50 protein-coding genes and 3 pseudogenes (2 of these 53 cut by a window edge) are annotated in these 55874 nt (G+C 72.4%); 24 read left to right on the forward strand and 29 right to left on the reverse strand.

What is annotated here, in order from left to right; all coding sequences use genetic code 11:
- Both ABZZ74_RS01285 and ABZZ74_RS01290 read right to left on the reverse strand, forming a co-directional pair.
- On the reverse strand, window positions 1-238 hold the 5' portion of the coding sequence (locus tag ABZZ74_RS01285) for an SDR family oxidoreductase (RefSeq protein WP_356761095.1). 788 nt of this gene lie to the left of the window's left edge; 238 of the gene's 1026 nt are visible here — the first part of the coding sequence; the start codon lies at window positions 236-238; the stop codon falls past the left edge of the window.
- A 24-nt stretch (window positions 239-262) separates the two neighbouring features.
- Window positions 263-802: a phage holin family protein gene (locus ABZZ74_RS01290; RefSeq protein ID WP_356760861.1), complete on the reverse strand. Its 540-nt coding sequence runs from the start codon at window positions 800-802 to the stop codon at window positions 263-265.
- A gap of 122 nt (window positions 803-924) precedes the next feature.
- Between ABZZ74_RS01290 and ABZZ74_RS01295 the strand changes: the two genes are divergently transcribed.
- The gene (locus ABZZ74_RS01295; RefSeq protein ID WP_356760863.1) at window positions 925-1272 is read left to right on the forward strand and encodes a VOC family protein; all 348 of its coding nucleotides are present in this window, start codon (window positions 925-927) and stop codon (window positions 1270-1272) included.
- Between the two features lie 21 nt (window positions 1273-1293).
- Here ABZZ74_RS01295 and ABZZ74_RS01300 read toward each other — a convergent pair whose 3' ends face one another.
- The 8 genes and pseudogenes from ABZZ74_RS01300 to ABZZ74_RS01335 all read right to left on the reverse strand — a co-directional run.
- Window positions 1294-3258, reverse strand: a complete 1965-nt coding sequence (locus ABZZ74_RS01300) for a DUF5107 domain-containing protein (protein ID WP_356760865.1) — start codon at window positions 3256-3258, stop codon at window positions 1294-1296.
- 40 nt (window positions 3259-3298) lie between these two features.
- Window positions 3299-4198 carry an arginase family protein gene (locus ABZZ74_RS01305; RefSeq protein ID WP_356760866.1) on the reverse strand — a complete coding sequence of 300 codons (900 nt, stop codon included), beginning with the start codon at window positions 4196-4198 and terminating at the stop codon, window positions 3299-3301.
- 39 nt (window positions 4199-4237) lie between these two features.
- Window positions 4238-4792, reverse strand: a complete 555-nt coding sequence (locus ABZZ74_RS01310; protein ID WP_356760868.1) for a GNAT family protein — start codon at window positions 4790-4792, stop codon at window positions 4238-4240.
- Between the two features lie 25 nt (window positions 4793-4817).
- The gene (locus tag ABZZ74_RS01315) at window positions 4818-5753 is read right to left on the reverse strand and encodes an LD-carboxypeptidase (RefSeq protein WP_356760869.1); all 936 of its coding nucleotides are present in this window, start codon (window positions 5751-5753) and stop codon (window positions 4818-4820) included.
- On the reverse strand, window positions 5750-7702 hold the full coding sequence (locus tag ABZZ74_RS01320) for a prolyl oligopeptidase family serine peptidase (RefSeq protein WP_356760871.1): 1953 nt from the start codon (window positions 7700-7702) through the stop codon (window positions 5750-5752). Before ABZZ74_RS01320 ends, ABZZ74_RS01315 begins: the two co-directional genes overlap by 4 nt.
- An 18-nt stretch (window positions 7703-7720) precedes the next feature.
- The gene (locus tag ABZZ74_RS01325) at window positions 7721-9025 is read right to left on the reverse strand and encodes a M20/M25/M40 family metallo-hydrolase (RefSeq protein WP_356760873.1); all 1305 of its coding nucleotides are present in this window, start codon (window positions 9023-9025) and stop codon (window positions 7721-7723) included.
- Complete coding sequence (locus ABZZ74_RS01330) at window positions 9018-9851, reverse strand: M55 family metallopeptidase (protein ID WP_356760875.1); 834 nt, start codon at window positions 9849-9851, stop codon at window positions 9018-9020. The genes ABZZ74_RS01325 and ABZZ74_RS01330 overlap by 8 nt, the downstream gene beginning before the upstream one ends.
- Window positions 9852-9885: 34 nt before the next feature.
- Window positions 9886-10375: pseudogene (locus tag ABZZ74_RS01335) on the reverse strand (dienelactone hydrolase family protein); the annotation flags it as partial.
- Between the two features lie 75 nt (window positions 10376-10450).
- Here ABZZ74_RS01335 and ABZZ74_RS01340 point away from each other — a divergent pair.
- On the forward strand, window positions 10451-10573 hold the full coding sequence (locus ABZZ74_RS01340) for a hypothetical protein (RefSeq protein WP_356761107.1): 123 nt from the start codon (window positions 10451-10453) through the stop codon (window positions 10571-10573).
- 43 nt (window positions 10574-10616) lie between these two features.
- On the opposite strand, the gene ABZZ74_RS01345 is transcribed toward ABZZ74_RS01340, so the two are convergent.
- The 4 genes from ABZZ74_RS01345 to ABZZ74_RS01360 all read right to left on the reverse strand — a co-directional run bounded on the left by ABZZ74_RS01345 (window position 10617) and on the right by ABZZ74_RS01360 (window position 17116).
- Complete coding sequence (locus tag ABZZ74_RS01345) at window positions 10617-11342, reverse strand: class I SAM-dependent methyltransferase (protein ID WP_356760877.1); 726 nt, start codon at window positions 11340-11342, stop codon at window positions 10617-10619.
- Window positions 11343-11505: 163 nt separating this feature from the next.
- Window positions 11506-13998 carry a SpoIIE family protein phosphatase gene (locus tag ABZZ74_RS01350; protein WP_356760879.1) on the reverse strand — a complete coding sequence of 831 codons (2493 nt, stop codon included), beginning with the start codon at window positions 13996-13998 and terminating at the stop codon, window positions 11506-11508.
- A 141-nt stretch (window positions 13999-14139) separates the two neighbouring features.
- Window positions 14140-16524: an MFS transporter gene (locus tag ABZZ74_RS01355; protein WP_356760880.1), complete on the reverse strand. Its 2385-nt coding sequence runs from the start codon at window positions 16522-16524 to the stop codon at window positions 14140-14142.
- A 148-nt stretch (window positions 16525-16672) separates the two neighbouring features.
- Window positions 16673-17116, reverse strand: a complete 444-nt coding sequence (locus ABZZ74_RS01360) for an SRPBCC family protein (RefSeq protein WP_133041829.1) — start codon at window positions 17114-17116, stop codon at window positions 16673-16675.
- A gap of 192 nt (window positions 17117-17308) precedes the next feature.
- Between ABZZ74_RS01360 and ABZZ74_RS01365 the strand changes: the two genes are divergently transcribed.
- The 3 genes from ABZZ74_RS01365 to ABZZ74_RS01375 all read left to right on the forward strand — a co-directional run bounded on the left by ABZZ74_RS01365 (window position 17309) and on the right by ABZZ74_RS01375 (window position 20531).
- Window positions 17309-18367: an Rv2578c family radical SAM protein gene (locus tag ABZZ74_RS01365; protein WP_356760882.1), complete on the forward strand. Its 1059-nt coding sequence runs from the start codon at window positions 17309-17311 to the stop codon at window positions 18365-18367.
- A 135-nt stretch (window positions 18368-18502) separates the two neighbouring features.
- The gene (locus ABZZ74_RS01370) at window positions 18503-20080 is read left to right on the forward strand and encodes an alpha/beta hydrolase (protein ID WP_356760883.1); all 1578 of its coding nucleotides are present in this window, start codon (window positions 18503-18505) and stop codon (window positions 20078-20080) included.
- Window positions 20081-20138: 58 nt separating this feature from the next.
- Complete coding sequence (locus ABZZ74_RS01375; RefSeq protein ID WP_356760885.1) at window positions 20139-20531, forward strand: RidA family protein; 393 nt, start codon at window positions 20139-20141, stop codon at window positions 20529-20531.
- A 7-nt stretch (window positions 20532-20538) separates the two neighbouring features.
- Here the strand turns inward: ABZZ74_RS01375 and ABZZ74_RS01380 are convergent, their stop codons facing one another.
- A complete protein-coding gene (locus ABZZ74_RS01380) occupies window positions 20539-21114 on the reverse strand; it encodes an adenylosuccinate lyase (protein ID WP_356760886.1) in 576 nt (191 codons plus the stop codon).
- A 393-nt stretch (window positions 21115-21507) separates the two neighbouring features.
- On the opposite strand from ABZZ74_RS01380, the gene ABZZ74_RS01385 reads away from it, so the two are divergent.
- The 9 genes from ABZZ74_RS01385 (at window position 21508) to pssA (ending at window position 32435) form a co-directional block, all read left to right on the forward strand.
- On the forward strand, window positions 21508-23313 hold the full coding sequence (locus tag ABZZ74_RS01385) for a 3-hydroxybutyryl-CoA dehydrogenase (protein ID WP_356760888.1): 1806 nt from the start codon (window positions 21508-21510) through the stop codon (window positions 23311-23313).
- A 160-nt stretch (window positions 23314-23473) separates the two neighbouring features.
- Complete coding sequence (locus ABZZ74_RS01390; RefSeq protein ID WP_356760890.1) at window positions 23474-24289, forward strand: TetR family transcriptional regulator; 816 nt, start codon at window positions 23474-23476, stop codon at window positions 24287-24289.
- A 379-nt stretch (window positions 24290-24668) separates the two neighbouring features.
- Window positions 24669-26012 (forward strand): crotonyl-CoA carboxylase/reductase, encoded by a 1344-nt coding sequence (ccrA, locus tag ABZZ74_RS01395; protein WP_133041822.1) that lies wholly within the window; start codon window positions 24669-24671, stop codon window positions 26010-26012.
- A 17-nt stretch (window positions 26013-26029) separates the two neighbouring features.
- Window positions 26030-28078, forward strand: coding sequence for a protein meaA (locus tag ABZZ74_RS01400; protein WP_356760892.1), 2049 nt, complete (start codon window positions 26030-26032; stop codon window positions 28076-28078).
- Window positions 28075-29034, forward strand: coding sequence for a CoA ester lyase (locus ABZZ74_RS01405; RefSeq protein ID WP_133041820.1), 960 nt, complete (start codon window positions 28075-28077; stop codon window positions 29032-29034). The genes ABZZ74_RS01400 and ABZZ74_RS01405 overlap by 4 nt, the downstream gene beginning before the upstream one ends.
- 15 nt (window positions 29035-29049) lie before the next feature.
- Window positions 29050-29562 carry a MaoC family dehydratase gene (locus ABZZ74_RS01410; protein WP_351803702.1) on the forward strand — a complete coding sequence of 171 codons (513 nt, stop codon included), beginning with the start codon at window positions 29050-29052 and terminating at the stop codon, window positions 29560-29562.
- Entirely contained in the window at window positions 29562-30767 is a 1206-nt protein-coding gene (locus ABZZ74_RS01415) for an acyl-CoA dehydrogenase family protein (RefSeq protein ID WP_356760894.1), read from the forward strand. The genes ABZZ74_RS01410 and ABZZ74_RS01415 overlap by 1 nt, the downstream gene beginning before the upstream one ends.
- Before the next feature lie 170 nt (window positions 30768-30937).
- On the forward strand, window positions 30938-31594 hold the full coding sequence (locus ABZZ74_RS01420) for a phosphatidylserine decarboxylase (protein WP_058922170.1): 657 nt from the start codon (window positions 30938-30940) through the stop codon (window positions 31592-31594).
- A 22-nt stretch (window positions 31595-31616) separates the two neighbouring features.
- Entirely contained in the window at window positions 31617-32435 is an 819-nt protein-coding gene (pssA, locus tag ABZZ74_RS01425) for a CDP-diacylglycerol--serine O-phosphatidyltransferase (protein WP_356761096.1), read from the forward strand.
- Between the two features lie 140 nt (window positions 32436-32575).
- Here pssA and ABZZ74_RS01430 read toward each other — a convergent pair whose 3' ends face one another.
- Complete coding sequence (locus ABZZ74_RS01430; protein ID WP_356761097.1) at window positions 32576-33694, reverse strand: glycerate kinase; 1119 nt, start codon at window positions 33692-33694, stop codon at window positions 32576-32578.
- Between the two features lie 223 nt (window positions 33695-33917).
- Between ABZZ74_RS01430 and ABZZ74_RS01435 the strand changes: the two genes are divergently transcribed.
- From ABZZ74_RS01435 to ABZZ74_RS01445, 3 genes are read left to right on the forward strand one after another with little or no spacing between them, the layout of a single operon-like run.
- Window positions 33918-34991 (forward strand): ADP-ribosylglycohydrolase family protein, encoded by a 1074-nt coding sequence (locus ABZZ74_RS01435; protein ID WP_356760896.1) that lies wholly within the window; start codon window positions 33918-33920, stop codon window positions 34989-34991.
- Between the two features lie 26 nt (window positions 34992-35017).
- A complete protein-coding gene (locus ABZZ74_RS01440; RefSeq protein ID WP_356760898.1) occupies window positions 35018-35515 on the forward strand; it encodes an NUDIX hydrolase in 498 nt (165 codons plus the stop codon).
- A 41-nt stretch (window positions 35516-35556) separates the two neighbouring features.
- The gene (locus ABZZ74_RS01445) at window positions 35557-36294 is read left to right on the forward strand and encodes a Sir2 family NAD-dependent protein deacetylase (protein WP_356760899.1); all 738 of its coding nucleotides are present in this window, start codon (window positions 35557-35559) and stop codon (window positions 36292-36294) included.
- On the opposite strand, the gene ABZZ74_RS01450 is transcribed toward ABZZ74_RS01445, so the two are convergent.
- From ABZZ74_RS01450 to ABZZ74_RS01460, 3 genes are read right to left on the reverse strand one after another with little or no spacing between them, the layout of a single operon-like run.
- Entirely contained in the window at window positions 36291-37058 is a 768-nt protein-coding gene (locus ABZZ74_RS01450) for a DeoR/GlpR family DNA-binding transcription regulator (RefSeq protein WP_356760900.1), read from the reverse strand. The genes ABZZ74_RS01445 and ABZZ74_RS01450 overlap by 4 nt on opposite strands.
- A gap of 17 nt (window positions 37059-37075) precedes the next feature.
- Window positions 37076-37558, reverse strand: coding sequence for a methylated-DNA--[protein]-cysteine S-methyltransferase (locus ABZZ74_RS01455; protein WP_356760901.1), 483 nt, complete (start codon window positions 37556-37558; stop codon window positions 37076-37078).
- A gap of 8 nt (window positions 37559-37566) precedes the next feature.
- Window positions 37567-39051 (reverse strand): AlkA N-terminal domain-containing protein, encoded by a 1485-nt coding sequence (locus tag ABZZ74_RS01460; RefSeq protein ID WP_356760902.1) that lies wholly within the window; start codon window positions 39049-39051, stop codon window positions 37567-37569.
- A 149-nt stretch (window positions 39052-39200) separates the two neighbouring features.
- On the opposite strand from ABZZ74_RS01460, the pseudogene ABZZ74_RS01465 reads away from it, so the two are divergent.
- Both ABZZ74_RS01465 and ABZZ74_RS01470 read left to right on the forward strand, forming a co-directional pair.
- Window positions 39201-39561: pseudogene (locus ABZZ74_RS01465) on the forward strand (metalloregulator ArsR/SmtB family transcription factor).
- 16 nt (window positions 39562-39577) lie between these two features.
- Entirely contained in the window at window positions 39578-40735 is a 1158-nt protein-coding gene (locus ABZZ74_RS01470) for an MFS transporter (RefSeq protein ID WP_356761098.1), read from the forward strand.
- A gap of 93 nt (window positions 40736-40828) precedes the next feature.
- Here the strand turns inward: ABZZ74_RS01470 and ABZZ74_RS01475 are convergent, their stop codons facing one another.
- Window positions 40829-41716 carry a M48 family metalloprotease gene (locus ABZZ74_RS01475; protein WP_356760904.1) on the reverse strand — a complete coding sequence of 296 codons (888 nt, stop codon included), beginning with the start codon at window positions 41714-41716 and terminating at the stop codon, window positions 40829-40831.
- A 39-nt stretch (window positions 41717-41755) separates the two neighbouring features.
- Entirely contained in the window at window positions 41756-42139 is a 384-nt protein-coding gene (locus ABZZ74_RS01480) for a BlaI/MecI/CopY family transcriptional regulator (RefSeq protein ID WP_356760906.1), read from the reverse strand.
- Window positions 42140-42276: 137 nt separating this feature from the next.
- On the opposite strand from ABZZ74_RS01480, the gene ABZZ74_RS01485 reads away from it, so the two are divergent.
- Entirely contained in the window at window positions 42277-43785 is a 1509-nt protein-coding gene (locus tag ABZZ74_RS01485) for a hypothetical protein (protein WP_356760907.1), read from the forward strand.
- Window positions 43782-44729, forward strand: a complete 948-nt coding sequence (locus ABZZ74_RS01490; RefSeq protein WP_356760908.1) for a lysylphosphatidylglycerol synthase domain-containing protein — start codon at window positions 43782-43784, stop codon at window positions 44727-44729. The genes ABZZ74_RS01485 and ABZZ74_RS01490 overlap by 4 nt, the downstream gene beginning before the upstream one ends.
- A gap of 22 nt (window positions 44730-44751) precedes the next feature.
- Here the strand turns inward: ABZZ74_RS01490 and ABZZ74_RS01495 are convergent, their stop codons facing one another.
- The 4 genes from ABZZ74_RS01495 to ABZZ74_RS01510 all read right to left on the reverse strand — a co-directional run bounded on the left by ABZZ74_RS01495 (window position 44752) and on the right by ABZZ74_RS01510 (window position 47666).
- Window positions 44752-45414, reverse strand: a complete 663-nt coding sequence (locus ABZZ74_RS01495; protein ID WP_356760909.1) for a response regulator transcription factor — start codon at window positions 45412-45414, stop codon at window positions 44752-44754.
- Window positions 45415-45491: 77 nt separating this feature from the next.
- Complete coding sequence (locus tag ABZZ74_RS01500) at window positions 45492-46265, reverse strand: phosphatase PAP2 family protein (protein ID WP_356760911.1); 774 nt, start codon at window positions 46263-46265, stop codon at window positions 45492-45494.
- A 178-nt stretch (window positions 46266-46443) separates the two neighbouring features.
- Window positions 46444-47004, reverse strand: coding sequence for a phosphatase PAP2 family protein (locus tag ABZZ74_RS01505; RefSeq protein ID WP_356760912.1), 561 nt, complete (start codon window positions 47002-47004; stop codon window positions 46444-46446).
- Window positions 47001-47666, reverse strand: coding sequence for a DedA family protein (locus ABZZ74_RS01510; RefSeq protein ID WP_356760914.1), 666 nt, complete (start codon window positions 47664-47666; stop codon window positions 47001-47003). The genes ABZZ74_RS01505 and ABZZ74_RS01510 overlap by 4 nt, the downstream gene beginning before the upstream one ends.
- A 119-nt stretch (window positions 47667-47785) precedes the next feature.
- Here ABZZ74_RS01510 and ABZZ74_RS01515 point away from each other — a divergent pair, with 119 nt between their 5' ends.
- The 3 genes from ABZZ74_RS01515 to ABZZ74_RS01525 all read left to right on the forward strand — a co-directional run bounded on the left by ABZZ74_RS01515 (window position 47786) and on the right by ABZZ74_RS01525 (window position 51271).
- Window positions 47786-48202, forward strand: coding sequence for a BlaI/MecI/CopY family transcriptional regulator (locus tag ABZZ74_RS01515; RefSeq protein ID WP_356760915.1), 417 nt, complete (start codon window positions 47786-47788; stop codon window positions 48200-48202).
- Window positions 48203-48295: 93 nt separating this feature from the next.
- On the forward strand, window positions 48296-49240 hold the full coding sequence (locus ABZZ74_RS01520) for a M56 family metallopeptidase (RefSeq protein ID WP_356760917.1): 945 nt from the start codon (window positions 48296-48298) through the stop codon (window positions 49238-49240).
- A gap of 180 nt (window positions 49241-49420) precedes the next feature.
- On the forward strand, window positions 49421-51271 hold the full coding sequence (locus ABZZ74_RS01525; protein ID WP_356760918.1) for a M1 family aminopeptidase: 1851 nt from the start codon (window positions 49421-49423) through the stop codon (window positions 51269-51271).
- A 12-nt stretch (window positions 51272-51283) separates the two neighbouring features.
- Here the strand turns inward: ABZZ74_RS01525 and ABZZ74_RS01530 are convergent, their stop codons facing one another.
- From ABZZ74_RS01530 to ABZZ74_RS01545, 4 genes and pseudogenes are all read right to left on the reverse strand, one after another.
- Window positions 51284-51793 carry an O-acetyl-ADP-ribose deacetylase gene (locus ABZZ74_RS01530; protein ID WP_356760920.1) on the reverse strand — a complete coding sequence of 170 codons (510 nt, stop codon included), beginning with the start codon at window positions 51791-51793 and terminating at the stop codon, window positions 51284-51286.
- A gap of 349 nt (window positions 51794-52142) precedes the next feature.
- Window positions 52143-53555 carry an NAD(P)/FAD-dependent oxidoreductase gene (locus tag ABZZ74_RS01535; protein WP_356760922.1) on the reverse strand — a complete coding sequence of 471 codons (1413 nt, stop codon included), beginning with the start codon at window positions 53553-53555 and terminating at the stop codon, window positions 52143-52145.
- Between the two features lie 117 nt (window positions 53556-53672).
- On the reverse strand, window positions 53673-54521 hold the full coding sequence (locus ABZZ74_RS01540) for an inositol monophosphatase family protein (protein WP_356760923.1): 849 nt from the start codon (window positions 54519-54521) through the stop codon (window positions 53673-53675).
- Window positions 54522-54614: 93 nt separating this feature from the next.
- A pseudogene (locus ABZZ74_RS01545) lies at window positions 54615-55874 on the reverse strand (gamma-glutamyltransferase) (it continues 569 nt past the right edge of the window).

Consider the following 55874-nt stretch of genomic DNA (forward strand, 5'->3'; position numbering starts at 1 on the left):
CGGCGACCTGCTGGGCCGCGTCGTCGACGGCCTTCGCGTCGGACACGTCCACGGGCAGGACGAGGGCCTCGCCCCCGGCGCGCCGCACCTCGTCGGCGGCCGCAGCCAGGCCCTCGCGTCCCCGGGCCAGCAGGGCGACCCGGTCGCCCCGCGCGCCGAAGGCCACCGCCGTGGCCCGGCCCACACCGCCGCTGGCCCCGGTCACGACGACGGCCCTGCGGCCGCCCGGCACCGGCATCCCCCAGCGCTTACGCACCACGCATCACGCCCGGTGGTGCGGCAGCTCGGGGTCGATGTCGTCCTGGCGCGGCGCCGGGGAGCCCGTTCCGGTACCCGGTTCGCCCACGACAGGGGCGCCAGCCGCTCCGGCAGCGCCGCCCGGTGCGACGGGCGGCATCGGCGGAACGGGCGCTCCGCCCCCGGTCGGCGGGGTGACCGGCGCGCCGAACGCCCGGTCGCCCTGGGCGGCGGCCGTCAGTTCGGCCTCGCGCTCCGGCGTCGGCCGGGACCCGGAGGGGTGGGCCATGCCGCGCAGGACGTAGGCGACGATGCCGAGGATGGCCGCGGTGATCAGCGCGGCGGCCCAGTCGGGCAGACCGATGGCCAGGGCCAGGCCCACCGCGAGGGCGACGGCCGCGCCCGCGTACAGGGCGACGGCTCCGGACGCGGCGTACAGCATGGCCGTACGGCGCTGCTTGCGAGTCTGTTCGCGCAGTTCGTCACGCACCGTCTCGCGTGCCACCTGCGCCAGCTCGTCGACCAGGTGCTTGTCCAGATGCTCCAGATGATCCAAGCCTTCCATGGCCACCGAGTACCCGTACGGACGTACGCATAACGCCTCGCGCGCGGGAAGCCGCCGGGGACCACGCCGGTGATCAGGGGAACGGATCACCTCCTCCCGCCGCCCCAACTAGGCTCTTGCGCATGGACATTCTGGGAGCCACGCTGCGGATCTGCGTCGACGACCTGGAGAGGGCGGTGCCGTTCTACGAGCGGCTCGCGGGCAGCAGAGCCCTCCGTTTCGAACGCGGTGGCGTGCAGGCGGCCGCGGTCGGCTGCTTCCTGCTGATGAGCGGGCCCGAGTCCGAGCTGGAGGCGCTGCGCAAGGTCGCCGCGACGATCGCCGTCAAGGACGTCGAGGAGGCCCACCGGGTGCTGACGGAGCTCGGCGCCTACATCGTCGCGGGTCCGGTGACGACCCCGGGGGGCCGCAACCTGATCGCGATGCACCCGGACGGCACGGTGTACGAGTACGTGGACCGCAACGCGTAGCCCCGGCCCGGGTCCCGGGTCTCAGCTCTCCGCCGGCCGCATCCGGAAGTCGTAGTGCGCGGGCAGCGGCTCGTCGGTCAGCCGCGCCCACAGACGGCCGATCGACTCCGCGCCCTCGCGCAGGTCGGCGACCTCGAAGCCGGCCCGGAAGAGGTCCAGCGCCTCCTCGGGGCGCCCCTCCGCGAGCAGCAACTGTGCCTCGGTCAGCCGGAACCGGCCACGCGCCCGCGTCGCCGGGTGCAGCCGTTCCCACACCGAGCGCGCCTGGGCGGTACGGCGTACGGCGAGCAGCGCGTCGATGGCCTCGCGGCCCAGCGCCGCGGTGGCCGCCGTCCACGACTCGCCGTTGTCGCGCCGTTCGTGGCACAGGTCGTCGAAGGCCTCGGCGTACCGGTCGGCGGCCCGCTCGTGGTACCCGTCCTCCTGGTCGGCGACGGCGAGGCAGCGCAGCAACGGCCAGAGCGACGGGGCGAGTTCGAGGGCCCGCTCCCAGCTGCGCACGGCCTGCGCCCGGTCCCCGGCGTGCCACTGCGCGACGCCCAGGTGGTACTCGGTGAGCGGGGTCGCGGGCGCGGTCTCCAGCATGTCCCGCCAATGCGGGGCGACCAGCGTCTCGCCGGGCGGCCGCACCCGGCGCGGCTCGGGGAAGGACCCGGCGCGCAGCAGGTGCAGCCAGGGCGCCTGGGCCTCGCCCAGGGTGTCCTCGTCGAAGGGTGTGCCGGGCACCTTCCAGTCGGCGCGCAGCACTTCGAGCGCGCCCCAGCCGGAGCCGGTGGCGAGGACCTCGCCGGGCTCGGCGTCGGCGTACGGCTTCCAAGCGGCGTAAGCGGCGTCGACGTCGGCGCGCGGCAGAGCGGCCTCCAGTCGCGCCTCCGCCGCGTCGGCCGCCTCCGGGGAGCTCAGCGGGCCGTACGCCTCCAGCCACGACACCTCGCTCTCCGGATCCAGCCGTACGTGCTCCAGCTGGGTCCGGGCGAGTCCGGCCTGGATCTCGAGGTAGCCGCCCGTGCCGGGTTCGGTGAGCCACTGCTGCCAGCGACGTCCGCCGGGGCCCTGTCCCCAGAGGAACAGCTTGCGTCCGCGCAGCCCGTCGGTGGAGGTCTGCACGAGCCCGTGCCCGTCCTTGTCGAGGGCGGCGATCCAGCGGCGTCGTGTGTCGGGCAGGTCGTAGAAGTAGTCGGCCGCGTGGGGGTGTTGCCGGATCTCGGCGTTCGAGGGCGCGGGCACCCTGCGCAGGCGCCGCTCGTACCCGAACCGCCAGGCCTCCTCCGCCGGGACCAGGATCCGGCGCTCCTCCGGCACCGCGATGTTGGACCACCAGTACGTGGGCACGGGCCGCTCGTGCGGGTTGCGGACGCGGACGCCGACGTACAGGAAGTCGGAGCCGTCCGGGAGCCAGAGGTCGACCTGGAAGGGCAGGTCGCGCAGGCGTTCCCACTCCCACAGGCGGAGCATCTCCGTGCCGTCCGGGGCCGGGACACGGGCCGCGTGCAGGGGGGAGCAGGCGAGGGTGGTGTGGCCGGTGGCGCCGATGTTCCATTCGACGCCGCCGGAGAACCAGGCGCCGTTGAGGGCGAAGTTCGCGGGCTGGAACACCGGGTTGCGGTAGAGGAGTTCACGCTCGGTGGGCTTGTGGATCAGGGAGGCGAGCCGGCCGCCGAGGCCGGGCAGGACAGTGGCGCGCAGACGGTCGTTCTCGATCACGAGGGCGTCGATCTCGCGGGGTTCGCGCGATCGGCCGTACCCGTCTCGGACCCGGACGGGCAGGATGCCGCGCAGCGACCCGTACCCGGCCTGTCGCGCCTCCCCCACTCTCGGCTTCGCTCGAGCGGGGGCACCCCCACCTCGGGGCAGCTCGTCCCGGTCCCGGTCGTCGATGCGATGAACCTCGTGGAGCTGCCGCAGTGGGGGCAGCGGGTTGTCCGGGCCCAGTTCCGCTGCGGGCAGGGTCAGTACCTCACGTCGGATCGTCGTCACGATCACCATGGAAGCCGCTCACCGGGGAGCTGGCCAGGGGAGGTACCGGTCAGGATTCCGCAAAGGCGGACACGACGACATCGGTGAGCAGCGCGCCCGCCGTCGCCTCCGGATCCAGGTCGGGGTCGTAGATGGTGATGTTGAGGCCGACGCAGTGCGGGGAGGCGAGCAACGGCCGCAGCAGGGCGACGAGTTCGCCGGGCAGGAGGCCGTCCGGGTCGGGGCTGTCGACGGCGGGCATCACGGACGGGTCGAGGACGTCGGCGTCCAAGTGCACCCAGAAGCCGTCCAGTTGCGGAACCGCGAAGGCCTCAGCGGTGGCCCGGGCGAGGGCGTCGGCGCCCCACTCCCGGATGTCCCCGACGGTGACCACCGGGATCTTCAGCGCGGCCAGTTCGGCCCGGTCCGTCTCGAAGCAGTCCCGGATCCCGAAGAACCGCACGTCCTCGTCCCGCAGATAGGGCTTCCGTCCCTCCAGGTCGGTCAGGTCGTCCTGTCCGCGCCCGGTGGCGAGGGCGACCTCCTCGCCGCCCGCCGCGCCGATCCGGTCGGAGTTGCCAGGATGCCGGAAGTCCGGGGAGGCGTCCACGGCCACCAGGCCGTACCGTCCGATCCGGCGCAGCGCGAGGGAGGCGCCGAGCTGGATGGAGCAGTCACCCCCGAGGACTACGGGGAAGTCCCCGGCACGGACGTGCCGCTCGATGCGGTCGGCCAGTCGGACGGTGTACGAGGCGATGGCGGCCGCGTTGAAGACGCCGTCCCCCTCCCGCCACTCCCCCCGGTCGTACCGCGGTGGCACGACCACCCCGCCCTCCAGCGCGCCCAGCCGCTGCACGATCCGCTGCTCCCGCAGCGCCCCGGCGAGCTTGTAGCACCCGGGCACGGTCCCGGGCGCCGGCGGCCGCAGCCCCAGGTTGGAGGGGGCGTCCAGCACGACGACATTCCGCATGCGCGTCATCCTCGCCGACGTGGAGTCGGCAGATCAACGTCAAGCCCGCATCTCGGCGGTGACCGCCCAGCGCTCGTGGTCCCGCCAGGCGCCGTCGATGTAGATCATCTTCGGGGAGAAGCCCTCCAGCCGGAAGCCGCAGCTGCGGGCCAGTGCGATCGACCCGGCGTTCTGCGGCTGGGCGTTGATCTCCAGCCGGTGCAGCCGCATCGGGCCGAAGGCGTACCCGACGACGAGGTTCAGCCCCTCCCGCATCAGGCCCCGTCCGACGGCGTGCGCGAAGGCGCCGTAGCCGAGCGCCCCGCACTGGAAGCCGCCCTGGACGATGTTGTTGATGTTGATGAACCCGGCGATCGCGCCGTCGCCGTGCTCGCCGTCCTTCTCGCAGACCAGGAACCCGGCCTTGGTCGGGTCCTCGATCAGCCGGCCCGCGTAGGCGGCGTACGCGTCCGGGCCGTCCGGCGGGAACAGCCAGGGGTGGTGCAGGTCCTTGCTCTCGCGCGCGCGGGCCGTGAACTCGGCGCCGTCCTCGTAGGTGAAGTGACGTATCCCCACGCGGGGGCCTTCGGCGAGGTAGCGGGAAGCGTGTGGCATTCCGCCAGCCTACGGCGTGGACGGCTCAGCCCAGGGCCGGTTCGGCCAGGGTCAGCGTGCCCGCGTCGGCGTCGAGCTCGGCGGTCACGCCGAAGGGAAGGGTCAGCGCCCCTTCGCAGTGGCCGAACCCGAACTCCTCCGCCACCGGGACGCCGAGACCGCCGAGCCGGTCGACGAGCACCGCGCGCACCTCGTCGTAGGGACCGCACCGCGTCCAGGACCCGAGCGCGACGCCCCGGACGCCGTCGAGCCAGCCGCCGCGCAGCAGCTGGGTGAGCATCCGGTCGATCCGGTACGGCGCCTCCCCCACGTCCTCGATCATCAGCAGCCCGCCCCGGGCGCCCGCACGGGCGTGGGGCGTCCCGAGGTCGGAGGTGAGCAGGCTCAGACAGCCGCCGAGGATCACGCCCCGTGCCCGGCCCGGGACCAGGGCTGTGCCACGGGAGGCGATCGTGGTGACCGTCTCCGGGGCGAGAAGCGTTGCCCTGAGGTGCTCCTGCGCCCGCGTGTTCTTCACGAAGTCGACGCCCGCGGCGGCCGGCCCGTGCAGGGTGACCAGGCCGAGTCTGGTGGCGAACGCCTGGTGCAGCGCCGTGATGTCGCTGAAGCCCACGAACACCTTCGGCCCGGCGGCCCGCATCGCCTCCCAGTCCAGCAGGTCGGCCGTGCGCTGCGCCCCGTACCCGCCCCGCGCGCACAGCACCGCGTCCACCGACGGGTCGCACCAGGCGTTCTGCAGATCGGCGGCCCGGTCCGCGTCCGTTCCCGCGAGATACCCCAACTGCCCGTGCCGGTAGAGGACATGGGGTGCCACGACCGGGTCGAGGTCCCAGCCGCGCAGCACGTCGAGCCCGGCCTGCACCCGCTCCTCCGGCACGGGCCCGGCGGGCGCCACGACGGCGACGCGGGCGCCGGGGGCGAGCCGGGGCGGGCGCCGGAGCTCTCGTAGGGTTTCGCTCACTCCGACAGCTCCAGGGTCGGGACGCCGCTCGGGTCGAGCCCGAAGACCTGGGCGTAGAGGGAGAGTTCGGACTCCAGGACCCGGATCATGGTCTCGGCCCGGCGGAATCCGTGCCCCTCCCCCGCGAAGGCGATGTAGGCGTGCGGCACCCGCCGCCCCCGCATCCGCTCCAGGAACCGTTCGCACTGCGCCGGCGGGCAGATCACGTCGTCCAGGCCCTGCAGCAGCAGGAACGGCACGGCGATCCGGTCGGCGTGCTCCAGCGGCGACCGCTCCGTGTACCGCCCGGGCACCTCCGCCCGCGGCCCGACCAGGGACTCCAGGTACTGCGACTCGAAGTCGTGGGTCTCCCCGTCGCCCCAGGAGGCGAGGTCGAGGACCGGGTAGAGGATCGTGCCGCAGGCGTAGACGTCGGTCTGGGCGAGCGAGGAGGCGGCGGTCCAGCCACCGGCGCTCCCGCCGCGGACGGCGAGCCGGTCGCGGTCGGCGGTGCCCTCGTCGGCGAGCGCGAGGGCGACGGCCGCGCAGTCCTCGACGTCGACCACGCCCCACTGCTCGCGCAGCCGGTCCCGGTACTCCCGGCCGTGCCCGGTCGAGCCGCCGTAGTCGACCTCGGCCACACCGATGCCCCGGGAGGTGAAGTAGGCGATCTCCAGGTCGAGCACGAGCGGCGCCCGGCTGGTGGGACCGCCGTGCGCCCACACGACGTAGGGCGGCAGCTCGTCGGCGGGCGGGACGCACCCCGGGTTGTGCGGCGGATAGATATGGGCGTGGATGTCGCGTCCGTCGGGTCCGGTGAAGGTGCGGATCTGCGGTTCCGGGTAGTGGGCGGGGTCCACGGCGTCCTGGTGTTCGGCGCCGACGACCCGCGCCCGGCCGGTGACCGCGTCCAGCTCGACCACCTCGTGCCCGCTGCGCGGACTGGCACCGACGCCGACGACCCGCTCGCCGTGCACCGCGAGCGTGGGTGCGAACTCCGTCCAGGGGCCCGCCGCGTCGACCACCTCGCCGGTCTCCGGATCCAGGATCCCGAGCGCGCCGGCGCCCCGGCCGTGCACGACGGCGATCAGCCCGGTCTCCAGCGGCGCGAACCACCGGTTGCCGAGCTTCCACAGCGGCCCGCCGAACTCCTCCTCGCGCGGGCACAGGGGTACGTCGTCGCGGTACAGGTTCCACCAGCCGGTGCGGTCGCTCGCGTACAGCAGGGAGCCGTCGGCCGCCCAGTCGACCTGCGCGATCGACTCCTCGGGCCCGCCGGCGACCGTCCGCGGTCCGTGCAGGGTGCCGTCCTCGCCGACCCCGGCGACGATCAGCTCGGTGCCGTCCCAGGGCATGCGCGGGTGGTCCCAGGCGAGCCAGGCGGCGCTGCGGCCGTCGGGCGAGAGGCGCGGCCCGGTGACGAACCGGTGCCGCTCGTCGGTGAGTTCGCGCACGGCGCCCCGGTCCTGCGCGGCCGACCCGTCGAGCGGCACGGCGGCCAGGACGCGGCGTACGTCGGTGGATCCGTCGCCGGTGAACTCCTCCAGCACGGCCCACACTTCACCGCGCCCCGGCAGCAACTGCGGCTCCGCCCAGCGCAGTCCGCCGCCGACGAGGGAGACGGGGGTCAACGGGCTCGGTTCGCCGCCGGGTTCGCAGCGGTACAGCCGCTGGTCGGCGAAGTTCACGAACACCACGACGGGCCGGCCGTCCACCATCGCGCCGGCCCAGGGGTGGCCGCCGTACTCGATGACGCGGCTGCGGACGTTCCACGGCGCGGGCAGGACGGACTCCTCCCGGCCGCCGACGCGCCGCCGCACGAGGGTGCGCCGGCCGCCCTCGCCGGGTCTCGGCTCGGTCCACCACGCCTCGTCGCCGACGAAGCCGACGTGCTCGGGGTGCCCGTCGTGCGCGGCGGCGAGGGCCGCGTCGATGGGTGAGGGCCAGGAGCCGTAGGGCAGGGTGTGCACGTTCTCCCCCAAGTCCGATCACGCCGTCCGCAGGAACCGGTCGAGTACCCGGACTCCGAAGTGCAGTGCCTCGACGGGGACGCGCTCGTCGACGCCGTGGAACATCGCCTGGTAGTCGTAGCCCTCGGGGAGCTTCAGCGGGGTGAAGCCGTAGCCGGTGATGCCGAGGCGCGAGAACTCCTTGGCGTCGGTGCCGCCGGACATGCAGTACGGCACGACGTGCCCCTCGGGCGCGAACTCCTCGACGGCCGCCCGCATTCTCGCAAACGTGGGCGTGTCCAGGGGCGCCTGGAGGGCGACCGACCGGTGGTGGAACTCCCAGTCGACGTCCGGACCGGTGAGCCGGTCGAGGGTGGCGCGGAACTCGTCCTCGGCACCGAAGAGATACCGTCCGTCGACGTAGGCGACGGCCTCGCCCGGGATGACGTTGACCTTGTAACCGGCGTCCAGCATGGTCGGGTTGGCGCTGTTGCGGACGGTCGACTCAACCAGCCTGGCGGCGGGCCCGAGCTTCTCCAGCAGCCGGTCGACGTCCTCGTGGCCGTCCTCGATGCCGTGGAGCGCGGCCAGTTCGTCGAGGGCCGCGCGCACGGTCGGGGTCAGCCGCGCCGGCCACTCGTACGCGCCGATACGGGTGATCGCCGCGGACAGCCGGGTGACCGCGTTCTCCCGGTTCACCTTGGAGCCGTGTCCGGCCCGTCCGCGCGCGGTGAGCTTCAGCCAGGCGGTGCCCCGTTCACCGGCCGCGATCGGGTAGATCTGCCGCCCGTCGCCGTCGTGGAAGGTGAACGCCCCCGACTCGCCGACGCCTTCGGTGCATCCCTCGAAGAGGCCCGCGTGCTTGTCGGCGAGGAAGGCGGAGCCGTCCCGGGCGCTGTCCTCCTCGTCGGCGGTGAACGCGACCACGATGTCCCGCCGGGGCCGCACGCCGCCTCGCGCCCAGTCCCGCACGACGGCCAGGATCATCGCGTCCATGTTCTTCATGTCGACGGCGCCGCGCCCCCACACGACCCCGTCGCGGACCTCCCCCGAGAAGGGATGCACGCTCCAGTCCTCGGCCCGGGCGGGTACGACGTCCAGATGACCGTGCACGAGCAGCGCGTCGGCGGACGGATCGGACCCCTCGACGCGGGCGACGACGTTGGTCCGCCCCTTGGTCCGCTCCAGCAGCACCGGCTCCAGTCCGGCCCCCGCCAGCTGCTCGGCCGCGTACTCGGCGGCGGGCCGCTCCCGGCAGTCCCCGCCGCCCTTGTTGCTGGTGTCGATGCGGATGAGGTCGGAGGTGAACCGCACGACCTCGTCCAGTGCCCGTTCGTCAGCCATACTGCTCCTCCACGGCGGCCGAGACGATCGTGGTGACCGCCTTGAAGGTACGGATGCCCTCGTACATGGTGTCGTTGGTGTACGCCACCTTCCGTTCCCCGACCCGGTTCACTCCCGGCACGACGGTGGCGGCCATCGCGAGATGCTCGGCGTCGAACTCGACCGCGATCGTGAACGGCCCCGCCTGCACCGGTTCCTGACGGACCGCCAGCCGTGCGGCCTCCTTGGCGGCGGCCCGGATGTCCGCGGCCGTCCTGGCCGGGGTACGGCACACGGCCGCGTACCGCGAGACATGGTCCTTGACGGCGACCTTCAACGCCTCGGGCGCGTACCCGAGGGCGTCCTCGCAGGCCACGTCGTCACCGGTGACGAGGACGACCGGGACGCCGTACTCGGCGACGACGTGCGCGTTCAGCAGCCCCTCGCTGGCCCGGACGTCGTTCAGCCAGACGCCGGTGACCGAGTTGGCGAGATAGGTGTGCGCGAGCACCCCCTCCATCCCCGCTCCGGCGTGATAGCCCACGAAGGCGATCCCGTCCACGTCCCCGTGCTGCACACCCTCCACCATGGACAGCGACTTGTGCCGCCCGGTGAGCATCTCGGCCCGCTCGTCGAGCTTTTCGAGCAGCAGGTTGCGCATGGTCCAGTGCGCCTCGTTGATGAGCACCTCGTCCGCGCCGCCGTCGAAGAAGCCCAGCACCGCGGCGTTGACGTCCGAGGTGAACAGCGAACGGCACCGCTCCCACTGTGACGCCCCCGGCAGCACGTCGTCGGGCCACGTCACTCCCGTGGCACCCTCCATGTCGGCGCTGATCAGGATCTTCATGGGGGCCCACGTTACGCGCAGGGAGCAGACGAGGCTACGAACCCGGTCGCAGGGCGCGGCCGAACAGCTCCAGCAGCGCGGCCCAGTGCCGCTGGGTGGCCTCGGCGCCGTACATCGCGTGTCGGCCTGGGTGAAGCCGTGGCGGGCGCCCGGGTAGACCTCGGCGCGGTGGCGGACGCCGGCGGCGGTGAGGGCCTTGGAGAGGCGGTCGATCTGTTCGGCGGGGTTGGTCGCGTCCTGGTCGGCGTGGCCGAAGCAGAGCGCGATCCGGTCCGGGTGGGTGCCCGCGGTGCGCAGGGCGAGCCCGGCCCTCATGCAGTAACCGGTGATGCCCGCCTTCCCGCCCGCCGTCAGCGGGGAGGCGGCCAGGCGGTCGAGGTAGACGGCTGCGTCCCGCATGGCGCCCTCGGGGGTGAGGGTCCGGGAGGCGGACCGAGTTGCCGGATGATCTCCGGGCGCTCGGCCGGGTCGATGAAGTCCGGCAGGTCCACCACCGGTACGGGGCCGCTGCGGTAGAAGACGTTCGCCGGACGAGTGGACGGCCCTGCGGCGGGCGCTGGACACGGTGATCGCGCGCTATCGCGACTCTCAGCCAGTCGGTGGCCCTGGACTGTCTGAACGTCGCCCTGGACCACTGGCCGGCCTCGGACGGCGGCCTGAACCTGGTGGCCCTGCTGGACGAGGCGTTCGCGGCGCTGGGCCGGCGGGCCACAGCGGCGTAGGGGCCGGCGCCGGAGTTCCTGCCCGCCCCTGTCTCCCGTACCGTCAGCTCGTGCGGCCCGCCACCAGCCACTTCGACGGCAGTTCGATGCGGGTGCCGTCCGGGGCCGACTCCGTGGTGGTCAGCGGGAGTTGACCGGCCGCCAGGACCGTGAGGCCGGCCGCGCGCAGGTACTCGGGCACGGTGTCGTCGGCGACCTCGCCGGGGGCGATGCCGTGCCGGAATATGGGCGCGAGCTTGGGCGGCGGCCCGGACGGGCCCTGTGCGAGGCCCAGCAGGACGGGCTTGGCCGCCTCGGAGAGTTCGACCAGGAAGAGCCGGCCCCGCTCGCCGAGGAGCGTGGCGATGCCGTCCACCATCGGCTGCCGGTCCTCCGGGTCGGCCTGGTGGAGGACGCCCCGCATGTAGACGTTGGCGTCGCCGAGTTCGGCGTGCAGTGCCTGCGTCTCGCTCTTCTCGACGACGTCGAGCACCCGGTACGTCGCCTGTCCGGCGGGGTCGGCGTGCCGGGCGTGCTCGACGGCGGCCTCGGACAGGTCGGCGCCCACCACCCGCGGAAAGCGCCCGGCGAGGAACCGGGTCTGGGTGCCGTTGCCACAGCCGAGGTCCAGCAGCGCAAGGCCGGGATCGGCCAGATGCGGTTCGAACAGGGCCACATGGACACCGGCCGTCACGGCCGGATCCGCGTCCCAGAACACGGCCCCCTGTTCGTCGGGGGCCTCTCTCCAGAAGCCCTCCCAGGCCTCCCGGTACCGACTCGTCACGCTCATGCCGAACTCCCCAGGGTACGACGCCGAACCGCCTCAAGTGACGGGCCAGTACGGTCTATCGCGCCCGGATCGGCGCTACAAGCGCGCGGCGCATACCTTCACGCCGCATTCGATATACGTACGCCCCCGCGCGCCCCGCGCGCCCCTCGGGCGCGCTCGGGGCTCAGCGCCGCGGCAGGCCGAGTTCGAACCAGACGGTCTTGCCGTCCTTCGTCCGGCTGGTGCCCCACTCCCGGGCCAGGGTGGTGACCACCCGCAGTCCGCGCCCGAGCGTTTCGGTGGCGCCCGCGCTCAGCAGGGTCGGCAGCTCGTGGTCGTCGTCGTCCACCTCGCACAGCAGGGTGTCGCCCCGCACCAGCCGCAGCTCGACGGGCCTGCTGTGCGAGTGCCGTACGGCGTTGGTGACCAGCTCACTGACCATCAGCTCGGCGTTGTCGGCGAGTTTCGGCAGCCCCCACTCGTGCAGTCGCTCCCGGACCACGGCACGCGCGCGTGCCACCTCGGCCGGGTCGAGGGCGAAGCGCCACTCGGCCACGTCGTCCTCGTCGATGCCGTTGAGCCGTGCCATCAGCAGGGCGACGTCGTCCTTGCGGCCGCCGCGGGTGTTGAGGGCGCGGATGATCGCGTCGCAGGCGTCGTCCATGGAGGCGGCCGGGTGGGCGGCGGACTCGCTGAGCGTCGCCAGGCCGACACCGATGTCCTCGCCGCGCACCTCGACCAGTCCGTCGGTGCACATCACGATCCGGTCGCCGGGCTCCACGCGCACGCGTACCGCCTCGAAGGGCACCCCGCCGACGCCGATGGGCGCGCCGGTCGGCAGGTCGAGCAGCTCACTGCGGCCGTCCTCGGCGCGGACCAGCACGGGCGGGATGTGGCCCGCGTTGGCGATGTGCAGCTCGCTCGCGATCGGGTCGTAGACGGCGTAGAGACAGGTCGCGAGGTAGGAATCGCCGAGGCGCTGGGCGAGGTCGTCGAGGTTGCGCAGCAGTTGGGCGGGCGGCAGGTCGAGGGCGGCCATGGTCTGTACGGCCGTGCGCAACTGGCCCATCATGGCGGCCGAGTTGAGCCCGTGTCCCATGACGTCGCCGACGACCAGGGCGGTGCGGGCGCCGGGCAGCTTGACCGAGTCGAACCAGTCGCCGCCGACGCGCCCGAGGAGCGTGCCGGGCAGATAGCGGGTGGCGATGTCGCAGCCCGCCATGTGCGGCGGGATGTGCGGCAGCATGCTGTCCTGGAGGGTCTCGGCGACGCTCTCCTGGTAGGTGTACATGCGCGCGTTGTCGAGCACGAGGCCCGCGCGGGCGGCGAGTTCGGCGCCGGTGACCCGGTCCATGTCGTTGAACTCGGCGCGCTCCGGGTGGCGCAGCAGGATCATGAAGCCGAGGACGACGTTGCGCGCCTTCAGCGGCACGACCAGCATGGAGCGGTTGTTGATCAGCGGCCGGATGTCGCGCTTCTCGAACTGGGAGGCGATGGCGTGGCCCATCTCCTGGCTGATGCGGGGCACCAGGACGGGCTCGCCGGTGGTCATGCACTGGAAGAACGGCGTGTGCGCCGGGAAGGGCATGGCCTCGCCGACGGGGATGACGTCGTCCCAGCGGCCGGGTTCGTCGGTGTGCTCGACGGCCACCCGGTGCCACATGGTGGTGGTGTCGGGCACGCCCTCGGGGAACCCCTCGCCCGCGACGACCTGTTCGCGCAGATAGGTGCCGGCGACGTCCGTGAAGCGGGGGACGACGGCCTTGCTGACCTCGATGATGGTCTGCGACAGGTCGAGGGAGGTGCCGATGCGTCCGCTGACCTCGTTGAGGAACTCCAGGTGCTCGCGGACGGCCGCGTACTCCAGGTCCTCGCCCTCGTCGGTGAGTTCCCGCGGTACCGGCAGGCCCTCGGCGGCGGCCTGTGCGGCCCGCTCGCGGCGGGCCCTGCGCTCGGCGCGCCGGGGCACGCCCCAGTCGGGGGTGACGGGAACCCGGTCGTTCTGGCTGAACTCCAGGACGGGGTAGCCCAGTTCGAGCACCTGCGCGACGATGCGGGCGCTTTCGTCGACGCTCATGCTGGGCAGGATCTCGGGCAGTCTGCGGGCCAGTTCCTCGGCGCCGGGGAAGTCGGTGTGCAGGGCGAAGGCGGGGGCGATCCGCTCGAAGGCCATGTCGTCGTCGGCCCCGTCGATCCCGTCCGACTCGTCCGGGCGCAGTCCCGCGGTGTCGGCGGCCAGCACCAGCAGCCGCTCCTCCCCCGGCCCCACCAGGGGATACGCCCACCACAGCACGTCGACGCGGGAACGCTCGGGGACGGTCAGCCGCGCGCGGCCCGCCGCCGGGTAGGAGAGCCCGCCGTCGAGGGAGGACTCCAGGCCGGGACCGAGGCCGTCATAGGCCGAGTACGCCCCGTAGGACAGGACCTCGTCCTCCTCGGGCAGCACTCCGGACACGGGCAGCAGATCGACCGCCGGGCGGCCGATCGCCTCCTCCTTGGGGACGCCGAACAGCCGCCGTGCGCCCGTGCTCCAGTGGGAGACCAGTCCGGAGCGGTCCACCACGACCACGGCCAGCGGGATGCGGCCGGCCGGGGCGTGCTCCGCCACCGCGCCGTTCCCCGCTCCGTGGCTGGGAGGCGTGTCCCTCTCGGTGCCACGGTCGCTGCCCTGTTCCATGGCCCAGGCCCTCTCTCCCCACGGCTCCGCAAGATCTGCCGCCTTCTCCACCGTACGGCTCCGCCCGGTGGTGATGTGCGCCAACGCGGGAATTGGTCTTCCGCGACCGCCTCCGCGCGCCGGGCGCGCGCCGGGCTGCCGTCAGTCCTCGTGCCCCAGTTGCAGGTCACGCTCGGTCCGTCCGCCGCCGGCCACCTGGAGCACGGTGGCGACCGGCGGGTAACCCGCGGCGATGACGGTGTACTCGCCGGAGGACAGATCCACGAACCGAAAGGTTCCGTCGGGTCCCGTGGTGAGGGTGTCGACGACGTTGCCCGCCGCGTCGAGCAGCGTCACCCGGGCGTCCTCGACCGGTCTTCCGCCGCCCGCGCGCACGGTCCCCCTGAGCACGGCGCCCCCCGCGAGTTCGACGTCCTGGCGGGTCTCCCGGGCGGCCTGGACGGTGACGGGGAGCGCCGCCGGGCGGAAGGCGGGGGCGCTCGCGGCGAGCGTGTACTCCCCGGCCACCAACTCGGTGATCACATAGCCGCCCTCGCGCGAGCTGCGGGTGGTGGCGACGACCTCACCGTGCACATTGGTCAGGGTGACGGCGGCGTCCCGGACGCAGGTGCCGTCCACGGTGTGCACGGTGCCGGCGAGGCGGCCAGCCCCGCCGAGCACGATGTCGAGGTCGACGGGCCGCTCGCCCACGGTGACCGTGACGGCCTGCGGCTGGTGGCCGCCCGCGGCGGCGATCAGTACGTACGAGCCGGAGCCGGGGGTGGCGAGCGCGTACCGCCCGTCCTCGCCGCTCGCGCCCCGCCCGATCTGCGCTCCGGCCACGTCGATGAGGGTGAGCGCCGCGCGCGGCACCACGCTGCCGTCGGGGTGCTGCACCGTGCCGCACACGGGGATTCCGCCGGCGTACGGCGAACGGGCCTGCGGAATGGGGGTGTTGACGGTCGCTGGCTCCGGTTCGGCGATGTTGTGGGCCACCAGGGGTTTCTCCTTGAGGAAGAAGGCGATCAGCAGGCCGAGGGCGAGCACCGGCACGAGGTAGAGGAAGATCCGGGGCATGGCGTCGGCGTAGGCCCGGATGTAGTCGTCGCGCAGCGGCGGGGGCAGCGCGTGGACGAGCTGCGGGGTGATGGACTGCGGGTCGGGCAGTCGGGCGCCCGCGCGCGGGGGGAGCCGTTGCGCGAGGGCGTCGGCCAGCCGGTTTGAGAAGAGGGTGCCGAAGACCGCGGCGCCGACGCTGCCGCCGATCTGCCGGAAGTAGTTGTTGGCGCTGGTGGCGGTGCCGAGGTCGGCGGGGCGCACGGAGTTCTGCACGGCGAGCACCAGGACCGGCATCACCATGCCGATGCCGGTGCCGAGCACGGCCATCCACACGCTGTACTGCAGCCGGGGTGTGTCGGCCTCCAGGCGGGACAGCAGCCACATCCCGACGGCCGAGACGGCGCTGCCGAGGACGGGATAGACCTTGTAGCGCCCGGTGTGGCTGATGAGCTGCCCGGAGACGATCGAGGCGCCGACGATCCCGCCCATCATCGGCAGCATCAGCAGCCCGGACTCGGTGGCGCTGGCCCCGTCGACCATCTGCAGGAACGTCGGCAGATAGCTGGCGGCCCCGAAGAGCGCGACGCCGATCACCAGGCCCACCAGGCCGGTGACGTTGAAGACGGAGTCCCTGAACAGGCGCAGCGGGATGAGGGGTTCGGCGGCGAAGCGCTCGGTGAGAAGGAAGAGCACGGCCGCGGCGGCGGCCCCCGCGCCGAGTCCGAGGATCACCCGCGAGTCCCAGGCGTACTCGGTGCCGCCCCAACTGGTCAGCAGCACCAGGCAGACAGAGGCGGCGGCGAGCAGCAGCGCGCCGAGCACGTCCAGCCGGGGCCTGGCCCGCGGCTTCGGCAGTTTCAGTACTACGGTGACGACGGCCAGGGTGATCAGGCCGAAGGGGACGTTGAAGTAGAAGCACCACCTCCAGGAGAGGTGGTCGGTGAAGTAGCCGCCCAGCAGCGGCCCGGCGACGGAGGCGAGCCCGAAGGCCGCGCCGATCAGCCCCATGAACCGGCCGCGCCGTCGGGGCGGCACGATGTCGGCGATGATCGCCTGGACGCCGATCATGAGCCCGCCCGCGCCGACGCCCTGGACGGCGCGGAAGGCGATCAGCTGGTCCATCGTCCGCGCCCGTCCCGCGAGGGCGGCGCCGATCACGAAGACGACGATGGCGAACTGGAAGACGCCCTTGCGGCCGAGCAGGTCGCCGAGCTTGCCGTAGACCGGCAGTCCGACCGTGGCCGTCAGCAGGTACGCGGTGATCGCCCAGGACATCCGGTCCAGGCCGTGCAGCTCACCGACGATCTTCGGGAGCGCGGTGGCGACAATCATCTGCTCCAGCGCGGCGAGCAGCAGCGCGAGCATCAGCGCGAGGAAGACCAGCCGCACCCGGCGCGGGGTGAGGTGGACGCCGGCGACGGGTGTGGGGACGTGGCTCTCGGCGGGAACCACGTCGGGTCCGTCCTGCACCAGAGTCGTCCCGCCCACGTGCCGCTCCCCTCGTCGCGCCTGCCGCACCATTGCCGCCTGGGGCGACAACTACGGGCAAGCGCGACGAGTTACGGCAGACCGGCCTGGCGCACCGAGATCCACTCGAACCGGTGAGGGCGGTCAACGCCCGCGGATTCCGCGGGACTTACTTCTCGGTCTCGGTGGCCAGCCGGGCGAGCACGGCGTCGTAGATCCGGCCGAGGCCCTTGGGCGCGAAGGTCTTCTCGAAGAAGCCGCCGATGCCGCCGGCACCGTTCCAGACGGAGGTGACGACCACGCGGGACTTGCCCTCGCCGGCCGGGGTGACCGTCCAGGTGGTGACCATCGAGGAGTTGCGGTCCTTCTCGACGAGCTGTCCGTCGGTGGGCTCGCTGACGTCCAGGAGGCAGTCGCGCACCCGCTTGCTGGTCGCCTGGAGCTTCCAGTGGACGAGGGTGCCCTCGCCGTCGCCGCCCTCGCGCACCTCGTACTCGCTGAAGTGCTCGGGCAGCAGCTTCGCGCGCGTGCCGCGGTAGTCGGCGAGGGCGTCGAACACCTTCTCCGCGTCCGCCGCGACGACCCGCTCCGTAGTGGCCTCGACCTGCGCCATCGGTTTCCTCCAGGACTTGCTCTCTCGGGGTTGGGGCAAGCCAACCACCCCCGCCCGCGGCCCCCCAAATCGGGGTGCCGGAGAGGTGCACGAAGCGATCTCCCGGGCGTGCGAAGCGGTCGGAAAACAGCACTTGCACTGGAAATCGAACAGGTGTTTCACTGCTGGGGCAGGTGCTACCGAGGAGGCGTCATGCGCTGGGAGAACCTCACCGTGGAGTCCGGCGGCCACAGCCGGGCGGCCGACGCCGCGCTGTTCGGCGCGGACGCCGTGGTCAGCCGTACCTTCGACACGCCCGAGTTCCGCGGGATCACCTTCCACGAGGTGCGGGCCCGTTCGATCATCAACCGGGTGCCGGGCGCCTCGCGGATGCCCTTCGAGTGGACGATCAACCCCTATCGCGGCTGCTCGCACGCGTGCGTGTACTGCTTCGCCCGCAAGACGCACACCTACCTGGACCTCGACTCGGGCCTGGACTTCGACTCGCAGATCGTGGTCAAGGTCAACGCCCCGGAGCTGCTGCGCCGCCAACTGGCCTCACCCCGCTGGCACGGCGAGCACATCGCGATGGGCACCAACGTCGACTGCTACCAGCGCGCCGAGGGCCGCTACCGCCTGATGCCGGGCATCCTGTCCGCCCTGCGCGACCACGCCAACCCCTTCTCGATCCTGACGAAGGGCACGCTGATCCTGCGCGACCTGGACCTGCTGGTGCAGGCCTCCCAGGTGACGGACGTCGGCATCTCCGTCTCGGTCGGCTTCACCGACCCCGTGCTGTGGCGGACCGTGGAGCCCGGCACGCCGGCACCTGAGCGCCGCCTGGACGTCGTGCGCACGCTCGCCGAGCACGGCATCGGCTGCGGTGTGCTGATGGCCCCGGTGATCCCGTTCCTGAGCGACCACCCGGCCCAGCTGCGCGCCACCGTGCGTGCAATCGCGGCCTCCGGCGCCACCTCCGTCACTCCCCTCGTGCTGCATCTGCGCCCCGGCGCGCGGGAGTGGTTCATGGCCTGGCTGACCCACCATCACCCGCAGCTGGTGCGCCGCTACGAGCGCCTGTACGCGGACGGCGCCTACGCGCCGAAGTGGTACCAGCGCCGGATCACCCGTCAGGTGCACGAGCTGGCCCAGGAGTACGGGATCGGGCCCGCGCGCGCGGGGATGCCGCGGCGGATCCGTCCGCCCGAGCCCGCCGCACCGGAGATGCCCGAACCGGGGATGTCCGAACCGACCCAACTCACGCTGATTTGAGAGCGTTCGAGCGCATCCGCCGACCCGATCGGGTCAAGTATTGCCAGAACGAGTTCTTCCGGGACTGCTTTCCGGGACGATGCGGCGAGGACCGTGAGACGCGCGGCCCGAAACCCTCCGTCCTGGGAGGACCCCATGAGAAAACGCGCAGCCGTGCTGTGCGGCGCCGCGGTCGTCGTGGCCGGGACCGTCACGGCCGTCCCCGCCGACGCCAGCGCGGCCAGAACCGCCGACACCGCTCCCGCGGCGAAGCTCACCTGGAAGAACTGCGGCACCACCGACTATCCGACGCTCCAGTGCGCGTCCCTCAAGGTGCCGCTCGACCACCGCGATCCCTACGGACGGCAGATCACGCTCGCCCTCTCGCGCGTGCGGCACACCGCCAAGACGAGCCAGGGCCCGCTGCTGGTCAACCCCGGCGGCCCCGGCGGCAGCGGCCTCACGCTCGCCGGGTTCGTCGCGACCTCGCTGCCGAAGGCGGTCGCCGCCCAGTACGACGTCATCGGCTTCGACCCGCGCGGGGTGGGCAAGAGCAAGCCCGCCCTCGACTGCAAGCCCGGCTACTTCAACCCGGTGCGCCCCGACTCGGTGCCGAGCACCCCGGCCCTGGAGAAGGCCAACCTGCAGCGCGCCAAGTCCTTCGCGGCGGCCTGCGGAAAGAAGTACGCGGACCTGCTTCCGTACATCAACACCATTCAGGCCGTGCAGGACATGGACTCCATCCGCGCGGCGCTGGGCGCCCGGAAGACCAGCTACTTCGGCTACTCGTACGGCACCTACCTCGGCGCGGTCTACGCCAAGCTGTTCCCACAGCGCGTCAAGCGCCTGGTCCTGGACTCGATCGTCGACCCGACCGGCGTCTGGTACGAGGACAACATCGGGCAGGACTACGCCTTCAACGACCGGCACCGGGCGCTGATGTCCTGGATCGCCAAGTACAACTCGACGTACAAGCTCGGCACCGACCCGGAGAAGATCGAGGCCAAGTGGTACGCGATGCGCAGGGCGCTCGCGAAGAAGCCGGCCGACGGCAAGGTGGGCGCCTCCGAGCTGGAGGACACCTTCATCCCCGGCGGCTACTACAACGGCTACTGGCCCTACCTGGCTCAGGCGTTCGCGGCCTATGTGAACGACAAGAACGCCGATCCGCTGGTGGAGGCGTACGAGAACTTCGCCGCCGTGGACGCGTCCGGGGACAACGGCTACAGCATCTACACCTCGGTGCAGTGCCGTGACGCCTCCTGGCCGCGGGACTGGAACCAGTGGCGCAAGGACAACTGGCGGGTCTACGAGCGGGCGCCGTTCATGGCCTGGAACAACGCCTGGTACAACGCGCCGTGCGCGTTCTGGCCGACGGACTCGCTGCGGCCCGTCAACGTCGCCAATGGCAAGCTGCCTCCGGTGCTGCTGTTCCAGGCGACCAACGACGCGGCGACGCCGTACGTGGGCGGTCTGACGGTCCACCGGCTGCTGGCCGGCTCGAGCTTCGTGGTCGAGCAGGGCGGCGGCAACCACGGCATCACGCTGAGCGGGAACGCCTGCCTGGACAAGTACCTCGCGAACTACCTGTCGAGCGGCACGGTGCCGCGCAGCGGACGGGAGATCGACGCGGTCTGCCCGAAGCTGCCCGACCCCAAGCCGCTGACCGCGAAGGCGGCATCGACGTCCGCCCGCGGCTCGACACTGCACGGCCTGGTCGGCTTCCGCGGCTGAGAGGCCCACGGCTCCCTCGGGGGCGGTCGTTGTCAGACCCGTGGTCCACCATGGACGCATGAGTGAGCTGACCAGGATCACCGCCCCCGACGGGGTCTTCCCCGCCGCCCAGTACAGCCACGTCGTCATGGGCACGGGCCGTTTCGTCGCGATCGCCGGCCAGCTGGCCCTGGACGAGGACGGCAAGCTCGTCGGCGAGGGCGATGCCGAGGCACAGGCCCGCCAGGTCTTCGACAACCTCCGCCGCTGTCTGGCCGCGGCGGGCGCGACCTTCGACGACGTCGTCAAACTCACCTACTTCGTCACGGACATGGCGGACATGCCCGCGATCCGCGCCGCCCGCGCCGCGCACATACCGGACGACCGCCTCCCCGCCGCCTCCGCGATCCAGGTCGCCTCCCTGGTCCGCCCCGAGTTCCTGATGGAGATCGAGGCGTTCGCGGTCGTCTGACGCGCTGTCAGCGCTGCTTCGGGATGCGGGACAGGGCCCGTACCGCCGCCTCCGCCAGGGCCGGGTGGGCCAGGGCCTCGTTCAGGACCGGGCGCGCGCGGGCGTCCTCCAGGGTGCCGAGGCCCTCCACGCACGCGAGGGCCACCCGGCGGTAGGGGTCATGGGGGTGCAGGCGTCGTTGCAGGGTGGTGATCAGGGCCGGTACGGACTCGGGGGCGCGTAGCCGGGTCAGGAGGCGGACCGGGTGCAGGGCGTAGGCGACGCGGAGTTCGTTGGTGGCGAGGGCGGCGGCCGCGCGGGCGGTGCGCGGGTCGCCGAGGCGGGCGAGGGCGTACGCGGCGGAGGCACAGCGCTCAGGATCGCGGTGGTTCAGCAGCAGGACGAGGGATTCGAAGGCGCGGCGGTCGCCCGCGAGGCCGAGGCGGAACGCGGCCAGTTCCCTGGCCCACAGCGGCTGCCCCGGCTCGGTGAGGACTCCGGCCAGCTCATCGAGGTCGTCGGTCGCCATGAGCCGGTCGTGCACCGGGGACCCTCCGGACTCCCGCCGTGAACGCTCCGTGAGTGATCGCAACTCTTCGTCCATGGCTCCGAGATTAGTGGGGAGTTCCGATCCGCCGGGACGTACGTCACAAACACGGGGGCTGGCGCGCTCGTTACCCACCGGTTAAGCTCAGACGAGCGAGTCACCCACTCGCATTCGCTGACGACGGCCTGGTGACGCAGCCGCCGTCAGAGCAGTCGGTTCGGTACCTCACGTACCGCAGCACGACTCGGCCCCGGGACAGGGCCGGTCGGACACCACCGTTCGCTCCAGGCGTGTGCACGCCTACGGCGACGGCACCGGGCGTGTGCGCTCGCAGCCCGGCAACACCCGCACTTCTCCACGCACCCGGTGCGCCCGGGCCCGCTTCGGCCGGCCCGACTCGGCGCACCCGGGCGCGCTCCCAGTCGTCACCCTCATTCCTGGAGTCCCGCGATGGCCACTCCCCTGTCCGACCCTTCCCTGTCCCCGCTGAAGACCATTGCCGTCGTCGGTCTCGGCACCATGGGCACCGGTATCACCGAGGTCCTCGCCAAGGCCGGCCGCGAGGTCGTCGGCATCGACATCAGTGAGGCCGCCGTCGCCAAGGCGGTCACCGTGCTGGAGGCCGCCACCTCCCGTTCCGTGGAGCGCGGCCGGCTGACCGAGCAGGAGCGCGCCGATGTGCTGGCCCGCGTCCGCACCTCCACCGATCTGCGCGCCGCGGCCGACGCCGACCTGGTCATCGAGGTGGCCCCGGAGTCGTACGAGATCAAGCACCAGATCTTCCGTGAACTCGACGGGATCGTGCGCCCGGAGACGATCCTGGCGACCGGCACCAACGCCCTGTCGGTGACCCGGCTGGCCGCCGACTCGGCCCGTCCCGAGCGCGTGCTGGGCCTGCACTTCTTCAACCCGGCGCCGGCGATGAGGCTGGTCGAGGTCGTCTCCTCGGTCCTGACCGCGCCCACCGCCGTCGCGGCCGTCACCAACCTCGCCCTGGACCTCGGCAAGGAGCCCGTCGCGGTCGGCGACCGGCCCGGCTTCGTCGCCGACGGGCTGCTGTTCGGCTACCTCAACCAGGCCGCCGCGATGTACGAGGCCAAGTACGCCTCCCGGGAGGACATCGACGCCGCGATGCGCCTGGGCTGCGGTCTGCCGATGGGCCCCCTCGCGCTGTTGGACCTGATCGGTGTCGACACCGCCCGTACGGTGCTGGAGGCCATGTACGCCGAGTCCCACGACCGGCTGCACGCCCCGGCCCCGATCCTCAAGCAGCTCAGCGAGGCGGGCCTGACCGGCCGTAAGTCGGGGCGCGGCTTCTACACCTACGAGGCCCCCGGCAGCGCGACCGTCGTGCCCGACGCGCTGACGCCCCTGGCCGGCGACCTGGGTGTCCCCGGCCGCCCGGTCCGCGCGGTCGGTGTCGCGGGCTCCGGCACCATGGCGTCCGGCATCGCCGAGGTCTTCGCCAAGGCGGGCTACGACGTCGTCCTGGCCGCCCGCAGCGAGGAGAAGGCGCAGGCCGCCAAGGCCCGGATCGGCAAGTCGCTCGCGCGCTCGGTCGACAAGGGCCGGCTGTCCGCGGAGGCCGCCGCGCAGACGCTGGAGCGGATCACCCCGGCGGGCTCGTACGAGTCCTTCGCGGACGTCGACCTGGCCGTGGAGGCGGTCGCCGAGGACCTGGAGATCAAGCGGCAGCTGTTCCAGACGCTGGACAAGATCTGCAAGCCGGGCGCGGTGCTGGCCACCACGACCTCCTCGCTGCCGGTCGTCGCCTGCGCCCGTGCCACCTCGCGTCCGCAGGACGTGATCGGCATGCACTTCTTCAACCCGGCGCCCGCGATGAAGCTGGTCGAGGTCGTCCGCACGGTGCTGACGGCCGAGGACGTCCACTCCACGGTCCGCGAGGTCTGCGTCCGGATCAGGAAGCACGCGGTCGACTGCGGTGACCGCGCGGGCTTCATCGTCAACGCCCTGCTGTTCCCGTACCTCAACAACGCGATCAAGATGGTCCAGGAGCACTACGCGTCCCTGGACGACATCGACGCGGCGATGAAGCTGGGCGGCGGCTACCCGATGGGCCCCTTCGAGCTGCTGGACGTCGTCGGGCTCGATGTGTCCCTGGCGATCGAGAAGGTCCTGCACCGCGAGTTCCGCGACCCGGGCCTGGCCCCGGCCCCGCTGCTGGAGCACCTGGTGGCCGCGGGCTGCCTCGGCCGCAAGACCGGCCGCGGCTTCCGCGAATATGCCCGCCGCTGACGGCGTCGGCGACTGGTTCACCGCGGAAGCGGACTGGGGCGGACTGCTCGACCCCGGCGGTCGGCCCCCGCCCGCCCGACCCGGCGTCCCCCCGTCCACCCGGGGCGGGGGAACCCCGGTACCTGGGCGGCACGCTGCGGACATGCAGTACGTTCGGGTCATGTCCCAGCCCGCCAGGTCCTCACGTACACCAGCCACGCCCGACGCGCCGGAAAGTGCCGCAGGCAGCCGCGCCGCCGCCCAGCGGCTCAAGATGCGCCGAGAACTGGCGGCCGCGGCCATGGAGTTGTTCGCGACCAAGGGGTACGAGGCGACCACGGTCGACGAGATCGCCGCCGCGGCCGGGGTCGCCCGCCGCACCTTCTTCCGCCACTTCCGCTCCAAGGAAGAGGCGATCTTCCCCGACCACGACGACACGCTGATCCGCGCCGAGGCGGTGCTCAACGCGGCCCCGCCGCACGAGCACCCGCTCGACACGGTGTGCCGCGGGATCAAGGAAGTCATGCGGATGTACGCGGCCCGGCCGGAGATCTCGGTCGCCCGCTACAAGCTCACGCGTGAGGTGCCCACCCTGCGCGAGGCGGAGATCGCGTCGGTGGCCCGCTACGAGCGCCTCTTCACCCGCTATCTCCTCGGCCACTTCGACGAGCACGCGCACGACGACGACGCCAACGACGACCCGCTGCTCGCGGAGGTCGCCGCGTCCGCCGTGGTCACCGCCCACAACCACGTGCTGCGGCGCTGGCTGCGGGCCGGCGGCCAGGGCGACGTGGAGGCGCAGCTGGACCACGCCTTCGCGATCGTGCGCAAGACGTTCGGGACGGGCATCGGAGCGGGCCGCTCGACGGCACCCAAGCCGACCCCCTCCCCCGCGTCGGTCTCCGCCCAGGGCGAGGTCCTGGTCACCGTGGCGCGCACCGACGCCCCGCTGGACGAGGTCATGCGGACCATCGAGCAGGCGCTGAAGGAGCGCTGAGCGCCCCGGACGACTGTGACGACGGCCACCCTTCGGGGTGGCCGTTTTGGCATGTCAGGGCCCGTTTTCAGGCACATTTCAAGGGGAGTTCGATCGATCATCGCTCATTTGTTACGTAAAGATTTCATCTGAGAGCACATTCATGGCACTCAGTGCCTTGTCACCTGACACGCGGTGTCATACGTTGATGGTGTCCGGGCTGTCCCCGGCAGGCCCACCGCCTGCGTGCCCGGCGCCTGCGTCACAGGCAACCTCCCGCGCCACCAAGCGCTGCCGAAGCACCACCGCCGAACCGACGGCACTTCCGAAACCCTCAGCAGCACACCGACGTAACCCTCAGCGTCCCTCCCTCAGGACGCCCATCGCCGGAGGCAACACCGTGACCGTGAAGGACATCCTGGACGCGATCCAGTCGCCGGACTCGACGCCCGCCGACTTCGCCGCCCTGCCGCTCCCCGAGTCGTACCGCGCGATCACCGTGCACAAGGACGAGACGGAGATGTTCGCGGGCATGCAGACCCGCGACAAGGACCCGCGCAAGTCGCTCCACCTGGACGAGGTTCCCCTGCCGGAACTCGGCCCGGGCGAGGCCCTGGTGGCCGTGATGGCCTCCTCGGTCAACTACAACTCCGTGTGGACCTCGATCTTCGAGCCCCTGTCGACCTTCGGGTTCCTGGAGCGCTACGGCAAGGTCAGCGAGCTCACCAAGCGCCACGACCTGCCGTACCACATCATCGGTTCCGACCTCGCGGGCGTCGTCCTGCGCACCGGCCCCGGCGTCAACGCCTGGCGGCCCGGTGACGAGGTCGTCGCGCACTGTCTGTCGGTCGAGCTGGAGTCCAGCGACGGCCACAACGACACCATGCTCGACCCCGAGCAGCGCATCTGGGGCTTCGAGACCAACTTCGGCGGCCTCGCCGAGATCGCCCTGGTCAAGTCCAACCAGCTGATGCCCAAGCCGGGCCACCTGTCCTGGGAGGAGGCCGCCGCTCCGGGCCTGGTCAACTCCACCGCGTACCGCCAGCTGGTCTCCCGCAACGGCGCCGGCATGAAGCAGGGCGACAACGTCCTGATCTGGGGCGCGAGCGGCGGCCTGGGCTCGTACGCCACCCAGTTCGCGCTGGCCGGCGGCGCCACCCCGATCTGTGTCGTCTCCAGCCCCGAGAAGGCGGACATCTGCCGCTCGATGGGCGCCGAGAACGTCATCGACCGCAACGCCGAGGGCTACCGGTTCTGGAAGGACGAGCAGACCCAGGACCCGAAGGAGTGGAAGCGCTTCGGCAAGCGCATCCGCGAACTGACCGGCGGCGAGGACATCGACATCGTCTTCGAGCACCCCGGCCGCGAGACCTTCGGCGCGAGCGTCTTCGTCACCCGCAAGGGCGGCACCATCACCACCTGCGCCTCCACCTCGGGCTACATGCACGAGTACGACAACCGTTATCTGTGGATGTCGCTGAAGCGGATCATCGGCTCGCACTTCGCCAACTACCGCGAGGCCTGGGAGGCCAACCGGCTCATCGCGAAGGGCAAGATCCACCCGACGCTCTCCAAGGTCTACTCCCTGGAGGACACCGGGCAGGCCGCCTACGACGTGCACCGCAACCTCCACCAGGGCAAGGTCGGCGTGCTCTGCCTGGCCCCCGAGGAGGGCCTCGGCGTGCGCGACGAGGAGATGCGCGCCAAGCACGTCGACGCCATCAACCGCTTCCGCAACGTCTGAGACACCCGGGGTCATAGATGACTGAGCGTCAGAACGCCGAAGGCAGGCGGGAGAAGGACCGGCCGTGGCTCATGCGCACGTACGCCGGGCATTCCACCGCCGAGGCGTCCAACGAGCTGTACCGGCGCAACCTCGCCAAGGGGCAGACGGGCCTTTCCGTGGCCTTCGACCTGCCGACGCAGACCGGTTACGACTCCGACCACATCCTCGCCCGCGGCGAGGTGGGCCGGGTCGGCGTGCCGATCGCGCACCTCGGTGACATGCGCCGGCTGTTCCAGGACATCCCCCTGGAGCAGATGAACACCTCGATGACGATCAACGCCACCGCCATGTGGCTGCTGGCGCTCTACCAGGTCGTCGCCGAGGAGCAGGGTGCGGACATCACCAAGCTCCAGGGCACGACCCAGAACGACATCGTCAAGGAATACCTGTCGCGGGGGACCCATGTCTTCCCGCCGGGGCCCTCACTCCGGCTGACGACGGACATGATCGCTTACACGGTCTCCCACATACCGAAGTGGAACCCGATCAACATCTGCAGCTACCACCTGCAGGAGGCGGGCGCCACACCGGTCCAGGAGATCGCGTACGCGATGTCCACCGCGATCGCGGTTCTCGATGCCGTACGCGACTCAGGGCAGGTCCCCGAGGAGAAGTTCGGGGACGTCGTGGCCCGTATCTCCTTCTTCGTGAACGCGGGTGTCCGCTTCATCGAGGAGATGTGCAAGATGCGGGCGTTCGGGCGGATCTGGGAGAAGATCACGCTCGAGCGGTACGGCATCGAGAACCCCAAACAGCGCCGCTTCCGGTACGGCGTCCAGGTCAACTCCCTCGGCCTGACCGAGGCGCAGCCGGAGAACAACGTCCAGCGGATCGTCCTTGAGATGCTGGCGGTGACCCTCTCGAAGGACGCACGCGCGCGTGCCGTGCAGCTGCCGGCCTGGAACGAGGCGCTGGGCCTCCCCCGCCCCTGGGACCAGCAGTGGTCGCTGCGCATCCAGCAGGTGCTCGCCCACGAGAGCGACCTGCTGGAGTACGAGGACATCTTCGAGGGCTCGAAGGTGATCGAGGAGAAGGTCGGCCGGCTGGTCGAGGACTCCCTCGCCGAGATCGAGCGGATCCAGGAGATGGGCGGCGCGATGGCCGCCGTCGAGTCCGGCTACCTCAAGTCGCAGCTCGTCTCCTCGCACGCCGAGCGGCGGGCGCGAATCGAGTCCGGTCAGGAGAAGATCGTCGGTGTCAACATCTTCGAGACGACCGAGCCCAATCCGCTCACCGCGGATCTCGACACGGCCATCCAGACGGTCGACCCGGCCGTCGAGGCCCGCGTCATCGCGTCGCTGCAGCGCTGGCGCGACACCCGTTACCAGCCGCCCTTCAATCACCCGCGTCCCTGCAAGGCGCTGGAGAAGCTGAAGGAGGCCGCGAAGGGCACCGACAACCTCATGGAGGCCACCCTGGAGTGCGCCCGCGCCGGGGTCACGACCGGCGAGTGGGCCGGGGCCCTGCGCGAGGTGTTCGGCGAGTTCCGGGCGCCCACCGGTGTGTCCTCCGCGCCGGTGGCGGTCACCGCCGCGGAGGGCTCGGCCATGAGTGAGGTGCGTCGCAGGGTGGACGCCACCGCCCGCGACCTCGGCGTCGGCAAGCTGCGCTTCCTGGTCGGCAAGCCGGGCCTGGACGGGCACTCCAACGGCGCCGAGCAGATCGCCGTGCGCGCCCGCGACGCCGGGTTCGAGGTGGTCTACCAGGGGATCCGTCTGACGCCCGAGCAGATCGTGGACGCGGCCCTCGCCGAGGACGTGCACGCGGTCGGCCTGTCGATCCTGTCCGGCTCGCACGCCCAGCTGGTGCCGGACGTCCTGGAGCGGCTCCGTGTGGCCGGTGCCACAGATATACCCGTCATCGCCGGTGGGATCATCCCCAATGGAGATGCCGAGCAGCTCAGGGCCGCCGGCGTGGCCGCCGTCTTCACCCCTAAGGACTTCGACATCACCGGCATCATCGGCCGCATCGTCGACGAGATCCGGAAAGCGAACAAGCTCGACCCCCTGGAGGTCCCCGTATGACCGTCAACCGTCTCCGCCCGCGGCGCTCCTGCCTGGCCGTGCCGGGCAGCAACCCCCGCTTCCTGGAGAAGGCCCAGGGTCTCCCCGCCGACCAGGTCTTCCTCGACCTGGAGGACGCGTGCGCGCCGCTCGCCAAGCCCGAGGCGCGGCACACCATCGTGAAGTTCCTCAACGAGGGTGACTGGACGGGCAAGACGAGGGTCGTGCGCGTCAACGACTGGACGACCGAGTGGACGTACCGCGATGTCGTCACGGTCGTCGAGGGCGCCGGCCAGAACCTCGACTGCATCATGCTGCCGAAGGTGCAGGACGCCCAGCAGATCGTCGCCCTCGACCTGCTGCTGACGCAGATCGAGAAGACGATGGGCTTCGAGGTCGGCAAGATCGGCATCGAGGCGCAGATCGAGAACGCCCAGGGCCTGAACAACGTCAACGAGATCGCGACGGCCTCCCAGCGCGTCGAGACGATCATCTTCGGCCCGGCCGACTTCATGGCGTCCATCAACATGAAGTCGCTGGTCGTGGGCGAGCAGCCGCCCGGCTACCCGGCGGACGCCTACCACTACATCCTGATGAAGATCCTGATGGCGGCCCGCGCGAACAACCTCCAGGCGATCGACGGCCCCTACCTGCAGATCCGCAACATCGACGGCTACCGCGAGGTCGCGCAGCGCGCCGCCGCGCTCGGCTTCGACGGCAAGTGGGTGCTTCACCCGGGCCAGGTCGAGGCGTCCAACGAGATCTTCTCGCCCTCCCAGGAGGACTACGACCACGCCGAGCTGATCCTGGACGCGTACGACTACTACACCTCCGAGGCGGGCGGCAAGAAGGGCTCGGCGATGCTCGGCGACGAGATGATCGACGAGGCCAGCCGGAAGATGGCGCTGGTCATCTCGGGCAAGGGCCGTGCGGCGGGCATGCAGCGCACGTCGAAGTTCGAGATCCCCGACAACTGAGGAGCCCTGAGCACGATGCAGTTCGGACGCACCTACGAGGAGTTCGAGGTCGGGGCGACGTACAAGCACTGGCCGGGCAAGACCGTCACGGAGTACGACGACCATCTGTTCTGTCTCCTCACCATGAACCACCACCCGCTCCACATGGACACCAACTATGCGGAGAAGACGACGGACTTCGGCAAGAACGTCGTCGTCGGGAACTACATCTACTCCCTGCTGCTCGGCATGTCCGTGCCGGACATCTCCGGCAAGGCGATCGCCAACCTGGAGATCGAGTCGCTCAGGCACGTGGCGCCGACCTTCCACGGCGACACGATCTACGGCCAGACGACCGTGCTCGACAAGTGGCCGTCGAAGTCGAAGAACGACCGCGGGATCGTCTACGTCGAGACCAAGGGCTACAAGCAGGACGGCACGCTGGTCTGCGTGTTCCGCCGCAAGGTGATGGTGCCGACCGAGACGTACATCAAGGAGCGCGGCGGCGAGCAGCCCGGCCGCCCGGAGCTGAAGCAGCAGGAGAAGTAATGGCCCGCCTCGCCCAGACCGCAGGTCTGACGGACATCCAGCAGGAGATCCTCTCCACCGTCCGCGACTTCGTGGACAAGGAGATCATCCCGGTCGCCACCGAGCTGGAGCACCGCGACGAGTACCCGCAAGCGATCGTCGACGGTCTCAAGGAGTTGGGTCTGTTCGGCCTGATGATCCCCGAGGAGTACGGGGGTCTGGGCGAGTCGCTCCTGACGTACGCGCTCTGCGTCGAGGAGATCGCCCGCGGCTGGATGTCGGTGTCCGGCATCATCAACACGCACTTCATCGTGGCGTACATGCTCAAGCAGCACGGCACGCAGGAGCAGAAGGACCACTTCCTGCCGCGCATGGCGGCCGGCGACATCCGCGGCGCCTTCTCGATGTCGGAGCCGGGTCTCGGTTCGGACGTGTCCGCCATCACCTCCAAGGCGGTCAAGGACGGCGACGAATACGTCCTCAACGGCCAGAAGATGTGGCTCACGAACGGCGGAACGTCAAGTCTGGTCGCCGTACTCGTCCGAAGTGATGAAGGACACCCCGAGGGCACCCCGCCCCACAAGTCGATGACGACCTTCCTGGTAGAGAAGGAGCCCGGCTTCGGGGAGGTCCGTCCGGGCCTCACCATCCCCGGGAAGATCGACAAGATGGGCTACAAGGGCGTCGACACCACCGAGCTCATCATGGACGGCCTGCGGATTCCCGCCGACCGGGTGCTCGGCGGCGAGACCGGCCGAGGTTTTTACCAAATGATGGACGGCGTCGAGGTTGGCCGGGTGAACGTGGCGGCGCGTGGCTGCGGCGTCGCTCAGCGCGCCTTCGAGCTCGGCGTCCAGTACGCCCAGCAGCGGCACACGTTCGGCAAGCCGATCGCCCAGCACCAGGCCATCCAGTTCAAGCTGGCCGAGATGGCTACCAAGGTCGAGGCCGCCCATGCGATGATGGTGAACGCCGCACGCAAAAAGGACTCCGGCGAACGAAACGACCTCGAGGCCGGAATGGCGAAGTACCTGGCCTCGGAGTACTGCAAGGAGGTCGTGGAGGACGCCTTCCGGATCCACGGCGGTTACGGCTTCTCCAAGGAGTACGAGATCGAGCGCCTCTACCGCGAGGCGCCGATGCTGCTGATCGGTGAAGGTACCGCTGAAATCCAGAAAATGATCATCGGTCGCAGGCTGCTCGAAGAGTATCGGTTCCAGGGTTAGATGTCCGGATACGGGGTGTTTTCTTGGAGAAGAAGATCACACCCCGTAGGCACTCTTCGGTCGCCGACTCGTCTTCCTGGCTTGCCCAGTTGCGGTCCGCGACCGGTACGATCCCGGGAAAGCCGCCGTCCCCCGTTACAGCGCGGCATCATCCGCTACGAAGGTCATCCATGCCCCACAGCCAAACCTCTGCACCACGCGACAGCCTGGCAGGCGTACGTCTTGCGCGCGGAGCATCGCCGTGGCTTCTGCCGACCGTCGCCACCGCAGCCCTCAGCCTGGCCCGTGCGCGCCGCTCCGGCGTCGCCAAGGCCGTGGCCGTGCCCGCCACCGCTCTCGCGGCGGGCATGCTGTGGTTCTTCCGCGACCCCGAGCGCGAGATCGCCCCGGGCCGGGTCATCTCGCCCGCCGACGGTGTGGTGCAGAGCATCATGCCGTGGAAGGACGGCCGGACCCGCGTCGCGATCTTCATGAGCCCGCTCAACGTCCACGTCAACCGCGCTCCGCTCTCCGGCACGGTGACGTCGGTCGAGCACATCCCCGGCGGGTTCGTTCCGGCGTTCAACAAGGAGAGCGAGAACAACGAGCGCGTAGTCTGGCATTTCGACACCGAACTCGGCGACATCGAGATGATCCAGATCGCCGGCGCGGTGGCCCGCCGCATCGTGCCGTACATCCCGCAGGGCACGAAGGTCGAGCAGGGCGACCGCATCGGGCTGATCCGCTTCGGCTCGCGCGTCGACATCTACCTGCCCGAGGGCGTGGAGGTCGCGGTCGAGGTCGGTCAGAAGACCGTGGCTGGGGTGACTCGCATTGACCGTGATTGATCCTGATACCCAGGCGGGCTGGGTGCCCGAGGCCGACGAGGTGGACGAAGAGGAGGAGATGCCCCTCTCTCTCCGCCTCTCAATAGCGGACACCCTCACCCTCGGCAACGCCACGTGCGGGTTCATGGCGGTGTACTTCACCACCACCGGGATCCTCATCCCGCACCTCACCGGCGACCAGGAGACCGGCATGGCCCGCCACAGCGCGGCCACGGCGGTGATCCTGATGCTGTGCGCGGCGGTCTTCGACCTGTTCGACGGCCTGGTCGCGCGCAAGCTGCGCTCCTCCCCCATGGGCGCGGAGCTGGACAACCTCTCCGACCTGATCAGCTTCGGTCTGGCGCCGGCGTACTTCGTCCTCGTCTACGGCATGGTCGCGGACGACGCACACCAGCGAGTGGCCGCGGTCGGGGCAATCGTGGTGCTCCTGGCCGTCGTCCTGCGGCTGGCGCGCTTCTCGTGCGTGACGGTGCCCAACGGGATGTTCCAGGGCATGCCCTCGCCGTTCGGCGCACTGACGGTCGTGTCGATCGTGCTGCTGGAGCTGCCCTTCGTGGCGACGCTGCTGGCGATCCTGGGCACGGCCTGGCTGATGGTGAGCCGGGTGGAGTACCCGAAGCCGCGGGGCCGTCTCGCGGTGGCGATGCTGTCCTGGATCGTCGTGTCGATGGGACTGCTCGCGGCCTGGGCGTTCGACGCGCCGAGCGGACAGCTGCTGCTCCAGACGGGCTGCGCGCTGCAGCTGGTCACGGGAGCGGTCATTCCCCTGTTTGCCACGGCCCGCCGGGTGAACAACTTCCGCGACAACCGACGCGAGGCCAGGACGGCACAGCTGCCGTAGCACTGCGTTGGCTTGGGCCCCGGACCGGGATGGTTCGGGGCCCTCGCTGTTCCGTGCGCGGCGTCGATGTGCTGGTCCGGGGGCTGCCGCCCCCAGCCCCCGTTACCTTCTTCGTGGCCCCGGGCTCGGGGCTCCCGGCGTCAGCTCAGGAAGTCCCGCCCGATCTGTTCCGCCACCCGCTCCAGGATCGGTCCGGCGTCCGCGATGCACTTGGCGACGTCGGGCTCGGCGTCCGTCAGGGGGTACACGCGTCGGATCCCCGCGCGTCCCAGCGCCTCCGGCGGCAGGGCGAGGCGGCCGCACACCGCGACGACCTCCTTGTCCGCCGCCCGGGCCGCCGCGGCGACACCGGCGGGGGCCTTGCCGTGCAGGGTCTGTTCGTCGAGGGAGCCCTCGCCGGTGATCACCAGCGTGGCCCATTCCAGCGCCGGGGCGAAGCCCAGCACCTCCAGCATGACCTCGATGCCGGGGCGGAAGCGTGCGCCGAGCAGCAGGGCGCCGTAGCCGATGCCGCCGGCGGCGCCCGCGCCCGGGGACGAGGCGTACTCGGCCGCGTGCACGCCGTCCGTCTCCTCCAGCACCTTCGCGTAGTGCGCGAGGGACGAGTCGAGGATCTCCACGTCGTCCGGGGAGGCGCCCTTCTGCGGGCCGTAGACGGCCGGGGCGCCCGTGGGACCGGTCAGCGGGTTGTCGACGTCGCTGGCCAGGATCAGCTCCACGTCCGCCAGCCGCGGGTCCAGACCCGACAGGTCGGCGGACGCCAGCTCGGCGAGTCCGCCGCCGCCCGGCGGCACCGGCTCCCCGTCCGCGTCCAGGAACCGCGCGCCGAGGGCGGACAGCATGCCCGCGCCGCCGTCGGTCGTCGCGCTGCCGCCGACGCCGAACACGATCGTGCGCGCGCCCGCGTCCAGCGCGGCCCGCAGCAGCTCGCCGGAGCCGTAGGTGGAGGCCGTGAGCGGCGCGAAGACGCCTCTGGGCAGCCGCTGGAGTCCGCTCGCCTCCGCCATCTCCACGACCGCCGTGCCGGCCCGGAGCGCGAACGCGGCCGTGACCTCCTGTCCGAGCGGCCCGGCGACCCGCACCTCACGGCGCTCGAAACCGGCCGCGACCGCCGCGTCCACGGTCCCGTCGCCGCCGTCGGCCACGGGCAGCGCCTCCACCTCCAGGCCCGGCACGGCCCGGCGCAGCCCGGCCGTCACCCGTTCGGCGACCTGCACGGCCGTCAGCGAGCCCTTGAACTTGTCCGCGGCGATGAGCACGCGCTGTGTCACCTGTTTCCCCTTGCTCTCCGGGCCCCGAGGCATGTCAAGGCCAGTCGCGCCGCTGTGACCTTAACCGGAGCACACCCCCGCCGTCATGCACCGACCGGCCCCTGAGAGCGGCGTGGGAACGGCGTGGGAGCAACGTACGAGCGCCGTGTCAGGCGCCTGTGCGGACGGCCGAAACCGCACACGCGCCCCCGGAATTGGGTAAACCGGAGCTATGACCCCTGTGGGCACTGAGCCAGAGCTCGCCGACCGCGTCCTCGGGGGCTGGCTGGGCCGGATCGCGGGCAACATGCTCGGCAAGCCGGTCGAGCAGGGCGACCTGTGGACGCGGGACCGCATCGACCGCTATCTGCGGCAGGCCGCCGCCCTGCCCCTGACCGACTACCTTCCCGAGCCGGCCGTCGAGAGCGACGGCTTCGAGCTGCGCCCCGAGTGGCGCCAGTGCGTGCGCGGCCGGATCCACGGCAGCTGCCGGGACGACGACGTCGACTACGCCATCCTCGGCCTCGATCTGCTGGAGACCCACGGCTTCGGGTTCAGCACCGAGCAGGTCGGCGACCTGTGGCTGCTGAGACTGCCGTACCTGCAGACGTTCACGGCGGAACGAGCGGCGTACCGCAACCTCGCGAACGGGCTGAAACCGCCGCTGACGGCCACCTTCGACAACCCGTACCAGGAGTGGATCGGCGCCCTGATCCGGGCCGACATCTACGGCTGGACCTGCCCGGGCGTCCCGCGCCGCGCCGCCTCGCTGGCCCGCCGGGACGCGGTGCTCTCGCACACCGGCAACGGTGTGTACGGGGCGATGTGGGCGGCGGCGCTGATCGCGGCGGCGTTCACGGCGCCGACGGTCCGGCACGCGGTGGACCAGGCGCTGGCCGTCATCCCGGCCTCCAGCCGGCTGGCGCGCACCGTACGCCGGGTCGTCTCGCTCCACGACACGCGGATGACCTGGGAGGACACGCTCGCCACGATCGGCGAGGAGACCACCGGCCTCGGCTGGATCCACACCATCCCCAACGCGGCCGTGCTCACCGCGGGCCTGCTGTACGGCGACGGCGACTTCACCCGCACCATCACCCTCACCGTCCGCGGCGGCCTGGACACCGACTCCAACGGCGCGACGGCGGGCTCGGTGGCGGGCGTCCTCACCGGGGCGGAGGAGATCCCGTCCCAGTGGAAGGACCCGCTGGAGGACACGGTCCGCAGCGCGGTGTTCGGCTTCGACGGCGTGCGGATCAGCGAGCTGGCCGAGCGGACGCTGCACCTGGCGGAGGCGGAGAACTGACCCCTGCGGCTGGTTACCCTTCCTGTGTGACCAGCTCCGAAGAATTCGCCGCGTACATCGCGGGCCTGCCCCGCATCCTCTCCGGCGCCGCCGCGCTCTTCCGTGACACGGAGGGCCGGGTGCTGCTGGTGGAGCCCAACTACCGTGAGGGCTGGGCCCTGCCGGGCGGCACCATCGAGTCCGACGGCGGCGAGACCCCGCGCCAGGGCGCCCACCGCGAGACGCTGGAGGAGATCGGCCTGGACCGCGAGCTCGGCCGGCTGCTCGCGGTGGACTGGGTCTACCGGCCCGGCTTCCCGCCGCTGGTCGCCTACCTGTACGACGGCGGAGTCCTGACCGAGGACGACCTCAAGGCGATCCGTCTGCAGGAGGAGGAACTCCTGTCCTGGCGTCTGGTCGCCCGGGAGGACCTCGGCGACTATCTCCTGGGCACCCTCGGCGACCGCGTCCTGGTCGCCCTGGACGTGCTGGACGAGGGGTCCGGAACTGCCGAGCTGGAGAACGGCCGCCGAGCGCACGGATAAAGGTTCGCCCCGCCCCGGCGCGCCCCCCTACCCTCGGCCCCATGACCAAGCCCCTCGTCGCCATCCTGAGCGGCGCCGGTATATCGACCGACTCCGGCATCCCGGACTACCGCGGGCCGAACGGGCTGTGGCGGAAGGATCCCGGGGCCGAGAAGCTCGTGACGTACGAGTACTACATGGGGGACCCCGAGATCCGGCGGCGGTCGTGGCAGATGCGGCGCGCGAACCGGACGCTGCTCGCCGAGCCGAACGCCGCGCACCGGGCCGTGGCCGAGCTGGAGAAGTCGGGCGTGCCGGTGCGGGTGATCACGCAGAACGTGGACGGGCTGCACCAGCTCGCCGGGATGACGGCCCGCAAGGTGCTGGAACTGCACGGCACCGCACGGCAGGTGGTGTGCACCCGCTGCCACGCGCGTGGCTCCATGGAGGACGCGCTCGCCCGGGTCGAGGCCGGTGAGGACGACCCGCCGTGCCTGGAGTGCGGCGGCGTCCTGAAGTCCGCGACCGTCATGTTCGGTGAGCGGCTCGATCCGGTGGTGCTCGGTGAGGCCGTCGCCATCAGCAAGGCGTGCCAGGTGTTCATCGCCGTCGGTACCAGCCTGCAGGTGCAGCCCGCCGCCGGGCTCGCGGGCGTCGCCGCGGACCACGGGGCGCGGCTCGTCATCGTCAACGCCGAGCCGACGCCCTACGACGAGATCGCCGACGAGGTCGTACGGGAGCCGATCGGCACCGCACTGCCGGAGCTGCTGCGCCGGCTGAGCACGGACCACGAAGGCTAGGCGTCTTCGGACTCCGAGGCCCGCACCACCCGTACGCCCGCATCCTCCAGCGCCGCGCGGGTGGTGGCGTCGGTCGGGGTGTCGGTGACGACGACGTCCAGTTCCTCGGGGTCGCAGATCTTCACCATGCCGGTGCCGGGGAACTTGGAGCCGTCGGCGAGGAGCGCCACCTTGTCGGCGGCGGCGATCATGGCGCGCCGCGCGGGCACCTCGGCGACCGTGGTGTCCATGACCTGCCCGCCGGCCCGGACCCCGCAGGCGCCCATGAAGAGCCAGTCGGCGTGCACCTGGCGGAGGTTGTCCTCGGCCATGAAGCCGTCCAGCATGCGGGAGGCACGGATGACCATGCCGCCGAGCAGCATCAGGTCGACGCTGTCGTCCGGGAGGAGTTCCTCGTACACGGCGAGGTTGTTGGTGACGACCGTGATCCGGCGTCCGTGGAGTCGGCGGGCGAGCCGGTGGACGGTGGTGCCGGAGTCGAGGATCACCGACTGACCGTCCTCGATCATCGCGGCGGCCCGGGCGGCGATCGCGTCCTTCCCCGGCACCCGTGCCTCGGCGGCCTCGGCGAAGGGCGCCGGTTCGTCCTCGACGACCGCTCCCCCGTGCACCCGGGTGAGCAGTCCGTCCCCTTCCAGCTTGAGGAGGTCGCGGCGGACGGTCGCGGCGCTGGCTCCGAGCCGATCGGAGAGGTCCGTCACGGTGACGGTGCCGCCGGATCGCAGCGCCCGCAGGATCAGTTGGTGTCGTTGTTCGGCCAGCACCGACGGAACACTACCCGCTAGAACAGGGCCGTTCCCCGTTCGAAGTCCAGGAGGCGTTGTTTGCGGGGCAGGCCACCGCCGTAGCCTGTGAGGCTGCCGTCGGCGCCGACCACGCGGTGGCAGGGGACGATGATGCCGACCGGGTTCTTTCCGTTGGCCAGGCCGACCGCTCGGGAGGCGGCCGGATTGCCGAGGGCGGCGGCCAGTTCGCCGTAGGAGCGGGTCTCGCCGTACGGGATCCGGCGGAGCTGGTCCCACACCATGCGCTGGAACGGGGTCCCGTTCAGGCGGAGTTCGAGGGTGAACTCCTTCAACTCGCCGTCGAAGTAGGCCGTCAGCTGTGCCTCCACCTCGCCGAAGGGGCTGTCGTCGCGGTCTCCGAACGTCTCCTCGGCCGGCCGGTGGCGCTGGTCGGTCATGTAGAGGCCGCACAGGACGCCGTCCTCGGCGACGAGGGTGAGGGGGCCGTAGGGGCTGGTGATGACGGTGTGCTGCTTCATGAATGTCCTTACACCGGGAGGAAGTTGATCGGGTGGCTGTCCGTCGCCCACAGGTACTGGACCGCGTACGCCCGCCACGGCCGCCAGGCCGCCGCGCGGGTGGTCAGCGCTCCCGGGGTGGAGGGCAGGCCCAACTCCTTGGCCGCGCGGCGGATTCCGAGGTCGGTGGGGAGGAAGGCGTCCGGGTCGCCGAGGGCGCGCATGGCGATGACGTCCACCGTCCAGGGGCCGAAGCCGGGGAGGGCGAGGAGACGGGCGCGGGTCTCGGGCCAGTCGCTCTCCGGGCCCAAGTGGATGGCACCGGAAGCCAGTTGGGTGACGAGGGTGGTGAAGGTGGTGCGCCGGGTGCGGGGCATCGCCAGGGTCTCGGGGTCCAGGGCGGCCAGGGCGTCGGGGGTTGGGAAGAGGTGGGTGAGGCCCCCCTCCGGGTCGTCCACCGGGTCGCCGTGCGCGGTGACCAGACGGGCCGCGTGGGTGCGGGCGGCGGCCGTGGAGACCTGCTGGCCGAGGACGGCCCGCACGGCGAACTCGGCCTCGTCGACCGTGCGCGGCACCCGCCGGCCCGGGGCCTTGTCGACCAGCGGGGCCAGGACGGGATCCGTGCGGAGCTGGTCGTCGACGGCCACCGGATCGGCGTCCAGGTCCAGCATGCGGCGGCAGCGGCTGATCGCCACGGTCAGGTCGCGCAGGTCGCTGAGGGTGAGGCGGCAGGCGATGTGGTCGGGTTCGGGGGCCAGCGACGCGACGCCGTGGCCGTACGGGAGGCGGAGCGTGCGGCGGTAGGCGCCGTCGCGCCACTCCTCGACGCCGGGTACGGCGGTCGCAGCGAGGTGGCCGAAGAGGTTGTCCGGGTTGAGGGGGGCGCGGAAGGGGAGGCGGAGGACGAGGGTGCCGGGGGTGGCGGATGGGGCTGTGTTCCTGGGCAGACGGGCGCGCAGCTCGCTCGGGGACAGGGCGAAGACCTCGCGGACCGTGTCGTTGAACGTGCGGATCGAGGAGAAGCCGGCGGCGAAGGCGATCTCCGCCATCGGCAGCGGTGTCGTCTCGATCAACAGGCGGGCGGTCTGGGCACGTTGGGCGCGGGCGAGGGACAGCGGACCGGCGCCGAGTTCGGCGAGCAGCTGGCGTTCGATCTGGCGGGTGCTGTAGCCGAGACGGGCGGCGAGCCCGGGGACGCCCTCGCGGTCCACGACGCCGTCGGCGATCAGCCGCATCGCGCGGGCCACGAGGTCGGCGCGCTGGTTCCACTCCGGTGAGCCCGGGCTGGTGTCGGGGCGGCAGCGCTTGCAGGCGCGGAAGCCGGCCTGCTGACAGGCGGCCGCGCTGGGGTAGAAGGTCATGTTCTCGGGCTTGGGCGGGACGACGGGGCAGCTGGGCCGGCAGTAGATGCGGGTCGTCAGGACCGCCGTGAAGAACCAGCCGTCGAAGCGGGCGTCCTTGGACTGGACGGCGCGCACGCAGCGCTCTCGGTCGGTGTGCATCCCGTTCTGCATGCGTCCAGCATCGGCGATGGGCGCGGGCAGGGCTGGCGAGAATCCGACATCGACCTGGGCTGCCCTGGGCCGGTGCGGATCACCGGGCGGTGACCAGTCGGTTGTTGAACATCGTTCAGCGATGCGGGGGCGCTGGGTAGGATGCCCGCATGGGTCACGGAGCGGACGCCGCGCGGGACGTCACCGGGCGCGCGGGCCTGGACGCCGGCGACATCGCGGAGGTGGCCGAGGTCGCCACCACGCTGCAGGCCCTGTCGGCCCCCTCCCGGCTGCTGATCCTCGCCCGGCTGCGTGAAGGGCCGCTGCCCGCGACGGAGTTGGCCGCGGAGGTGGGCATGGAACAGTCCGCGTGCTCGCACCAGTTGCGGCTGCTGCGGAACCTGGGGCTGGTCGTGGGCGAGCGCCGCGGGCGGTCGGTGGTGTACGCGCTGCACGACCGCCGTGCTCCTCGACCGGGCCGTGCACCACGTGGGGCATCTGCGGCGGGGGATCAGTGACGCCGGGGAGTGACCCCTCGCGCCGGCGGATGTGGCCGCTGTACGCCGCCGGGTTCACCACCGCCTTCGGAGCGCACGGCATCGCCGCGAACCTCGGGGGCGCGGGCAAGGACGCGGTCACCTCGCTGCTCGTCCTCGGCGGGCTGCTCGCCCTCTACGACGGCGCCGAGGTCCTGCTCAAGCCGGTGTTCGGCACGCTGGCCGACCGGGTCGGGGCGCGACCGGTGCTGCTCGGCGGGCTGGTGGGCTTCGCCGTCGCGTCAGCGCTGTACGTGCTCGCGGACAGCCCGGGGTGGCTGTGGGCCGCGCGGCTGGGGCAGGGGGCGGCGGCGTCCGCGTTCTCGCCGGCCGCGTCGGCGCTGGTGTCCCGGCTGAACCCGGCGGCGAAGCAGGGGCGGGCGTTCGGCGGCTACGGCTTCTACAAGTCGATCGGCTACACACTGGGGCCGCTGCTCGGCGGGGTACTGGTGTGGGCGGGCGGGCTGCGGCTGCTGTTCACGGTGCTGACGGTGCTCGGCGCGGCCGTCGCGGTGTGGGCGCTGGCCGCCGTCCCCGTCGTACCGCCGCTCCCCCGGGCGCGGCAGACGGTGCTGGACCTGGCGCGGCGGCTGGCGGACCCGGCGTTCCTGGTGCCGACGGCCGCGCTCGCCGGGGCCACGGCCGCGCTGTCGGTCGGGGTGGGGTTCCTGCCGGTGTCCGGCCGCGCGGCGGGGCTCGGCACGGTGGCGACGGGGGCGGCGGTGTCGGTGCTGGCCGCGTGCGCGGCGGTCGTGCAGCCCCGTACCGGACGGGCCTTGGACGCCGGGCGGCTGACGGCGCGGACCGGTCTGACCGCCGGGCTGCTGCTCACGGCGGCGGGGCTGGCCTGCGCGATGCTGCCGGGCCTCACAGGGGTGCTGCTCGCCGCCGCCCTGATCGGCGTCGGCACGGGCCTGATCACTCCCCTGGGCTTCGCGACCCTGGCCTCCTCGACCCCGAAGGAACGCCTCGGCCAGACCATGGGCGCGGCCGAACTGGGCCGCGAACTGGGCGACGCGGGCGGCCCGTTGCTGGTGGCGGGGGTCGCCGCGTCCACCACCCTGACGCACGGCTACGCGACCCTGGCGGCGGTGTTGGCGTGCGGGACGGTGCTGGTGGGGTGGGGCTTGCGGGCCGGGGTACGCGCAGAGGATACGGAGGCGGCTTGACGGGGTTGTGGGGGCCTCGGCGGCCGGCGGCGCATCAGCATCCCGTCGCCCCCGCCTGTCTCGCCCCCGAAGGCGCCGGCGGACAACCCCCGCTCAGCTCAGCACTCCGCCCAGCAAGCGCAGCAGGTCCCCGGTGGCGTCCGCCGCGCACAGGGGCGGCAGGGCGCCCAGGGCGAGGATCGCCGCGGCGATGGTGCGCAGGTGCGGGGGCGGGGTCGTCTGGAGGGCGGCGATGCGGCGGGTGACGGTGCGGTCGGTGAAGTGCAGGGCGCAGCCCTGGCTGTGCGCGACGAGGGCGGCCCGGGCCAGCGCGCGGGCCGTGGTGCCGCGGTCGCCCACCGCGCCGGCGGCCTGTTCGTCGGCCCAACGTTCCACCAGGTAGGCGACGCTCGTCCGGACCGGCACGAGCAGCGGGTTCGCCGCCGCGGCGAGGCCGGCCGCACGGACCAGCAGGCTGTGCCGGTGAGTGAGATGGGCGCGCTCGTGGGCGAGCAGGACCCGGCGTTCGGCGGGGCGCAGGGCGGCCAGCATCGCCGATGTGACCAGGATCCGGCCAGGGGTGCCGGGGACGGCGAAGGCCTGCGGCCGCGGTGAGGCGGCGACGATCAGTTCGGCGCCCGGCGGGTGCCCCTCGCACAGACGGCGTAGCGTGCGCCGGGTCGCCCGCTCGGCCCGGACCGCGCGCAGCACACGGCAGACGGCGACCGTGAGCACCGCCAGCGCGAGGACGGCGACCGTCCCGGGGACCGGTTCCGGCAGCAGCCGCCCGTCCTCGCGGGCGTCGGCGACGACCGGCGGGGCCTGCCCGACCAGCGTGACGGTCAACAGCACCAGGGCCCAGGTGGTCGCGCCCGCGGTGAGGACGGCGGCCGCGGTCAGGGCCCGGGCCGCCTGCGCGGGCGCCTGCGACCGGGCGACCGGGCGGCTGACGGCGGCGAGCAGCAGGGACAGCAGCACCGGGGTGTAGACGTCGATCCTCATCTCGTCCTTCCCGTCCCCTGCCGAACCGCCGTGCCCCCGTCAGACACCGCCCTCACCCAGCAGCTCGCGCAGGGCCGTCTCCTCCTCCGGGCTCAGGCCGGTGACGAAGTGCTGCAGCGCGGCTATCGGGTCGGGCCCCCGGTCCAGGGCCTGGTGCATGGCCTCGGCGGTCATCTGGGCCGCGTTCTTCGCCGGGCGGTACGCGCCGCGCCGCCCGTCGGCGTCCCGCAGGACGAGGCCCTTGTCGTGCAGGCGCCGCAGGATGGTGTGCACGGTGTTGTAGGCGAGGTCACCGTCCAGCTCGGCCTGGATCTCGCCCGGCGTCAGAGCCCGGTCGGTCGCCCACAGCGCGGCGAGGACCTCGCTCTCCAGCTCGCCGGGGCTGCGTCGCTCGGCTCTGCCGCGAGGAGTCGTGCCTGCCATGGCCACCACCTTACGGCGCGTAGGGTCCGGCGGTCAGCGACTCGCACCTCCCCCTTACCCGCCTCCGACATCACCCCGACCTACAGCCTGTAGGGTGATCTACGACCCTACAACGCGTAGGGCCGGAGGGATGGACGATGCCACGGGCCTCCGACGCCGCAGCCGCACCTTCACGGACCCGGACCCCCGGTGCCGCCCCACCCCCAGGGTCACCTCCGGCGCCCCGGACGGGTGAGCGATGGCTCATGGCCGTGGCGGGCGCCTTCACCCTGCTCCAGCTCGTGCTCGTGCGCCCCGGGCTGGGCCTCGGCTGGGACGAGACGGTGTACGTCAGCCAGGTCAGCAGCCACGCCCCGGCGGCCTTCTTCAGCGCCCCGCGCGCCCGAGGCATCACCCTGCTGGTGGCCCCGGTCGCCTTCTGGTCGTCGTCGACCCCGCTGCTGCGGGTGTACCTGGCCGTGCTGGCGGGCGCCGGCCTGTACTGGGCCCTGCGGACCTGGCTCGGCCCGTTCCCGCCCCGCGTCCTCGCGGCCGGCGGCGCCCTCTTCGCCACCCTCTGGATCACCCTCTTCTACGGCCCCCAGGCCATGCCCAACTACTGGGTGGCTGTGGGCGCCCTGGCCGCCGTGGGCTACTTCCTGCGGGCCCGCCGCGACCGCACCCGACGGGCACCTCTGTGGGGCCTGGCCGCGGCGGCCGCGCTGATGGCGTGGATGCGGCCCACGGACGCCGTCTGGACGAGCCTCCCCCTGTTCGCCCTGGCCCTCCGCGACCGCCGCCCGCGCCTTCTGTTCGCCCTTCTCGGCGGCATGGCGGCGGGCGCGCTCGAATGGGTCGTCGAGGCGTACGTCAGGTACGGCGGCCCGGGCGCCCGGCTGACCGCCGGCTCCCGCATCGAGGGCGGCCTGGGCCTGCACAATGCCGTGACCGACCAGCTCCGCAGCCTCGGCGGACGCGCCCTGTGCCGTCCGTGCACCGGCGCGATCCCGAGCGCGCCGGTGATCGCCTGGTGGTTCGTCCTGCCGCTGCTCGCCGCGGCCGCGCTGGTCATCGCGGTACGGGCCCGTCGTACGATCGGCACCGCGCTGCCCCTCGCCTGCGCGGTCACCGCGGCCGTGCCGTATCTCTTCCTCATCGGGTACGCGGCACCCCGCTTTCTGCTGCCCGCGTACGCCCTGCTCGCGATCCCGGTCGCCGACGCCCTGTGGTTCCTGGTCACGGCGCCTGCGGGGCGGTGGCGACCGGTGGTCGTGACCCTGGTGGCGGTCGGGCTGGCCGGTCATGGGGCCGTGCAGCTGGCGGTGGTGGACAGAGCGGTGTCCCGTACGACGACCGCGCACCGCGCCTGGGCCCGCAGCGCCACGGAACTGCGCCACCTGGGCGTCTCCCCGCCCTGTCTGCTCACCGGCGGTGACTCCGTCCCCATCGCCTTCCAGGCCGGCTGCGCCTCCGCGTACACCGCCGGTCACGACACCGGCACCACGGCCGGTGCTCTCACGCGCACCGCCCGCCGCATCCCGGTCGCCCTCCTCGCCACGAGCCCCGGGCACCTGCCGTCCTACGCCCACGGCTGGCGACTGCACCGGCTGTCGGACGGCTACGCCTACCTGGCGCCCGGCGCCCTGCGGGAACGGCAGGGCGCATGAGCACGCAGACCGGTGCCGTCCTGGACGCAGGGCGGCGGGTGCCCTGGCAGACCCTGGTGGCCGGCGGCCTGCTGGCGGGGGCCGTGGTGATCGCGGTACGGCACTGGCCCGTACTGGACGCCGGGGCCGACCGGCTGGTCGTCGCCGACCGGGGCTGGCTGCTGCTGGCCGCGGTGCTCACCGTGCTGACCTGGGTGTGCGCGGCGGTCACGGTACAGGGCGCGGTGCGGGAGGCGTTGCCCGCGCGCCGGCTGGTGGCCGTGCAGTTCGCGGCGGGGGCGGCCAACCACGTCCTGCCCGCCGGGGTGGGGGCCGGTGCCGTCAATCTGCGGTTTCTGATGCGCTGCGGGCTGACGCCGGGGCGGGCCGCGACGGCCCTCGCGGTCCGCGGCACCGCGGGCGCGGTCGTGCGGTGCGCGCTGATCGCGGTGCTCGCCCTGGCCTGTCCCGGGGTGCTGCGGCTGCCGTCGGTGGACGGGACGACACTGCTGCTCGCCCTCGTGGGGACGGCCGCCGCCGGCTGCGCGGCCGTGGCGTTGGCTCGGCTGACCCGGGTGCGTCGGTGGCTGGCGTGCACGGTGGCCGATGTGCGGGGTGTCCATGAACGCCCGCCGCGCGCGGCGGCTCTGTGGGGCGGTTCGCTGGCCTTCGCCGTGCTCCACACGGGGATCGTGCTCGCCGTCGTACGGGCCCTGGAACTGCCGCTGCCGGCGGGACGGGTCGCGCTCGCGTATCTCGCCGCGAGCAGTGCCGCCGTACTGCTGCCGACGCCCGGTGGGCTCGGGTCGCTGGACGCGGCGCTCGCCTGGACGCTGACGGCGGCCGGGGCTCCGGCCGCGGCGAGCCTGTCCGCGGTGCTCGGCTACCGGTTGCTCACGGTGTGGCTTCCGCTGGTGCCGGGGCTGTTGGTGCTCGCCGGGCTGGTGCGCACGAAGGCGCTGTAGAGGCGACGGTGGAGCCGGGGGGTCATGACAGATGGTGGCCGATGCCGCGGGCGGTGGCGATGGTCAGGTCACTGCCGGCCGCACGCAGCTTGCGGCGCAGCCGGGTCAGGTACTGGTCGAGGGTGTTGTCGCTGACCTGGGCGCCTTCCGGCCAGGCGGCCCGGACGAGGTCCCGGCGGCTCACGTTCTCCCCGGGCCTCGCCATGAGCGTGGCCAGCAGCCGGAACTCCGTCGGCGTGAGATCGGCCGCCGTGCCGCGGACGGTCAGGCGGTGCCGTACGGCGTCGAGTACCAGATCCCCGGCCGTGGCGTGGGGCGTGGGCACGGCACGTTTGAGGACGGCGCGCAGGCGGGCGGCCAGTTCGGCGAGGTGGAAGGGCTTGAGGAGATAGTCGTCGCCGCCCGCGGAGAAGCCGGACAGGCGGTCGGTCAGGCCATGGCGTGCGGTGAGGAAGACGACCGGGAAGGAGAAGCCGTTGGCGCGCAGCGCCTGGCAGACGTCCCGCCCGTCCGCGTCCGGGAGCCCGACGTCCAGCACGGCCGCGGCGACCTCGGCCCCGGCCAGCCGCAGCGCGCTCGCTCCGTCGGCGGCGGGCAGGGTCGCGAACCCTTCGTACCGCAGCCCGCGCATCAGCACGTCACGCAGGCCGTGATCGTCCTCGACGACCAGGATCTTGGGGGGCATGGTCCTCCGTCAGGGTTCGGGACAGGCGCGGGGGTGTGTGCGGTCGGGCGCGGAGAGACGTGAGGGACGGATGTCCGTCAGGGACCCGAGGGCGGTGCGGAGTCGGGGGGTCTGTCAGAGGGTGTGGGTGGTCGGGAAGCGCGCCCCCTGCCGGTGCCGTCTCCGTCGCCGTTGTCCCGTCCCTCGCGCCGGTCCGGCCGCGCACCGGGCACGGAGCGCCCCGATCCGCCCCCACCCGTCATCCGCACGGCCAGCCACCGCCCGAGCACCCACCAGCACAGCCCCAGCCACGCGCCCGCCAGCAGCCAGCCGCCCAGTACGTCGCTGGCCCAGTGCACGCCCAGGTAGACGCGGCTCAACCCGACGGCCACCGCCCAGCACACCGCGATCACGCACGTCGTTCGCGCGAGCCCGGGTCGGATGTGCCGGGTGACCGCCCAGCACACGAACCCGGCCGTGAGCGCGGAGGTCGTCGTGTGGCCGGAGGGGAAGGCGAAGCCGGAGGCGTGGGCTGCCCAGTCCGCGGCGCTCGGACGGGCCCGCGCGAACAGCTCCATCAGCCCGCTGCGCACCAGTTGCCCGGCGACCAGCACCGCCAGGCCGTACACGACCGCTCTCACTCGCTCACCGGTGTCCCGGCCGGCGACCAGCCCGGCCGCCATGACGATCAGGTACGGCCACGGTCCCGTCCCGGTCGCCGTGATCCCCCGGGCCAGGGCCTGACCGACCGGCGGCCGGTGCCGGAGCGCCCAGGCGTGCGCCGCGCCGTCACCCGGGAGCGGCGAGCCGTGCCGTACCCCCATCGCGACCGCGAGGGCGGCGAACAGCACGGCGCAGGCGACGGCGAGCAACGGCAGCCCTCCCCACCAGGGCCGCGCATCCCGTACGGACCGAGCACTCCGCGGAGCCCGGGCCGCCCCACTCACGGCGCCCCCGCCAGCCGCCAACCGGTCACCGCCCCGCCGATCACCACGTCACATGCCGCCGCTCGCCCGGGACGACCCGGCACGCCATAGCGCGCACTCCGCCTCACACCCCCGTCACCAACGCCCCGAACCGAGTCCCGGCCACCCGTCCGACCAGCGGCGCGCCCCGGTCGGCGAGCTGCATCAGGAGCCAGGCCAGGAGCGCTCCGAAGGCCAGGCCCACGGCCACGTCGTGGGGATAGTGGGCGCCGATCCAGACGCGGGAGACGGCCATCAGGACGGCCGCCGGGGCCGCGACACGGGTGAGACGGTGGTCGGTCAGGGCGATCGCCACGGCCGCGGCCCCGGCGATCACCGCGTGGTTGCTGGGGAAGGACCAGTCGCCCGCCGCAGGGCACGCCTCGACCGTGACCACGTGCAGCGTGCGGCAGGGTCTGGTTTCGGCGACCGCCGACTTCACCAGCACGTCCACGGCGTACACGACCACCACGATCAGTGGTGTCGCCAGGGCGCGGAGCATTCGCGCCTCCCCGGCCCCGCGGGCCCGCCACCAGGCGACGAGCATCAGCACGGCGAACAGGGCGAGGCCGTAGTCGGACCAGACGGCGATCGCGGTGTCGAGGCCGCCGTCGACCGAGGCGCCGCCGAAGGCAAGGTCGGTCATGACGGGGCCCCCGGGGAGGCCCGGCGGGCACGCGCGCGGCGGGCCTCGACGGCGAGCGGGGTCAGGGACGCGAGGACCACGACGGCGACCAGCGGCAGGAGGTAGTGGTCGACGTTGGGGATGGAGGAGCCCAGCGCATAACCGCCGAGGACGAGGCCGATCGTCCACACCAGTCCGCCGACGACCTGCCAGAGCGTGAAGACCCGTACCGGCACGTCCAGGGCCCCGGCCAGCGGGTTGAGCACCGTGCGCACCACCGGCACGAAGCGGGCCAGGACGACCGCCTTGGCGTGGCCGTAGCGCGTGAGCAGTGCCTCGGCGCGCGCCGCGCCCTCGTGCAGCTTTCTCGACCGGCTGCGGGCCAGCAGCGCACGGCCGCCGCGCCGCCCGATCCAGTACCCGACCTGCGCCCCGGCCAGTGCCCCGACGACCGCGGCGACCAGCACCTGCGGCAGCGAGAGATGCACGGACCGGTGAGTGCCGCCCGCGCACAGCAGTCCCGCCGTGAACAGCAGCGAGTCGCCGGGCAGGAAGAAGCCGACCAGCAGGCCGGTCTCGGCGAACAGCACGGCGGCGATGCCGAGCGTGCCGAAGGCGGACAGCAGGGATCCGGCGTCCAGGACGTTCACCGCCTGGGCGACGGCGAACTCGGCAACTGCCATGCGGGCGACCCCTCTCATACTGAGACGTGGACGGAGCGGGCCGGAACCCGCGCCGAGCGACTACAGTCATGTAGACCGTCTACCGAACTGTAGACGAATCAGAGCCGAGGAGCGTTCCCATGCCGCAGGGGCAGATCGACGAGCCGGCCGACGGGCGCACGGACCGGCGGCCCGCGGGCGAGCTGGAGGCGAGTGTCCTGGCCGCCCTGTGGGCCGCCGACGGACCGCTCACACCCGGCGCCGTGCAACTGGAACTCGGCGGCGGCCTGGCCCGCACCACCGTCACCACCATCCTCACCCGGTTGCACGCCAAGGGCGCGGTCACCCGGGAGCGGGTCGGCCGCGGCTACACCTACGCACCCGCCCAGGACTCCCCCGGGCTGACCGCGCGCAGGATGCACGCCGAACTCGACAAGGACGAGGACCGCGGCACCGTACTCGCGCGTTTCGTCTCCGACCTGAGCCCGGAGGACGAGCGTGTGCTGCGCGCCCTGCTGGAGACCACCGGCCAGGGGACGGCCGACGAGACGCCGTGAGCCGGTGCGGGTACCCGTGGTGGTCAGTAACCGGCCGCGGGGTCGTGCCGCGTAGGCTGGCCGGTGACGGACCGGCGGCCCTGGAGGAATCACGTGATCTTTGCCGTGTGGCTCCCGCTCCTGATGCCGCTGCCGGCGGTCCCGCTGGCCCGGCGCGGTGCGGAGCAGCTGCCGCCCCGGACGGCGGCCTGGGCGCTGACCGCTCTGGCACTGGTCCTCGCCCTGTCGAGCACGGCCGCTCTCGTCCTGCTGGCCCTGAACGGCGCCCTGCGCCTCCCCTTCGTCGCGGCACTCGGCCATCTCTCCCCGCATCTGCTGGGCGACGGCTCCCCGGCCACCGTGCCCGCCGCGGTCCTGGCCGCCTGCGCGCTGACGGCACTCGGCGCCTCGCTGCTGCGCCGGGCCGTCCGGCACGTGCGTGAACTGCGCGCCGCGCACCGGCAGTTCGGGAGCGAGGCGAGCGCCGGCGATCTGTCGGTGCGGGAGGACGAGCGGCCCGACGCGTACGCGCTGCCCGGCCGCCCCGGCCGCATCGTGGTGACCACGGGCATGCTGCGCGCCCTCAGCGCACGCGAGCGCGAGGTGCTCTTCGCCCACGAGCGCGCGCATCTGTCCGGCCGCCACCATCTCTTCCTCGTGGCCACGGAGTTCGCCGTGGCCCTGCACCCGGCACTGCGCAGTCTGCGCGCCCCGCTCTCGTACGCCCTGGAGCGCTGGGCCGACGAGTCCGCCGCGCGGGTGACGGGTGACCGCACCCTCACCGCCCGCGCCGTCGGCCGCGCGGCGCTCGCCGCCCGCGCCGCGAGCCCCCGGCCGCGGCTGTCCCTCACGGCCACCGCGGGGCCGGTCCCGCGCCGGGTCAGTGCGCTGCTGAGCGCGCCGAAGCCCGCCGCCCGCGCACTCCCCCGCGCCCTGGCCGGACTGCTCCTCGTCTGTGTCGCCCTGTCGGCGACGGCGGCCCTGGATGCGGCCACGGACCTGCACGACGGCATCGAGGTCGCCCAGGGAGAGAGCGCCCCCGTCGGACACGGCGACTGACCGGAGCCGCCGGCCGCGGTGGGCCGTGGTCACCCTTCTCACGCACAGCCCCCTCACAGCACACGCTTATGGCATGCTCAGGCCAACAAGTGCACGCAGCCCCGATCGCCTCCGGCGCACCCAGGCCGGCCGGCGATCGCCGAGCAGACCGGGATCCCGGTCGCCGCAAAGGAGTTCCGCGTGAGATCGACCCCCCACAGATCCGTCGCCGCGCGCCTGCTGGCCGTCGCCGCGCTGGCCGTCGTATCGCTCCCCGCCCTTCCCGCGGCCGCCGCACCCTCAGCGGCGGCGGCCTGCACCCCGGCCCAGGTGGTGGCCAACGGCGGCTTCGAGAGCGGCACTTCGCCCTGGAGCCAGTCGTCGACGAGCGTCATCACCAGCCGGTCCGGTCAGAGCGCGCACGGCGGAAGCTCGTTCGCCTGGCTCGACGGCGTCGGATCCACGCACACCGACACGCTCTCCCAGAGCGTCACCGTCCCCTCGGGGTGCGACAAGGCGACCCTGTCCTTCTGGCTGCACATCGACACCGCCGAGACGACCTCCTCCACCGCCTACGACAAACTGACGGCGAAGATCGGCTCCACCACGCTGGCGACGTACTCGAACCTCGACAAGAACACGGGCTACGTCCAGAAGTCCTTCGACGTCTCGGCCTTCGCCGGCCAGACCGTGAACGTCGCCTTCACCGGCACCGAGGACTCCAGCCTGCAGACCAGCTTCGTCCTGGACGACATCGCCCTCGACACCTCCGCGGGCACCACCCCGCCGGCGGACTCGACACGGACGCCCGCCTCACCCTCGTACACAGTCAGTCTGAGCAGCAACAGCAGCGGCACCGTGTGGACCGGCCACGAGAGCGCGACCTTCACCAACGCCTCCTCGACCGCGCTCGGCGAGGTGTATCTGCGGCTGTGGGACAACTATCACGGCACCTGCTCGGCGATGCCCATCACGGTCACGAACCTCACCGGCGGTACGGCGGGCGCCCTGTCCGTCGGCTGCACCGCCCTGCAGATCTCCCTGCCGGCCCCGCTCGCGCAGGGGCAGAGCGCCACGATCGGCTTCGACCTCGGCATCACCGTGCCGAGCGGCGCCGACCGGTTCGGGCACGACGGGGCCTTCAACAACATCGGCAACGCGCTGCCCGTGCTCGCGGTGAAGGACGGGGCGGGCTGGCACCTGGACCCGTACACCAACAACGGCGAGTCCTTCTACTCCCTGGCCGCCGACTTCAAGGTCACACTGGACCACCCGAGCAGCCTGCTGGTCCCGGCCACCGGCACGTCCGTCGACACCCCCGGTTCCAGCGGGCGTACGGTCACCACCGCGACCGCGTCCAAGGTGCGCGACTTCGCCTGGGCGGCGGGGCCGTTCAGCAAGATCTCGGGTACGTCGGCGGCCGGCACCGCGATCAACGTCTACTCCGTCTCGGGCATCAGCTCCTCCGACGCGCAGTCGATGCTGAGCACCGCGAAGACCGCCGTCGATGCCCATGCCGCGCGCTTCGGGGCCTACCCTTACGGCGAGTTGGACGCGGTCATCGACAACAACTACTGGTTCGGCGGTATGGAGTACCCCGGCTTCGTCCTGGACCTCGTCAGCACCACCGCGCTCACCCATGAGATCGGCCACCAGTGGTGGTACGGCATCGTCGGCGACGACGAGTACAACAGCCCCTGGCTGGACGAGGCGTTCACCGACTACGCCACCGACCTGGCCCTCGGCAAGACCGGCAGCAACTGCTGGAACAGCGTCTCCTGGGCCTCCTCCGCCGAGAAGATCACCAACTCCATGGCGTACTGGGACGCCCACTCCTCCCGCTACTCCACCGTCGTCTACGGCTACGGCAAGTGCGCCCTGCACGACCTGCGGCGCCTCATCGGTGACACGGCGATGACCAAGGTGCTGAAGGACTACGCGAGTTCACACTGGTACGGCGTCTCCACCACGGCCGAGTTCAAGGCGGCGGCGCAGTCCGCGACGAGCACGGACCTGACGTCGTTCTGGAGCACGCACCGCATCGACGGCTGAGCGGACGGGAGTTCAGCGGGTCTGCGCGGCGAACGCCTCGTGGGCCCGCTCGTCGAAGAGGACGAACCTGACCTCCTCGACCGACGTGTCCGCGGCCCGCACCGTCTCCACGGCGATGCGGGCACCGTCGTCGATCGGCCAGCCGTAGACACCGGTGGAGACGGCGGGGAAGGCGACGGTACGGGCGCCCAGTTCGTCGGCGACCCGGAGGGACTCCCGGTAGCAGGAGGCCAGCAGCTCCGAGCGGTCCTCGCCGGCCGACCAGACCGGGCCGACGGTGTGGATCACCCACCGCGCGTCCAGCTTCCCGGCGGTCGTCGCGACCGCCTGACCGGTGGGCAGGCCCTTGCCGTAGCGCGAGGCGCGCAGCTTTCGGCACTCCTCCAGGATCTCCGGGCCGCCCCGGCGGTGGATGGCACCGTCGACACCCCCTCCACCGAGCAGCGAGGAGTTCGCCGCGTTGACGATGGCGTCGACGGACTGCCGGGTGATGTCGCCCTTGACGAGAGTGATGCTGGTCATGGTGCCTCTATACCAGGAGGGCGGGGACGGCGCGCACGGGTCTTCCGGCGCCGGGAAGGAGGGTGCCCTCCCCTTACGGCCGGGGTCAGCATCGGCTGCCGCGAGTCGGCCGTCGGACACCGCTCCGGGGTCGAGGCGAGGGGACGCGCCCGCCGCCCCGCACTCCACCCAGGCCAAGGACACGACCCCGGCCCCTTGCCACTCGCGTCGGACACCGTTCGCCTCTGACGAGACACGGTGAAGACCGTGCCCGAGCCCGGACGGAGGCCGGGCCTGCGGGCGTGCGGGGAACGTGCCCGTGGTCGGCGTCAGGGGGCGGACCGGACCCTGTTGTTGCGGCTACTTGCGGCTACCGCTGCTCACGCAGCCTGCGCCACACCGCCTTCGCCGCGTTGTGGCCCGACATGCCGTGGACGCCCGGGCCCGGTGGGGTGGCGGAGGAGCAGATGAAGACCGCCGGGTGGGGGGTGGTGTACGGGGAGAGGGAGAGCTTGGGGCGCAGCAGGACCTGGAGGCCGGTCACCGCGCCGGAGCCGATGTCGCCGCCGACGTAGTTGGCGTTGCGGGCGGCGAGTTCGGGCGGGCCGGCGGTCGCGCGGGCGAGGACGCGGTCGCGGAAACCGGGCGCGAAACGCTCCAGTTGGCGTTCCATGACGTCCGTGAGGTCTCCCGTCCAGCCGCTCGGCACATGGGCGTAGGCCCAGAAGACCTGCTTGCCCTCGGGGGCGCGGGTGGGGTCGACGACGCCCGGCTGCACCGTGATCATGAACGGTCGGTCGGGTGCCCGGCCCTCCCGGGAGGCCGCACGCAGGGCCCTGCCGATCTCCGCGCTGTCGGCACCGATCTGCACGGTGGTGGCGGCGCGGGCCTCCTCCGCGGTCCACGGCACCGGTCCGTCGAGCGCGTAGTCGACCTTGAAGACGCCCGGGCCGTACTTGTAGTCAGCGTAGTAGCGGCCGAAACCGGCGATGCGGGCCAGCGCGGTGGGCGAGGTGTCGAAGACGTACGCGCGCGCGGGCGGCAGGTCGTCGAGACGCTTGACCTCGTAGTCGGTGTGCACCAGGCCGCCCAGGTCCTTGAGGTACGCGGTGAGCGCGTCCGCGATGGACTGGGAGCCGCCCCGGGCCACCGGCCATCCGCGCGCGTGCGCGGCGAGGGCGAAGACCAGGCCGATGGCACTCGTCGCGAAGCCGCTGAGCGGGGCCATCACATGGGCGACCAGTCCGGCGAAGAGGGTCCTGGCCCGGTCGTCGTGGAAGCGGCGCGCCAGCCAGGTCGACGGCGGCAGGCCCACGAGGCCGAAGCGTGCGAGGGTGACCGGGTCGCGGGGCAGCGCGGTCAGCGGCAGGGACATGAAGTCGCGGATCAGGGTGTCCCACCGGGGCAGGAACGGGGCGACCAGTCTGCGGTAGGCCCCCGCGTCGCGTGAGCCGAAGGAGGCGGCCGTCTCGGCGACCGAGCGGGCCAGCACGGCGGCGGTGCCGTCGGTGAAGGGGTGTGCCATGGCCAGGTCGGCGTGCAGCCACTGGAGGCCGTACCGCTCCAGGGGCAGGGCGCGGAAGGCCGGGGAGTTGATGCCGAGCGGGTGGGCCGCGGAACAGGGGTCGTGCAGGAAGCCGGGCAGGGTGAGCTCCTCGGTGCGGGAGCCACCGCCCACGGTGTCGCGGGCCTCGAAGACGGCCACGGAGAAGCCGCGGCGGGCCAGCTCCACGGCGGCCGTCAGTCCGTTCGGCCCCGCACCCACCACGCACGCATCGAGCATCGACGGCACCTTCGGACCCCTTCGTCAACCGCTGGCCTGGGGGTCAGGATATGCCGGGGATCTGACACCCGGGGGTGCGGACCGGGGATGCCGGCTGCCCGCTGCCGCCGAGGTCGGTCACGCGGGTCCTTGCCGCAGAAGTCCCACCACCTTGCGGGCCGTCGCCTCGTCCCGGGCCGTGGTGAAGGGGAGGCTGTTGCCGCCGGTTATCCGGAACGGTTCCCCGGAGAGTGTCAGATGGGTGCCGCCCGCCTCCTCGGCGAGGAGGAGGCCCGCCGCGTGGTCCCAGGCGGCCTCCCAGGAGAAGGCCGTCGCGTCGAGCTCACCGCGGGCGACGGCGAGGTACTCGAGGCCCGCCGAGCCGCAGGCGCGGGGGGCGACGCCGTCGGTCCACAGGCCGAGCAGGGCGTGCTTCTGCTCGTCCGTCGTGTAGTCCGGGTGGGAGGTGGCCACTTCGAGGTCCCGGCCGGGGGCGGGCGAGCCGGCGTCCAGGCGCTCGCCGTCGAGGAAGGCGCCCCGGCCCCTGACGGCGACGGCGAGCTGGCCGCGGGCCGGCGCGTACGTCCAGGAGGCGAGGACCACTCCGCGGCGCGCGAGCGCGACCAACGTGCAGAACCCGGTCTCGCCGCGCACGAACTGGCGCGTGCCGTCGACCGGGTCGACGATCCACACCGGGGCGTCGCCCTGGATCGCCTCGTACGTCGCCGGGTTCGCGTGCACCGCCTCCTCGCCGACCACGACGGAGCCGGGCAGCAGGGCGCCGAGGGTCTCGGTGAGGTACCGCTCGGCGAGACGGTCGGCGTCGGTGACCAGGTCGTGCGGTCCTGCCTTCTGGTCGATCTCGTGGGCGGCCAGGCGGCGGAAGCGGGGCATGATCTCGGCCGCGGCGGCCGTGCGGACCGCCTCCTCCACGTCGGCCGAGCGTCGGGCGAGAAACTCGTCGATGGTTTCCGTGTCTACGATCATGCCTCCATGAGAGCATGCGCCACTGACAACGCCCGCCCGCCGGGTGGATACCCGGTGGAATCGGGATGAACTCGGGGTGCGCGAGCCGCGGCTCTAGCGGCCGACCGCGTACCCCTGCATCCCGCGCGGGTTGGCGGCCGCCGACAGCACGCCCGTCTCCGGGTCCCGGGCCACCGCGCACAGGCGGCCCTCCGACCAGGGGTCGCCGACGGTCACCCGGTGACCGCGCCGCCCCAGCTCCTCGACGACGTCCGCACCGACGCGGGACTCGACCGTGACGCTGCCCGGCCGCCGACCGCGCGGATAGAAGGAGCCGGGAAAGCTGTCGTTGTGCCAGTTCGGGGCGTCGATCGCGCCCTGGAGGTCGAGGCCGCCGCGGACGGGCGGGAGCAGGGCGAGGGCCAGGAAGAAGTGCAGCTGCCACTGGTCCTGCTGGTCGCCGCCGGGCGTGCCGAAGGCCAGCACCGGGACACCGTCGCGCAGGGCGAGGGAGGGCGTGAGGGTGGTGCGCGGACGGCGGCCCGGGGTGAGGGAGTTGGGCAGACCGTCCTCCAGCCAGGTCATCTGGAGCCGGGTACCGAGCGGGAAGCCCAGTTCGGGCACGACCGGGTTGGACTGGAGCCAGCCGCCGCTCGGGGTGGCGGCGACCATGTTGCCCCAGCGGTCGACGACGTCGATGTGGCAGGTGTCGCCGCGGGCGGTGCCGTCGGCACCGGTCTCCGGCTCCCCCGGCACCGGGGACGTCGGCGGTTTGGCGACGGTCGGTTCACCGGCGCCCATCGGGCTGAACCCCGGCTCGTCGGCTATCACCGTGTGCGCGTGCGCACTGAGCCGCGGGGTGCGGCCTCCGGGGCTGCCGGGGCGCAGTTCGTACGAGGCCTTGTCGCCGACGAGGGCGCGACGGGCGGCGTTGTAGTCGGCCGACAGGAGGTCTTCCAGCGGCACCTCGGCGGCGTCCCCGTACCAGGCCTCACGGTCGGCCATGGCGAGCTTGCAGCCCTCGACCAGCAGGTGGACGTAGTCGGCGGAGCCGTACGCGGGCAGCTCCGGCGGCAGCAGCGCCAACTGCTGGAGCAGTGCCGGTCCCTGGCTCCAGGGGCCGGCCTTGCACACGGTCCAGCCGTTCCAGTCGTACTTCACCGGGCCTCGTAGGTCGCCGACCAGCCGGCGAGATCGGCCGCCGTCAGGGTGCCGGTGTGGCGCTCGCCGCTGGTGTCGAGGGTGGGGCGCCCGGACTGCTGTACCAGCGCCTCGGCGATGAAGCCGGAGCGCCACACCTCGCGCGCCGCCTCGATCTGCGCGACGCGGTCCCCGGCGCCGGCGGTCTCGGCGATCAGACGCTTCCAGGTCGCG

It is taken from the genome of Streptomyces sp. NPDC006476 (assembly GCF_040612015.1).
In the GTDB taxonomy this organism is placed as follows: domain Bacteria; phylum Actinomycetota; class Actinomycetes; order Streptomycetales; family Streptomycetaceae; genus Streptomyces; species Streptomyces griseorubiginosus_B.

What these genes read in the sequence shown, in the direction of transcription:
- ABZZ74_RS01360 (WP_133041829.1), bottom strand. Translation starts at nt 17,116, where the DNA reads ATGGCGCAGGTCGAGGCCACTACGGAGCGGGTCGTCGCGGCGGACGCG.
- ABZZ74_RS01350 (WP_356760879.1), bottom strand. Translation starts at nt 13,998, where the DNA reads ATGGAACAGGGCAGCGACCGTGGCACCGAGAGGGACACGCCTCCCAGC.
- ABZZ74_RS01490 (WP_356760908.1), top strand. Translation starts at nt 43,782, where the DNA reads ATGAGCACGCAGACCGGTGCCGTCCTGGACGCAGGGCGGCGGGTGCCC.
- ABZZ74_RS01505 (WP_356760912.1), bottom strand. Translation starts at nt 47,004, where the DNA reads ATGACCGACCTTGCCTTCGGCGGCGCCTCGGTCGACGGCGGCCTCGAC.
- ABZZ74_RS01380 (WP_356760886.1), bottom strand. Translation starts at nt 21,114, where the DNA reads ATGGACGAAGAGTTGCGATCACTCACGGAGCGTTCACGGCGGGAGTCC.
- ABZZ74_RS01295 (WP_356760863.1), top strand. Translation starts at nt 925, where the DNA reads ATGGACATTCTGGGAGCCACGCTGCGGATCTGCGTCGACGACCTGGAG.
- ABZZ74_RS01485 (WP_356760907.1), top strand. Translation starts at nt 42,277, where the DNA reads ATGCCACGGGCCTCCGACGCCGCAGCCGCACCTTCACGGACCCGGACC.
- ABZZ74_RS01455 (WP_356760901.1), bottom strand. Translation starts at nt 37,558, where the DNA reads ATGAAGCAGCACACCGTCATCACCAGCCCCTACGGCCCCCTCACCCTC.
- ABZZ74_RS01375 (WP_356760885.1), top strand. Translation starts at nt 20,139, where the DNA reads ATGAGTGAGCTGACCAGGATCACCGCCCCCGACGGGGTCTTCCCCGCC.
- ABZZ74_RS01400 (WP_356760892.1), top strand. Translation starts at nt 26,030, where the DNA reads ATGACTGAGCGTCAGAACGCCGAAGGCAGGCGGGAGAAGGACCGGCCG.
- ABZZ74_RS01390 (WP_356760890.1), top strand. Translation starts at nt 23,474, where the DNA reads ATGTCCCAGCCCGCCAGGTCCTCACGTACACCAGCCACGCCCGACGCG.
- ABZZ74_RS01515 (WP_356760915.1), top strand. Translation starts at nt 47,786, where the DNA reads ATGCCGCAGGGGCAGATCGACGAGCCGGCCGACGGGCGCACGGACCGG.
- ABZZ74_RS01420 (WP_058922170.1), top strand. Translation starts at nt 30,938, where the DNA reads ATGCCCCACAGCCAAACCTCTGCACCACGCGACAGCCTGGCAGGCGTA.
- ABZZ74_RS01385 (WP_356760888.1), top strand. Translation starts at nt 21,508, where the DNA reads ATGGCCACTCCCCTGTCCGACCCTTCCCTGTCCCCGCTGAAGACCATT.
- ABZZ74_RS01460 (WP_356760902.1), bottom strand. Translation starts at nt 39,051, where the DNA reads ATGCAGAACGGGATGCACACCGACCGAGAGCGCTGCGTGCGCGCCGTC.
- ABZZ74_RS01530 (WP_356760920.1), bottom strand. Translation starts at nt 51,793, where the DNA reads ATGACCAGCATCACTCTCGTCAAGGGCGACATCACCCGGCAGTCCGTC.
- ABZZ74_RS01370 (WP_356760883.1), top strand. Translation starts at nt 18,503, where the DNA reads ATGAGAAAACGCGCAGCCGTGCTGTGCGGCGCCGCGGTCGTCGTGGCC.
- ABZZ74_RS01330 (WP_356760875.1), bottom strand. Translation starts at nt 9,851, where the DNA reads ATGAAGATCCTGATCAGCGCCGACATGGAGGGTGCCACGGGAGTGACG.
- ABZZ74_RS01345 (WP_356760877.1), bottom strand. Translation starts at nt 11,342, where the DNA reads ATGAGCGTGACGAGTCGGTACCGGGAGGCCTGGGAGGGCTTCTGGAGA.
- ABZZ74_RS01495 (WP_356760909.1), bottom strand. Translation starts at nt 45,414, where the DNA reads ATGCCCCCCAAGATCCTGGTCGTCGAGGACGATCACGGCCTGCGTGAC.
- ABZZ74_RS01310 (WP_356760868.1), bottom strand. Translation starts at nt 4,792, where the DNA reads ATGCCACACGCTTCCCGCTACCTCGCCGAAGGCCCCCGCGTGGGGATA.
- ABZZ74_RS01325 (WP_356760873.1), bottom strand. Translation starts at nt 9,025, where the DNA reads ATGGCTGACGAACGGGCACTGGACGAGGTCGTGCGGTTCACCTCCGAC.
- ABZZ74_RS01300 (WP_356760865.1), bottom strand. Translation starts at nt 3,258, where the DNA reads ATGGTGATCGTGACGACGATCCGACGTGAGGTACTGACCCTGCCCGCA.
- ABZZ74_RS01470 (WP_356761098.1), top strand. Translation starts at nt 39,578, where the DNA reads ATGTGGCCGCTGTACGCCGCCGGGTTCACCACCGCCTTCGGAGCGCAC.
- ABZZ74_RS01410 (WP_351803702.1), top strand. Translation starts at nt 29,050, where the DNA reads ATGCAGTTCGGACGCACCTACGAGGAGTTCGAGGTCGGGGCGACGTAC.
- ABZZ74_RS01290 (WP_356760861.1), bottom strand. Translation starts at nt 802, where the DNA reads ATGGAAGGCTTGGATCATCTGGAGCATCTGGACAAGCACCTGGTCGAC.
- ABZZ74_RS01475 (WP_356760904.1), bottom strand. Translation starts at nt 41,716, where the DNA reads ATGAGGATCGACGTCTACACCCCGGTGCTGCTGTCCCTGCTGCTCGCC.
- ABZZ74_RS01480 (WP_356760906.1), bottom strand. Translation starts at nt 42,139, where the DNA reads ATGGCAGGCACGACTCCTCGCGGCAGAGCCGAGCGACGCAGCCCCGGC.
- ABZZ74_RS01535 (WP_356760922.1), bottom strand. Translation starts at nt 53,555, where the DNA reads ATGCTCGATGCGTGCGTGGTGGGTGCGGGGCCGAACGGACTGACGGCC.
- ABZZ74_RS01540 (WP_356760923.1), bottom strand. Translation starts at nt 54,521, where the DNA reads ATGATCGTAGACACGGAAACCATCGACGAGTTTCTCGCCCGACGCTCG.
- ABZZ74_RS01365 (WP_356760882.1), top strand. Translation starts at nt 17,309, where the DNA reads ATGCGCTGGGAGAACCTCACCGTGGAGTCCGGCGGCCACAGCCGGGCG.
- ABZZ74_RS01435 (WP_356760896.1), top strand. Translation starts at nt 33,918, where the DNA reads ATGACCCCTGTGGGCACTGAGCCAGAGCTCGCCGACCGCGTCCTCGGG.
- ABZZ74_RS01405 (WP_133041820.1), top strand. Translation starts at nt 28,075, where the DNA reads ATGACCGTCAACCGTCTCCGCCCGCGGCGCTCCTGCCTGGCCGTGCCG.
- ABZZ74_RS01305 (WP_356760866.1), bottom strand. Translation starts at nt 4,198, where the DNA reads ATGCGGAATGTCGTCGTGCTGGACGCCCCCTCCAACCTGGGGCTGCGG.
- ABZZ74_RS01415 (WP_356760894.1), top strand. Translation starts at nt 29,562, where the DNA reads ATGGCCCGCCTCGCCCAGACCGCAGGTCTGACGGACATCCAGCAGGAG.
- ABZZ74_RS01510 (WP_356760914.1), bottom strand. Translation starts at nt 47,666, where the DNA reads ATGGCAGTTGCCGAGTTCGCCGTCGCCCAGGCGGTGAACGTCCTGGAC.
- ABZZ74_RS01445 (WP_356760899.1), top strand. Translation starts at nt 35,557, where the DNA reads ATGACCAAGCCCCTCGTCGCCATCCTGAGCGGCGCCGGTATATCGACC.